This is a genomic window from Pseudomonas sp. RA_5y_Pfl1_P24 (assembly GCF_963970945.1).
In the GTDB taxonomy this organism is placed as follows: Bacteria; Pseudomonadota; Gammaproteobacteria; order Pseudomonadales; family Pseudomonadaceae; genus Aquipseudomonas; species Aquipseudomonas tritici.
The window spans coordinates 110,838-167,313 of sequence record NZ_CAXAOJ010000008.1; the positions used below are offsets into that span (position 1 = coordinate 110,838).

At 60.2% G+C, this 56,476-nt stretch carries 55 protein-coding genes, 1 tRNA gene and 5 pseudogenes (1 of these 61 running past the window's edge); 39 read left to right on the plus strand and 22 right to left on the minus strand.

Going from position 1 to position 56,476, the window contains the following annotated elements; genetic code table 11:
* From AACY30_RS15245 to AACY30_RS15315, 15 genes are all read right to left on the minus strand, one after another.
* Positions 1–71, minus strand: the 5' portion of a protein-coding gene (locus tag AACY30_RS15245; RefSeq protein ID WP_054917692.1) for a major capsid protein. The gene continues 925 nt to the left of window position 1, outside the view; only the first 71 of its 996 coding nucleotides appear in the window; it begins with the start codon at positions 69–71; the stop codon falls past the left edge of the window.
* 62 nt (positions 72–133) lie between these two features.
* Positions 134–472 (minus strand): head decoration protein, encoded by a 339-nt coding sequence (locus tag AACY30_RS15250; protein WP_330213583.1) that lies wholly within the window; start codon positions 470–472, stop codon positions 134–136.
* The gene (locus tag AACY30_RS15255) at positions 469–1,599 is read right to left on the minus strand and encodes a head maturation protease, ClpP-related (protein ID WP_339540603.1); all 1,131 of its coding nucleotides are present in this window, start codon (positions 1,597–1,599) and stop codon (positions 469–471) included. The genes AACY30_RS15250 and AACY30_RS15255 overlap by 4 nt, the downstream gene beginning before the upstream one ends.
* Entirely contained in the window at positions 1,596–3,077 is a 1,482-nt protein-coding gene (locus tag AACY30_RS15260) for a phage portal protein (RefSeq protein ID WP_339540604.1), read from the minus strand. The genes AACY30_RS15255 and AACY30_RS15260 overlap by 4 nt, the downstream gene beginning before the upstream one ends.
* Complete coding sequence (locus tag AACY30_RS15265) at positions 3,077–3,283, minus strand: phage head-tail joining protein (RefSeq protein ID WP_032889620.1); 207 nt, start codon at positions 3,281–3,283, stop codon at positions 3,077–3,079. The genes AACY30_RS15260 and AACY30_RS15265 overlap by 1 nt, the downstream gene beginning before the upstream one ends.
* 1 nt (position 3,284) lies before the next feature.
* Positions 3,285–5,315 carry a phage terminase large subunit family protein gene (locus AACY30_RS15270; protein WP_339540605.1) on the minus strand — a complete coding sequence of 677 codons (2,031 nt, stop codon included), beginning with the start codon at positions 5,313–5,315 and terminating at the stop codon, positions 3,285–3,287.
* A gap of 3 nt (positions 5,316–5,318) precedes the next feature.
* Positions 5,319–5,921, minus strand: coding sequence for a hypothetical protein (locus tag AACY30_RS15275; RefSeq protein ID WP_034106739.1), 603 nt, complete (start codon positions 5,919–5,921; stop codon positions 5,319–5,321).
* Between the two features lie 212 nt (positions 5,922–6,133).
* Positions 6,134–6,424 carry a phage holin family protein gene (locus AACY30_RS15280; protein ID WP_339540606.1) on the minus strand — a complete coding sequence of 97 codons (291 nt, stop codon included), beginning with the start codon at positions 6,422–6,424 and terminating at the stop codon, positions 6,134–6,136.
* Positions 6,417–6,782: a putative holin gene (locus AACY30_RS15285; protein WP_056783444.1), complete on the minus strand. Its 366-nt coding sequence runs from the start codon at positions 6,780–6,782 to the stop codon at positions 6,417–6,419. Before AACY30_RS15285 ends, AACY30_RS15280 begins: the two co-directional genes overlap by 8 nt.
* A 260-nt stretch (positions 6,783–7,042) precedes the next feature.
* The gene (locus tag AACY30_RS15290; RefSeq protein ID WP_339540607.1) at positions 7,043–7,531 is read right to left on the minus strand and encodes a hypothetical protein; all 489 of its coding nucleotides are present in this window, start codon (positions 7,529–7,531) and stop codon (positions 7,043–7,045) included.
* Positions 7,532–7,859: 328 nt separating this feature from the next.
* Entirely contained in the window at positions 7,860–10,547 is a 2,688-nt protein-coding gene (locus AACY30_RS15295) for a bifunctional DNA primase/polymerase (RefSeq protein ID WP_339540608.1), read from the minus strand.
* Complete coding sequence (locus AACY30_RS15300; RefSeq protein ID WP_339540609.1) at positions 10,540–11,295, minus strand: hypothetical protein; 756 nt, start codon at positions 11,293–11,295, stop codon at positions 10,540–10,542. Before AACY30_RS15300 ends, AACY30_RS15295 begins: the two co-directional genes overlap by 8 nt.
* Positions 11,292–11,495 (minus strand): TraR/DksA C4-type zinc finger protein, encoded by a 204-nt coding sequence (locus tag AACY30_RS15305; protein ID WP_267864171.1) that lies wholly within the window; start codon positions 11,493–11,495, stop codon positions 11,292–11,294. Before AACY30_RS15305 ends, AACY30_RS15300 begins: the two co-directional genes overlap by 4 nt.
* The gene (locus AACY30_RS15310; RefSeq protein WP_339540610.1) at positions 11,488–11,976 is read right to left on the minus strand and encodes a phage regulatory CII family protein; all 489 of its coding nucleotides are present in this window, start codon (positions 11,974–11,976) and stop codon (positions 11,488–11,490) included. Before AACY30_RS15310 ends, AACY30_RS15305 begins: the two co-directional genes overlap by 8 nt.
* Positions 11,977–12,115: 139 nt before the next feature.
* Positions 12,116–12,448, minus strand: coding sequence for a hypothetical protein (locus AACY30_RS15315; RefSeq protein WP_339540611.1), 333 nt, complete (start codon positions 12,446–12,448; stop codon positions 12,116–12,118).
* A 3-nt stretch (positions 12,449–12,451) separates the two neighbouring features.
* Here AACY30_RS15315 and AACY30_RS15320 point away from each other — a divergent pair, with 3 nt between their 5' ends.
* The 10 genes and pseudogenes from AACY30_RS15320 to AACY30_RS15365 all read left to right on the plus strand — a co-directional run bounded on the left by AACY30_RS15320 (position 12,452) and on the right by AACY30_RS15365 (position 17,073).
* Positions 12,452–13,096 carry a helix-turn-helix domain-containing protein gene (locus AACY30_RS15320; RefSeq protein WP_339540612.1) on the plus strand — a complete coding sequence of 215 codons (645 nt, stop codon included), beginning with the start codon at positions 12,452–12,454 and terminating at the stop codon, positions 13,094–13,096.
* 137 nt (positions 13,097–13,233) lie between these two features.
* Positions 13,234–13,428, plus strand: coding sequence for a hypothetical protein (locus tag AACY30_RS15325; protein ID WP_339540613.1), 195 nt, complete (start codon positions 13,234–13,236; stop codon positions 13,426–13,428).
* Positions 13,425–14,006 (plus strand): deoxynucleotide monophosphate kinase family protein, encoded by a 582-nt coding sequence (locus AACY30_RS15330; protein ID WP_339540614.1) that lies wholly within the window; start codon positions 13,425–13,427, stop codon positions 14,004–14,006. The genes AACY30_RS15325 and AACY30_RS15330 overlap by 4 nt, the downstream gene beginning before the upstream one ends.
* Positions 14,007–14,016: 10 nt before the next feature.
* On the plus strand, positions 14,017–14,292 hold the full coding sequence (locus AACY30_RS15335) for a hypothetical protein (protein WP_339540615.1): 276 nt from the start codon (positions 14,017–14,019) through the stop codon (positions 14,290–14,292).
* Positions 14,289–14,666, plus strand: a complete 378-nt coding sequence (locus tag AACY30_RS15340) for a hypothetical protein (protein WP_339540616.1) — start codon at positions 14,289–14,291, stop codon at positions 14,664–14,666. Before AACY30_RS15335 ends, AACY30_RS15340 begins: the two co-directional genes overlap by 4 nt.
* Positions 14,663–14,905: a pyocin activator PrtN family protein gene (locus tag AACY30_RS15345; RefSeq protein ID WP_032888577.1), complete on the plus strand. Its 243-nt coding sequence runs from the start codon at positions 14,663–14,665 to the stop codon at positions 14,903–14,905. Before AACY30_RS15340 ends, AACY30_RS15345 begins: the two co-directional genes overlap by 4 nt.
* 60 nt (positions 14,906–14,965) lie before the next feature.
* Positions 14,966–15,157: pseudogene (locus tag AACY30_RS15350) on the plus strand (hypothetical protein); the annotation flags it as partial.
* A gap of 28 nt (positions 15,158–15,185) precedes the next feature.
* A complete protein-coding gene (locus AACY30_RS15355; RefSeq protein WP_339540716.1) occupies positions 15,186–15,422 on the plus strand; it encodes a DUF4224 domain-containing protein in 237 nt (78 codons plus the stop codon).
* Between the two features lie 3 nt (positions 15,423–15,425).
* Positions 15,426–16,490: a tyrosine-type recombinase/integrase gene (locus tag AACY30_RS15360; RefSeq protein ID WP_339540617.1), complete on the plus strand. Its 1,065-nt coding sequence runs from the start codon at positions 15,426–15,428 to the stop codon at positions 16,488–16,490.
* 94 nt (positions 16,491–16,584) lie between these two features.
* Positions 16,585–17,073, plus strand: coding sequence for a hypothetical protein (locus tag AACY30_RS15365; protein WP_339540618.1), 489 nt, complete (start codon positions 16,585–16,587; stop codon positions 17,071–17,073).
* Positions 17,074–17,217: 144 nt separating this feature from the next.
* Here the strand turns inward: AACY30_RS15365 and AACY30_RS15370 are convergent.
* A tRNA-Cys gene (locus AACY30_RS15370) sits at positions 17,218–17,291 on the minus strand.
* A 191-nt stretch (positions 17,292–17,482) separates the two neighbouring features.
* The gene (gene pvdQ, locus AACY30_RS15375; protein ID WP_339540619.1) at positions 17,483–19,789 is read right to left on the minus strand and encodes a bifunctional acylase PvdQ; all 2,307 of its coding nucleotides are present in this window, start codon (positions 19,787–19,789) and stop codon (positions 17,483–17,485) included.
* A gap of 238 nt (positions 19,790–20,027) precedes the next feature.
* On the opposite strand from pvdQ, the gene AACY30_RS15380 reads away from it, so the two are divergent.
* Positions 20,028–20,408, plus strand: coding sequence for a fe2+ zn2+ uptake regulation protein (locus AACY30_RS15380; protein ID WP_339472025.1), 381 nt, complete (start codon positions 20,028–20,030; stop codon positions 20,406–20,408).
* A 15-nt stretch (positions 20,409–20,423) separates the two neighbouring features.
* On the opposite strand, the gene AACY30_RS15385 is transcribed toward AACY30_RS15380, so the two are convergent.
* The gene (locus tag AACY30_RS15385) at positions 20,424–20,612 is read right to left on the minus strand and encodes a hypothetical protein (RefSeq protein ID WP_049713137.1); all 189 of its coding nucleotides are present in this window, start codon (positions 20,610–20,612) and stop codon (positions 20,424–20,426) included.
* A 410-nt stretch (positions 20,613–21,022) separates the two neighbouring features.
* Between AACY30_RS15385 and AACY30_RS15390 the strand changes: the two genes are divergently transcribed.
* Positions 21,023–24,061, plus strand: coding sequence for a membrane-targeted effector domain-containing toxin (locus AACY30_RS15390; protein ID WP_339540620.1), 3,039 nt, complete (start codon positions 21,023–21,025; stop codon positions 24,059–24,061).
* Positions 24,062–24,137: 76 nt separating this feature from the next.
* Here the strand turns inward: AACY30_RS15390 and AACY30_RS15395 are convergent, their stop codons facing one another.
* Complete coding sequence (locus AACY30_RS15395) at positions 24,138–25,049, minus strand: LysR family transcriptional regulator (protein WP_339472027.1); 912 nt, start codon at positions 25,047–25,049, stop codon at positions 24,138–24,140.
* Between the two features lie 118 nt (positions 25,050–25,167).
* Between AACY30_RS15395 and AACY30_RS15400 the strand changes: the two genes are divergently transcribed.
* The 19 genes and pseudogenes from AACY30_RS15400 to AACY30_RS15490 form a co-directional block, all read left to right on the plus strand.
* On the plus strand, positions 25,168–26,163 hold the full coding sequence (locus AACY30_RS15400) for an aldo/keto reductase (RefSeq protein WP_339472028.1): 996 nt from the start codon (positions 25,168–25,170) through the stop codon (positions 26,161–26,163).
* 134 nt (positions 26,164–26,297) lie between these two features.
* Positions 26,298–28,292 carry a methyl-accepting chemotaxis protein gene (locus AACY30_RS15405; protein ID WP_339416067.1) on the plus strand — a complete coding sequence of 665 codons (1,995 nt, stop codon included), beginning with the start codon at positions 26,298–26,300 and terminating at the stop codon, positions 28,290–28,292.
* A gap of 82 nt (positions 28,293–28,374) precedes the next feature.
* Positions 28,375–28,833 carry an SRPBCC family protein gene (locus tag AACY30_RS15410; RefSeq protein WP_339540621.1) on the plus strand — a complete coding sequence of 153 codons (459 nt, stop codon included), beginning with the start codon at positions 28,375–28,377 and terminating at the stop codon, positions 28,831–28,833.
* A gap of 112 nt (positions 28,834–28,945) precedes the next feature.
* Positions 28,946–29,392 carry a DUF411 domain-containing protein gene (locus tag AACY30_RS15415; RefSeq protein ID WP_339472029.1) on the plus strand — a complete coding sequence of 149 codons (447 nt, stop codon included), beginning with the start codon at positions 28,946–28,948 and terminating at the stop codon, positions 29,390–29,392.
* The gene (locus AACY30_RS15420; protein WP_339472030.1) at positions 29,389–29,832 is read left to right on the plus strand and encodes a YqaA family protein; all 444 of its coding nucleotides are present in this window, start codon (positions 29,389–29,391) and stop codon (positions 29,830–29,832) included. Before AACY30_RS15415 ends, AACY30_RS15420 begins: the two co-directional genes overlap by 4 nt.
* Positions 29,833–29,877: 45 nt before the next feature.
* Positions 29,878–30,879: an alpha/beta fold hydrolase gene (locus AACY30_RS15425; protein WP_339472031.1), complete on the plus strand. Its 1,002-nt coding sequence runs from the start codon at positions 29,878–29,880 to the stop codon at positions 30,877–30,879.
* A gap of 26 nt (positions 30,880–30,905) precedes the next feature.
* Positions 30,906–31,859: a D-2-hydroxyacid dehydrogenase family protein gene (locus AACY30_RS15430; protein ID WP_339472032.1), complete on the plus strand. Its 954-nt coding sequence runs from the start codon at positions 30,906–30,908 to the stop codon at positions 31,857–31,859.
* Positions 31,860–32,370: 511 nt separating this feature from the next.
* Positions 32,371–33,924, plus strand: coding sequence for a glycogen synthase GlgA (gene glgA / locus AACY30_RS15435; protein ID WP_339472033.1), 1,554 nt, complete (start codon positions 32,371–32,373; stop codon positions 33,922–33,924).
* A gap of 20 nt (positions 33,925–33,944) precedes the next feature.
* On the plus strand, positions 33,945–35,696 hold the full coding sequence (gene treZ / locus AACY30_RS15440) for a malto-oligosyltrehalose trehalohydrolase (protein WP_339472034.1): 1,752 nt from the start codon (positions 33,945–33,947) through the stop codon (positions 35,694–35,696).
* Positions 35,693–37,777: a 4-alpha-glucanotransferase gene (gene malQ / locus AACY30_RS15445; RefSeq protein ID WP_339540622.1), complete on the plus strand. Its 2,085-nt coding sequence runs from the start codon at positions 35,693–35,695 to the stop codon at positions 37,775–37,777. Before treZ ends, malQ begins: the two co-directional genes overlap by 4 nt.
* Entirely contained in the window at positions 37,774–40,524 is a 2,751-nt protein-coding gene (locus AACY30_RS15450; protein WP_339540623.1) for a malto-oligosyltrehalose synthase, read from the plus strand. Before malQ ends, AACY30_RS15450 begins: the two co-directional genes overlap by 4 nt.
* A gap of 24 nt (positions 40,525–40,548) precedes the next feature.
* Positions 40,549–40,821, plus strand: coding sequence for a DUF2934 domain-containing protein (locus AACY30_RS15455; RefSeq protein WP_339540624.1), 273 nt, complete (start codon positions 40,549–40,551; stop codon positions 40,819–40,821).
* A gap of 118 nt (positions 40,822–40,939) precedes the next feature.
* Positions 40,940–43,099: a glycogen debranching protein GlgX gene (gene glgX / locus AACY30_RS15460; protein ID WP_339540625.1), complete on the plus strand. Its 2,160-nt coding sequence runs from the start codon at positions 40,940–40,942 to the stop codon at positions 43,097–43,099.
* A 1-nt stretch (position 43,100) separates the two neighbouring features.
* Positions 43,101–44,099, plus strand: coding sequence for an acyl-CoA dehydrogenase family protein (locus AACY30_RS15465; RefSeq protein ID WP_339540626.1), 999 nt, complete (start codon positions 43,101–43,103; stop codon positions 44,097–44,099).
* The gene (locus AACY30_RS15470) at positions 44,096–44,854 is read left to right on the plus strand and encodes a PIG-L deacetylase family protein (protein ID WP_339540627.1); all 759 of its coding nucleotides are present in this window, start codon (positions 44,096–44,098) and stop codon (positions 44,852–44,854) included. The genes AACY30_RS15465 and AACY30_RS15470 overlap by 4 nt, the downstream gene beginning before the upstream one ends.
* On the plus strand, positions 44,851–45,450 hold the full coding sequence (locus tag AACY30_RS15475; protein WP_339540628.1) for an SAM-dependent methyltransferase: 600 nt from the start codon (positions 44,851–44,853) through the stop codon (positions 45,448–45,450). Before AACY30_RS15470 ends, AACY30_RS15475 begins: the two co-directional genes overlap by 4 nt.
* The gene (locus AACY30_RS15480; protein ID WP_339540629.1) at positions 45,447–46,106 is read left to right on the plus strand and encodes a glycosyltransferase; all 660 of its coding nucleotides are present in this window, start codon (positions 45,447–45,449) and stop codon (positions 46,104–46,106) included. Before AACY30_RS15475 ends, AACY30_RS15480 begins: the two co-directional genes overlap by 4 nt.
* 178 nt (positions 46,107–46,284) lie before the next feature.
* Positions 46,285–47,046: a PIG-L deacetylase family protein gene (locus AACY30_RS15485; protein ID WP_339540630.1), complete on the plus strand. Its 762-nt coding sequence runs from the start codon at positions 46,285–46,287 to the stop codon at positions 47,044–47,046.
* A gap of 57 nt (positions 47,047–47,103) precedes the next feature.
* Positions 47,104–47,352 (plus strand): annotated as a pseudogene (locus AACY30_RS15490) (hypothetical protein); the annotation flags it as partial.
* Here the strand turns inward: AACY30_RS15490 and AACY30_RS15495 are convergent.
* A pseudogene (locus AACY30_RS15495) lies at positions 47,303–47,449 on the minus strand (amino acid transporter); the annotation flags it as partial. The pseudogenes AACY30_RS15490 and AACY30_RS15495 sit on opposite strands and share 50 nt — an antisense overlap.
* Here AACY30_RS15495 and AACY30_RS15500 point away from each other — a divergent pair.
* The 8 genes and pseudogenes from AACY30_RS15500 to AACY30_RS15530 all read left to right on the plus strand — a co-directional run.
* Positions 47,428–47,598: pseudogene (locus AACY30_RS15500) on the plus strand (winged helix-turn-helix transcriptional regulator); the annotation flags it as partial. The pseudogenes AACY30_RS15495 and AACY30_RS15500 overlap by 22 nt on opposite strands.
* A 212-nt stretch (positions 47,599–47,810) precedes the next feature.
* On the plus strand, positions 47,811–49,973 hold the full coding sequence (locus AACY30_RS15505) for a TonB-dependent siderophore receptor (RefSeq protein WP_339540631.1): 2,163 nt from the start codon (positions 47,811–47,813) through the stop codon (positions 49,971–49,973).
* A gap of 166 nt (positions 49,974–50,139) precedes the next feature.
* Entirely contained in the window at positions 50,140–50,328 is a 189-nt protein-coding gene (locus AACY30_RS27505; RefSeq protein WP_445261435.1) for a hypothetical protein, read from the plus strand.
* Positions 50,329–50,524: 196 nt separating this feature from the next.
* Positions 50,525–50,647, plus strand: a pseudogene (locus AACY30_RS27510) (methyl-accepting chemotaxis protein); the annotation flags it as partial.
* A gap of 290 nt (positions 50,648–50,937) precedes the next feature.
* Positions 50,938–51,906, plus strand: a complete 969-nt coding sequence (locus AACY30_RS15515) for a DMT family transporter (protein ID WP_339540632.1) — start codon at positions 50,938–50,940, stop codon at positions 51,904–51,906.
* A gap of 142 nt (positions 51,907–52,048) precedes the next feature.
* The gene (locus tag AACY30_RS15520; protein WP_339427552.1) at positions 52,049–53,386 is read left to right on the plus strand and encodes an MFS transporter; all 1,338 of its coding nucleotides are present in this window, start codon (positions 52,049–52,051) and stop codon (positions 53,384–53,386) included.
* Between the two features lie 222 nt (positions 53,387–53,608).
* On the plus strand, positions 53,609–54,061 hold the full coding sequence (locus AACY30_RS15525) for a thiol-disulfide oxidoreductase DCC family protein (RefSeq protein WP_339427553.1): 453 nt from the start codon (positions 53,609–53,611) through the stop codon (positions 54,059–54,061).
* Entirely contained in the window at positions 54,058–54,462 is a 405-nt protein-coding gene (locus AACY30_RS15530; protein WP_339472048.1) for a DoxX-like family protein, read from the plus strand. Before AACY30_RS15525 ends, AACY30_RS15530 begins: the two co-directional genes overlap by 4 nt.
* On the opposite strand, the gene AACY30_RS15535 is transcribed toward AACY30_RS15530, so the two are convergent.
* Entirely contained in the window at positions 54,374–55,534 is a 1,161-nt protein-coding gene (locus tag AACY30_RS15535; RefSeq protein WP_339540633.1) for a saccharopine dehydrogenase family protein, read from the minus strand. The two genes, AACY30_RS15530 and AACY30_RS15535, sit on opposite strands and share 89 nt — an antisense overlap.
* A gap of 72 nt (positions 55,535–55,606) precedes the next feature.
* On the minus strand, positions 55,607–56,374 hold the full coding sequence (locus AACY30_RS15540) for an NAD(P)-binding domain-containing protein (RefSeq protein ID WP_339472050.1): 768 nt from the start codon (positions 56,372–56,374) through the stop codon (positions 55,607–55,609).
* Positions 56,375–56,476 lie beyond the last annotated feature (102 nt).

Genomic DNA, 56,476 nt, shown 5'->3' on the forward strand with positions numbered 1-56,476 from the left:
TGGTCATTGATTGCAGCGGTCAACGAGGAGACGCTAAATGCATCGTCTTCAAAAATGGCGATATCGGCCATGAGGTACTCTCCAGAAACGAAAAATCCCGCACTCGGCGGGATGAACAAACAGGTAGACCGTCTTAGCGGACGATCACGAAATGGGTAGCCAGGGCCTTTTCGGCGGCGGGATCGAGGCCGGTCAAATGCGCTTCACTGACCTCGGCCAACCGCACGATGGCGCGACCGCGACGCGGCACATCCGATTCCCCCAGCGGCCCGTAGAGGATCGCGATGGCGTTTTCGGTACCGTCTTCGGCGGTCGGCTTATAGGGGGCGAACTCGCTGGTCAGGGTGACCAGGCCAAGAATCTGACCAGGCTCCAAGGCGGCACCAGCGGCGACGTTGATCGCTTCGCGGGAAATGTTGCCAGCGCCCTCTGACAGCAGGAACTCGCCTGCGTGCATCGATTCAGTTTTCATGCTCTTACTCCTTTCGAGTTACCGTTTTGTGCCGCCTGACGGGTGGCCCAGATTGAGTGGGTGTCGACCTGTTTGGCCTTGACCGTGAGTGCGGGGTCATCGTCCAGCGGCAGGCTGTTGTTGATTTCAAAGGTGCCGCCGCTGCTCACCAGCTTGTCGAACAGCCGCGCACGGACTGAGGCTTCGTCCAAACCGGCCGTGATGAACTCGCCGGTCAGCTCTGGTAGGCGTGCCGCGACACAGAGGCCGTGCAATGCTTTGGCATTGGTCAGCGCGGCCTGGACCACGGCTTCGCTTTCCAGCTTGGTGGTGGCAAGCAATGGCTCCACCAAGTTGCTGATGCCCGCCGCTGCACATCCCTGCGTGACCATCAGCGCCAGCTTGGCCGCGTCCAACACGGGCGCTGGATCGGGTTCCGGCGGTTCGGCTTCGGGCTCTTCGTCCAACTGGGCGAGCAGTTCAGCCGGTGCGTGCTGGAAACGCTGCAGCACAGCGCCCTGGCCGAGACAGGCTTTGACCTTCAGCCCGTCGCCCACTTCATCGGCCAAGCCCAATGCCACCGCTTCGTTGGCCGTGAGCCAGGTTTCCGCGTTGACCATGCGCCGCAGCTCGACTTCGTCGATGTCCGGCGCCTTGGCTTTGTAGGCCGCGATGATCGCTTCCAAGGTCTGGTCGAGCGCGTCGGCGACCTTGCGCAAGTCCTCGGCATCGCCCGCCGCGTATGTCCAGGGGTTGTGGATCATCAACATGGCGTTGGCCGCGATCACCACCCGGTGAGCGCCGCACACCGCGACACTGGCCGCGCTCGCCGCCAAGGCGTCGATCCGTCCCGTACAGCGTTCGCCCAGCCGGGACAACGCGTTGTGAATCGCGAGGCCATCGAACAACTCGCCGCCGATGCTGTTGAACGCGGCAATCACCGGCGACACGCCGTCATCCATGGCGCGCAGATCCTGCACAAACTGATTGGCGGTGACGCCCCAGGCGCCGATCTCGCCGTACACAAAAATTTCGATGCTGCGCTGCTCGGCTTCGCCGCTGGCCTGAAAGGTGTACCAGCTCTTATCGGCGACCTTGACCTGCTTGCCCGCCTTGTCATAAACGCGGGGCTTGGATTTTTTGCTCATGGTTGTTCCTTTTCATCAAACGTCTCGATGGCATCAAGCGTCGTGTAGTTGAGGCCAAGGTCCGTGGACCTGGCGAGGTCGGCAGCGTTTTCCGCGTCGATGGTTTCCGCGTCGTAGCCGTTGCGCAGACACATTTCACTGCGCGAACCAAAGCCCGCCTGCACTTCCATCCTCCGCGCCTGTACGTCCTGCACCGGCTGGATGTAGGCCCAGCCTTGCGGTACCCAACGTGTGCGCAGGTATTCGCGGCGCCGTTGCGCGTAGTCCTCCAGCACCAGGGCGCCGGACAACACCGCCATGTCCATCCACGCAGCGCGCACCGGGCGACACAGCTGATGCACATACACGCCGAATTGCAGCTGCTCCAATCGGCGCCGGAACTCGTTGAGCACCACCCGCAGCGCCCGGTCGTTGACCTCGCGCATGTCGCCGGTGAGGATCTCGTATGGAGTGCCCGAACCCGCAGCCGCAGCCATCAGCTGCTGCCGCATAAAGTCCGGGTAGTTATTGCCGGCGTCCGGTGGTTTGGAGAACTCCACCTCTTCACCTGGCCCCAGCTCCTGCATAGTGCCGGGTTCCAAGGCGACCATTGGCGTGAAGCCGTCGCGGTCGGTGGTCAGCAACTGGCCCGTGACAGGGTCGCGGGGTTGCTGCCCGCTGTCCGGGGCCGGTCGCTTGATGAAGCCGGCGAACAGATTCGCTACTTCCTGCCTGAACAGCACCGCGTCATCGTAGTTGTCCAGGCTGCGCAAGCGCTTCAATACCGGCGCCAAGCGCGGCACTCCACGCAGTTGCCCAGGTTCCATTGGTTCGAAGATGTGTAGCACCTGAGTTGCCGGTACGCGCACCAACTGGTTGTAGCCAGCGTTCAACGACGACGAGTCGCGGGGATGCGACAGGTACATGTAATACGCCACACGCTTGCCCGCCGGGTTGAACTCTATCCCGGCGCGGATCACGTTGCCGTTTTTGGCCATCTCGAATTTATCGTGAGGGACAAATTCAGGGGCCAGCGCCTGCAGCTGCAGCGGCACTGCCAAACCTTCGCTCGGGCTGCGGGGTCGCAATCGCACAAAGCATTCACCGGCCGTTTCAACGGTGCGCGCCACCAGAGCCTGCATGCCGTAGAAGTCGGTCAGCTCATCGGCGTCCGCCTCATCCACCCAGTCATCCCATAGCTGCTGCTTGAGCTTGCGCAGCTCGGCGTCGTCCGTGGTCGGCCTGGGCGTGATGCCGGTGCCTATCAGGTTGCTGACGCGTTTGTCGATGACGTTGAACGCGTACGGGTCATTGCGCACCGCCGCCCGCGAACGCGCACGTAGGTTGCGCAGGGCCGGGGTGTTGATGCTGTTGATGCCGCTGTCGGAGGCTTCCCAACTGGCCGAACGGCGGCCCTCACCGGCGCCTTCGTAACTGGCCTTGATGTTCGACGGCAGCAAGAATCCGTTACGGGTCAGCGTCGGATAATGTCGGGCCATTAGATTCCCTTGCCTCCGTGGGTAAGCCGAATCACGCGAGAGCGCGGCCCAGCGGCTTGACTCAGCGACGTGCGGATCTCGTCACGAGCCTTGAGCAGTTCGTCGATGGAGCGGTACTCCACCGTGCGGTCGCTGTAGCGCACGGTCTTTTCACCGCGTGCAATGGCGCGCTCGATGGCTTCGAGGTGCTTCGGGGTAAACGACATATCAGCGTCTCTTCAGGTAACCGCTGGTGGAGCTGCGGCGTTGTGGGGGTGCAGCGGGTCGCGGTTGGGCGACAGGTGCAGCAGGTGGCGGTGCGGGTAGCGACTGACGCGCCGCAACTGGTGCCGGTGCCGGTGTTCCGTCAGCGTCGACGCGCTCGCCCTGCAGGGGCTTGACGCCCAACACATCGTCGAACAAACCGGACTGAGCCAGCGCTTGGTGTACCCGCTCCCAGTCGTGCTCCTGGTAGCGGTTGATGCCCAGGTAATGCGCCATCGCCAGGCAGTACACCATCAGGTCCAGCGCTTCGTTGCGCTCGGCCTTGCCCTTGACCCACTCGATACGCTTGTAGCCTTTGACGTACCGGGCGACCTTTCGCTCGGCCACGCACTGGGCGAAGAACTCGTCCGGCAGGTCGTTGGCGAAGTGCAGCGAACCGGGGCCGTCCTCGAAGGCGTAGCGGTTGTATATCCAGTCCTTCGCGGTGTCGGTACCGACAAACCACAGCTCGGCGCCGCCGCGCTCGGTCTGCCCCTTCCACGTCACGTCAACCATCGATGGCCGCTGAGCGATCACCGGCTTACCGGGCTTGCTCGCCCCCTTGAGCGCGAATACGTTGCGCCAGCGCCGCACGCGGCAGAACTGGTACACCTCATCGGTGTGGTGACCACCAGAGTCGACGCCCGTCGCCAGGATCGCCAAGGCAACACCGCAGGGATGCCGGTATCGGGCTTTGAGCTTTTCGTCCAACACCGCCCAGGTGCGCTCGTCGGCCGGGTCGCCCCAGATCACCTGGTGATCAACCACCCAGCGCTCCATACCGACACCGAAGCCCATCACCATCAGCTCCAGGCGGTTGGCCTGGACGTCTACTGCGCCGGTCAGCATCAGCACGCCCACCGGCATACTGCCAAGGGTGTAGGTCTCCAGTCGTGCCCGAGCAATCAGCACTTCAGCCTTGGTCTGCTCTTGCGCGCTGTCCCAGACCTTAGCGAGCCGGGTGTTGTAGAACACCTGCATCAGGCCCATGTCGCCCTTGGCCTGGGCCTTCTTGGCGTCTTCGAACTCCTCGGCGAGCGAGGCCCAGTCCTTCCAACCAATCGGCGAGTAGAGGGCATTAAGGTGGAAACCCACCGTCTTGCCATCGCCGCTGCCATGGGCACGCCACTCGCCACGGGCAAGCATATCGGTCTTGTAATGCTCCTCGATCAGCACGTCACATTCAGGCGCGGCGCACTCGTAGTGAACCGTCCTGTAGTCCTTGCTGTAGTGCAACCGCTCCCATTCCAGCACCTGCATATGCCCGCAGGTTGGGCATGGCACGTAGTAGTAACGCTGGTCGCTGGATTCGAATAGGTCCGCGATCCGCGAGGCGCCCTTGATCGTCGGCGAGCTGGAGAAGTAGATTTTGGCGTTGCGCCCGAAGTTGGTCGCCCGCGTTTCAGCGAGCACGATGGGGTCGCCTTCCTGGCCGACATCGTTCTCCCAGCGGTCAACCTCGTCGCCGTAGATGTAACGCGCCGACAGCTCCGACAGGTTGGCCGCAGAGCCCGCCGTGGTGACGTACAGAGCACCGCCCTCAAACTCCTTTGTGTCCATGGTGTTGCGGGCATCCCGTGAGCGACTGGCCGCTACACGTTTAGCCAGTTCCGGGGTGGCCTTGATCGTCTTACTGATCCGCCCGGAGACCCGCTTGGACAGGCTCAGACTGGGCAACAGCGCCAAGATGTTGGAAGGTGCCATGTGAATCAGGCCGCCCATCCAGTTCAAGGCGATCTGCGTTTTCATCAGCTGCGAGGCCACCATGGTGATGACACGCCGGCACGGGTGAGCCGGTGACAGGCAGCGCATGGGTTCGCGAGCGTACGGCGTCCGATCCGTGCGGTACTGGCCGGGCTCAGGGGCACCGGTATCGCGAGGAATGCGCATGTATTCGTCGGCCCACTCGTCGATCCAAAGGTCTGGGTCGGGTCGCAGTCCACGGAAATACGCCTCACGGTACGCACGGTCCCCGTCAGGAATTTCCGTGGTCATAGGTCAGCTCGTCGTCATTGCTCGTTCAAGATCGGACGAGGACATGCGCTCAGCCTCTTCCAGTGATTTACGAAGTGTCGCCGCCAGGTGTTTCTCGATGTCCCAGGGATCGGTCATGGCTGCAACCTTGTGGGACAGCTGGGGCAACAGGCCGAACAGCTGGTCGCGCAGATGGCGCCCCGCGTTGTACGCCCCCATCTCGACAGCATCCCTGGCTACCAGTGAACCCTGCGCCTTGTGCAGCTCGATCTCGGCCAGCTGCGCCAGGTTGTGTTCGCGCATGGCGCGAGCCTTCTGGAAGTCGTGGCCCTTGGCGCCGACAGCAATAGGCTGCTGCGGCGCAGCCGTGTTAGTCGGCTCGACCAGGGGGGACAGTTGGCTGTAAACATCACGCTGGATCCGGTCCTGCTGGTGTCGAGCAGCGACGGCGGCCTTGCTGGGGTCGGCGGTTTCGACGATCAGCGCTTCAGTTGCCAGCACGTCGACCATCTTGCCGTCCGGCGAAAGGACCAGGCGATTGTTGCCTTTGAGCCAGGTGATGTAACTCGGCGTCCTGCCGATGCGAGCCGCGAAAGCGCTTTTAGACAGAAACAGTGGATCCGTCATAAGCCCTCCTTTTCAACGGCTTTTCAATGGAAACCTTTCAATTTCAATGGATTGAATTTCAGTAAGCTGGCAGCCCACCCGCTAACGCTTTCCCGCGGGTTTCATGCCCCGTGCCCCTCAAATGCTGCCAGGGTCCCCGGCACTTTTCGGCGCACCATTTTGATGCACGGCCGAAGCGATCAGATTGGAGAACACCATTCTGGCCCCCGGCATCAACCCACTCTCCAGACCCGGGATAGATTGCCCGAACTCTGGCAAACCGACCCGACGAACACCGCAAGCAACACAACCAGCGGCCAGGAATTCCGAGGCATGATCAACTGACCCTTGCCGATGTAAACAACTACCGCGCCGGACGACACCATCACCAACCAAGCAAGACAACTCATGTCACGCCGGAAGCGAGCGCCATGGCGGCGGAAAGTAAACAGACGAACGAAGAGCGCCACGCACAACCAGAATGTGGCTTGAGTTAGCACTTCCTGCATTAGTTGATTATCCATCCTGCCTCCCCTGCTGTTCAGCATCGAGACCACGACGTTTGATAATGGCAAGCGCAACCGTCACAACTAGTACCGAGGCGCCAAATGCGGCCGGCCCGGAGTACTTGAACGGACGAGTGCCCCACAATTCCAACTCAGCCATACCCGGGGCAAACAGATAGCCCATCACGAACGAGACCAGGAGGAAGACGACGCGCTTCCATACTGGTAGCTCCTCGGTGGTAGTGAAGAAAACCAGCGCACCGGCAAGGGCGCCGATCACTGCTAATCCATCAATACCGGTGAGCAGCCCCGTTACAGCAGCACCGGCACCGCCGGCTACGACAACAGTTGCAGCCGTGCTTGCTGGCTCGCCCATGCTGATAACTCCATTGCAGAAACCCATCGGGCAGAAAAAGAAAACCCCGCCGAAGCGGGGTGAAGTGACCGGTTTAGAGAAACCGGATAAAGCGTGCACAGCACGTGCGAGGTCAGCGCCAAGGCGCAAATTCCATATCGTGGGGGCTTTTTACCCTGCTCCGGAAAAACCGAAAAGGGGTGTTTTTCGGTTGATACGCTCGACGCACCTTTGACGCACGTTGACGCAGCTTTGAGGCAATCCCTCCAGACGAACGGCAGTTAGCAAGACCTCATGCGGGCCACTGTTGATGCTCGCGTCAAATCAGTTGCCGGCGATTTCACGCGCATATTCCGTGCACGACCTGGCGCACTACGCACGGTCAAGATCACCTGTACCTGCTGGTGCAAAGCGTGCACCCAGTTCCTATACGTCCGATCCGCATCATCACCCAAGCCCAACAATGGCAACTGAGAGCGTACCGACCAGGCAGGCCGAGGCAGATAGCGATTACGCGCCAGTTTTGCGAGCAACGCCCCTTTTTCGGACTGCCGCTCCAGCTCCGCGAGGGCCGCCGCAACCTCCATTGCAGCGTGGTCCATCCCACCACCGGAGGCCATCATAAGATCGCGGGATCCTGGAGTTCCGCGAGGGGCAGAACCGCCCCACTCCATGATCGTCGCCATAGGGCTGCCCAATCCGCCGCCATCACCAACCTGGTTGAACTGGTTACCCCAATGCTGCATGAGTTCTTCAATTTCTTCGACCATCACACCGCTCCCCCACCCAAAACCGAACCCAACACAAAAAACGCCATACCCAACACAAACCCAACACAACTAAAACCCTTTAAAATCAATAGCTTTAAATCAAATGTGTTGAGTGTGTTGGGTGTGTTGGGTTTAACGGTTCTCGCATAAGAAAAAAATCTTGCTGTCGTGGGTTCAAATAACGTCGCCCATGCGCGTGCGCGACGCCAAACCCAACACACCCAACACACAAGGCGGAAAGCCGCGAAATAGAAGGCCTGAAATTGTGTGAGGTATCGAAAACCAACCCAACACACACCCGACACACCCAACACACTTTTTCCCGGACTCATGCTGCAGCCGCCTTGATGTGGTCCCAGTTGTCGACGTTCCACCCTGCCAGGCGCGCCGCAGCCCGCCAAGCAACTACCGCTTTGCCCAGGTCGGCCGAGCTGAGTGATGGGGGCTGGGAAGCCTGCTCATCTCGGGGAAAGAAGAACGCTCCAAACTTGCGGTTGCTGCCGTCGGTCCAGGGGATAGCGCGGGTCTTGTCTACCTCCGAGCCAATGAACAGCGAGAACTTCGTCTGGCTCATCACGTGCTCTTTGTTGCGGTGGCACCATTCCAGGAACATCGCGTAGAGGTCGGTGGACAAACAGGCGCCCCACATATCACGCCCAAGCTCGCCGTACTGCCAGAGGAACAGGAAAGTTTGCCAGCTGGCCCGGCTCAATGCCACCAACCGCTCACGCGCATCAGTGCTTGGCGGTCTGGTGCGCTGGTCGAAGTCGCCCAGGTCAACGGCCAACAACCACGCGTACAACGCTGCAACACCACCATTCTCCAGCTCTCGGCCCACCGCTTTCTGGCGCTCCACCGGTAGCGTCTCCATCGGCCACAGGACCAACATTCGCCGATCACTGGGTGCGATCGGCCAGGGCATGATCTCGTTGCTGAGGAACGCGGCATTCATGTGGTTGGCCTCCTCCCAACCGTTGATAAACTTCGATTCCATGCGCACCGTCTTGCCGGTCACCAAGTGCTTGATCTTGCCCACCTGGTTGTAACGCTGATCACGGCTCACGACCTCTTCGAACACCGCCCACAACTTGCGGCTTTGCCAGGCGTTAAAGTTGCTTTCGAGCTGAGTCTGCCCGACCGTGGCCGCGTATTGCCCATAGAGCAAACCGAACGCATCGGCGAACAAAAGGCTTTTGCCCGAGCCCTCCATGGTCGAGTGGGCCAGCACCGCCGTATCCATCTTCGCGCCCAGGTGCTGCAACGGGTAAGCCAACCACTTCACCAGCCAATCGCGTGACGACCGGTCGTGGTTGCACAGGAATGAAATCAACCACCGCAGGTTCTCGCATGCGGCATCATCGCGCGCCGGCTCCATCGGCAGCCCGTCGAACGTGTTGATGTAAATGTTGGGATCCTTGGTCATCGTCGGGTCGAACACGATGTTCTCCACGTCGACCACGCGCCGCTCCGGGCTGTTCAACCACATACCGTACATATCACCGAGGGCCATCTTGACCGCGCCTTCGGCAACCCGCCGTTTCTTTTCCCTGTCCCAAACGTCCTTGGTACCGTCGATGTACACGTACCGTTCAATCGGCTCCAGGTTCAGAGCCCCACCCTTCTTGCCAGCCATCTTGCGGGCTTGCTCGATCTCTTTGACCTTGTCATCCGAGATCAGCTTTTTGGTGGTGTCGTCTACCCACTGTTTCGCCAATGGCTTACCGACGCGAGCCTCAAACGCAGTTTTCTTCATCACCCGCGCTTTGTCGAGATCCCACACATGCGTGGTGCCTTCGACCAGCACGTAACGCCGCAGTACTTGTTCATAGGTCAGCGCCTCCCCCGCCCCCCCGTCAGCAGCTGGAGCGGCCTCACTTGGCGGCACGCGGGAGTCCTGCTCGCTGGCATCCCCCGATGGGGCTGGGGGAAGATCCTGTGAGGCTGGGCGCGACGCGTGCTGCATACCCAACATACGAGCGGCATCCTTCACTGCCTTCGACTGGTCGCCATCGTGGTCAAGCAGGCAAAACACTTCAAACGCGTCATTCTGGTGACCATTGGCCAGAGGATCCGCGCCGTGGTGCGAATAGACCTTGCGGTCGGTGACAGTTACACCAGGTAACCCCGTGCTGCTGTGTGGGTATAGCCATTTGTTACCCCGCTTGATGTAGTCGTGGGCACGCAACAGCTCTTCCACATCGTGGCACCGGTTGAACTCATCGATCACCGAGGGTTTGCCGTCAGCAGTTGGAACACGCTTGATAGGTTTCGCGACGGGCTTCTTCGGTTTCGGCGCCCAAGGGCACGCGGCCTCGGCGTTGCGCTTGAATACGTCCCAATTCTGCCAAATGTTCAACAGCTCGTGGGTGAGTACCGGCATACCATCAGCTGCATTCGGCGGTGTGCGCCAGGTGTAAGGCTTCCCAGTGCCTGGGTGAATAGATGGCGGGAATACGTCCTGCACCAGGCCCGCCCGTAGTTCAAACACCGTGAAGCGCTTGTAATCCTCGGCTTCGGCTTTCGCGGCTGCCTCATCAGCAGCATTCCCACGCTCTTTCGCAACCTTCGCCCGGGCCAGCAGCCCCTTGTGAATCGCCCCATCGGGGTCTTTCTCATTGGGCCAGGAAAGCGAGTGGCGTGTCAGCTCGACGTCATCCGGCATTTTGAATAGCACGCGAAACCGCAGCGGGTTGCCCACGATGGTTGGATAAACCACCGCCATGGCATCCAGATCGAGACCCATCTGGTCGAACAACACAAACCGGGTCCACTGCACATCGTCCACATCCAACGAGCAGACACGACTCGGCCCGAGCACTACGCCCAGGTTGTGGTTGGGGTTGCGTTCCCAGAATGCCTCGGCAACGTCGGGGTCGGTAATGTATCCGCCTGGCTTGTTCCAACCCAAGCCCTTGGGTGCTTTCTCACCCGGTTCGATAGCGACAAGAGCTAAACCTAACCGTTCAGAGTAACGCCGGGCCCATTCAGCCATCGGTGCTTTTGATAAGTCAGACATTTGGCCCCCCTTTTCCGGAAACCAAGGCGTAATCTTTAACAACTAAACCATGCGCCGAGCCGACGACACATGACTGCACCCATACCTGTCTTTGTCGGGACAACTGTCGGATATGGCCGCGACGAAGATGCAGCCTCGGAGAGGAATGAGAGCCGCCAAGATCCGGTCCACCTACAGAACGATTTGGAACTTTGATACGCAATGTCTTGAACGACAACAAAGGCTGCCGCCCTCCAGCCCTGCGCTTCTTGTTGAGCCTCTCAGGCGCAGGGTGATCAACAGCGACTACGTTCACGCAGCGCATGACGTTGAATGTATGGGCTGCGAAATACCAAGCCGCTTGCAAGTCTTCAACCCCTCGATCGGACACATCCGCATCGCACTGGAACTCCACAGTTCCATCTTGGGCGCGCCTGCCTAATATCGGATGCCCTGTGACCCATCCACCAGAGCGCTTTTTTTGAGCCGGCTGACATAGATAGCCTTCCTCGCCCTGAAGCTCTTCGCAATAGAGCAGAACCCTGCTGCACGGATCACTATCCAAGGTTCCGTATTCCACGACGCACCGCTGAAAAGGCGGGCGTAATATGCCAAGCGCCTGAGCGCTTAGAGGTGGCAGCTCATGAAATTTACCGACATAAAAGATCGGTGCATCTAAGAGATTTACTTGAGCCCACGCCGCCCAAATAGGGGGGCTATTGCCCTTTAACCATTCAATCCAATCATGTACTTGACTGATCTCGCTCATCGCCGAGCCTCCCGCAACCCCTGACAACTGACGCAGGTAGCACAACCCTGAATCGTCTGCTGACGAAGTAACGGGATAGGCTCGTCGCAATCCTCACAAAATTGCGCACTGACGGAGCATGTCGGCCGAGGACGGCGTGCCAAAGCGAGCTGTCGAAAGTGTTCGGCCGCATCGTTGGCGATATCGATATCATCAGACATCTTGGCGGGCCTCCATCGCTTCTCTGGCCCCAGCCATAATGCCAAGAACCGCGCGGATCACATCGGCGCCATGCTTCTCCAAGCATTCAACTTCGTGCAGCTCCCAGAGGTTGTCGGCCGCACCTTCGTGCATGCTGGAAACAAACAGCCCCGTCTGGTGCAGCACCTTGCTGACAGCAAGCAAGGCTTCCTTTGTCGGTGCTGCCGCTTCCGGCTTGTACCAGACCATCCCAGCTGGACGCATCAGGGCGTCCAGCAACAAGGGGTTGGCTGTCAGGCGTATTACTTCTTCCAGCTCATCAGGATCAAGCCAGCGAGGCTCAAAGTCGTGCTTGACCTTTTTTTGCAGACTGTCGTAATCCATCACCATATCAAGCGCCAAAGCGGTGACACCGCCATGATAATCGTGCGCCGCGCGATAGATTGCTTTGCGAAGTGGAAGAACCGGCGCGTTGGCCGGTGACTGTTCTGTTCGACTCATAACCGTAAATACCTCTTTTACGGTCTAGCCATAGAAACGGGCACGCCCTATCCTACGACCACGACCGATGTGCATGTGCTGTGTGTCGTCGTAGCCGGGCTGGGGGATCTTTGGTGAGAGGCCCCAGTCCGGCACCCTTTCAAGCTGCCGATTTCAAGCCAGCTGCTTCTTTTTCTTGGGAATAAAGGCTCTCGATGGCTTTTCCCGTTACATACCGAACATCCGCACCCTTGGCTGCCCGATTAATCGTTGGCTGTGTCGTACCCACACGCTCTGCAATGACGCGCTGGGATAAACCAGTGCTCAGTAATTCCGCGAGCATTTGCTGAATAGTCATATCAATCACCGATGCGCTTTCGCATTGATCGCCACAATACACAAACGTATTGATTGATTCAATACACTTGATGATACGTTTCTGAATCAAGGCAGAAAAAAAGTGATTGGCGATCGCATTGCTCAGCGTATGCATGATATGAATTTGTCCGAAGGCGAACTTGGCCGGCGCTCAGGCGTTCCCCAACCGACGATACATAGGATTGTGACCAACGCCGTTGCCAGTCCACGCCACCAAAACGTCGAAAAGATTGCAAAGGCTCTCAAGGTCAGCAGCAACTGGCTGTGGAAGGGGGGCGATCAATCAGACCAGGGGGCCAAACAAATTAATGGCGCCGCAGCCGCGGAGCATAATGTTGAGCCGGGCCCAACCATCAAAGGATATGTCCCGTTGATATCGTGGGTTCAAGCTGGGGCATGGTGCGAAATTACGGACGTTAAAACGCTGGATGATGCTGAGCTTTGGCTTCCCTGTGCCGCCTCTCACAGTAACCAAAGCTACGCTTTGCGTGTGAGGGGGCTATCGATGTTCAACCAACACGAGCGCCGCTCTTTCCGCGACGGCGATATAATTTTCGTTGACCCGGCGAAAGAGGCTGAAAATGGATCGCTTGTTATCGCAAAACTAGTCGACAGCCAGGAAGCGACCTTCAAGCAGCTGGTGATGGAGGGAAGCAGACGCTTTTTAAAACCATTGAATCCTGCGTGGCCGGAGCCAATTATTGAGCTGGGCCAAGACGCCACGATCTGCGGCGTTGTGTTCTCCAAGCTCGAAATTTTTTAAGTAGCTATCAGCACGAAGGTACGCTTGATGCGTGCCTTTTTTATGCCCAGACCAAAAATCAATTCAAATACGTATTGACTGAACCAATACGTATTTGTATCGTTTGCTTCGTTACCTCTCACCAAAGAGTACGAACCATGCGAACAACACAGCACAGCAACACCCGCTGCCCGGTCTACCTTCACCCGGCGGCGGCAACCAGCCCCGCCGCCGTAGAACGCATCCAGCGCAGCACCGGCCTTCTGTTCATCGTCAACCTGGGTCGCGCCACGATTGCTCCGGCCGCCACCGCCAGCGATGACCTGGGCCCATGGGGAGGCGACGCAGCATGAGGCCTATTTTGATTGGCCTCACTGGCCGTGCCCGCTCCGGCAAGTCGACAGCCGCCGAACACCTGGTTGGCACTTACCTTCTGGAGCACTACGCATTCGCTGATCCGCTCCGCGATGGCTTGATGGCGATCTTCAACCTCGACCCTACCGACTTCGAAGGCGATCGCAAGGAGCAGCCACTGGCTTGGCTCGACCGCTCGCCACGTCAGCTGATGCAGTCGATGGGCACTGAGTGGGCACGCAACACCGTGCACCCAGATGTATGGGTAAAGCTCGCTGAACAAAACCTCGATTACATGACGAAGGCGCTGGGCGCGGTGCTGGGCTTCGTCATCAGCGACGTGCGCTTTGAAAACGAAGCGGACCTCATTCGTCGCCGCGGCGGCACGGTCATTCATATTTTTCGGGCCGATGCACCAGCCGTGAACCCTCACGTCAGCGAGGCCGGGGTGGCTGCTCATAAGGATGATCTGACGCTGACTAACTACGGCACGGTCGAGGAGTTCCTGCGCTCGCTGGATGAGGTGTTCCTGATGGTTCGCCGCACCCAGCAACACTCCGAACATCTCACTGCCTGAGGCCGCAGCCATGAACCGTACCCTGGATCAAACCGCAGCTTTGCTCGGGCTCAAGCCCCGCGCCTTCCGCACCAGGTTGCGGGAACTCGGCGTGCTGAATTCGTCAGGCGATCTAGCCATCGCACACCGCGAGCGCGGCTACCTGTTCTCCGACCCACGCAGCCGCTGGAATCCAACACTCCGCAACTACACCCACTACTCCGTGGTGCTGGTCAAGGAAGCGGGTGTTGAGTGGATCGCCAAGAAACTGGATATCACCATCACCAAGAAGGACGCAGCAGCATGAAGACGCCGAACGCTATCAACTCCGCTGTAGGCGCCCTGAAACTGGTGCCGATGTACCTCAACCATCCAACGGTGATCAGCCGCGCCACGCTTATTGGCGCCTCAGCCGAAGCTGTCGCGCTGCTGGAGTCATTGCCCTGCGTGTCGGTTGAGCTGGCCGAAGTGTTTCGCTGCGTGGACGCTGTGATCTCGGATGGCCAGGTCGCGTATGTGACGCCGGTCAAGTGCCCGGAATACCCATACGGCGCCGTCGTCGCAGACGCCGAGGGCAACGTCCTGGCAGCGGCCAAGGGCAAGAGCAAAGAAGGTCTTGCCGAACTGATCCGCCTCAAGCTGGTGCCCCGAAAGGAGGGGTATGGGGAGAAATCCGCGTGACCACCACCCTGGAACAACTCCGGCGCCAGTTCGCCACGCCGTGCCCAACCTTGACCGCAGTGCGTGAACAGTACTTCACGCACATTCGCACCGACCGCTACCTGCTGAGCGAAATCAAGGCAGGTCGTATCGCGTTGGTGGTCAAGCGGCTGCACTGCTCGGCCCGTGCCAAGCCCGTCGTTTACCTCCACGACCTGGCCGACTACCTCGACGCCCAAGCGACGAAGCAAGCGGCCTGATTCACACGGTAGCCCCTGCCGACCAGGGGCAAACAGCAACTCATCAATGAGACACAGCACATGAAAGCTACCAACACCGCCGAGTTTATCGCCGAACTCAACGCCGGCGTCTTCGCCAGCCAAATCGGGCACGCCCTCTCTGAAGTCGCCGCCGGCGTCGTCGACAACAAGAAGGTCGGCACCGTCACGCTCACCTTCACCATGAAGCAGATCGCCGACAGCCACCAGGTGACCGTCAACCACAAGCTCGCGCCGCCATTCAGACGGTAGAGGCACGATGATGGAATTCCAAAGCGAAACCCTGGCCGACGAAGAACTGGCCACCATCACCGGCTATCAGATCCCGTCCAAGCAGATCCAGTGGTTGATCGATAACCACTGGGAGCATGTTCTGACCGGCGCACGTCGCCCGATCGTGGGACGGGTGTATGCCCGAATGAAACTGGCTGGCGTCACGCCTTCTGCTGTGAACCCAACGGCCGAAACCTGGACGCTCGACCTGGCGAATGTGAGCTGACCAATGCGCAGGAAGAATGCAGCCAACCTGGACCTGCCACCTCGCATGATCCGCCGCAATGCCACACTCAAGAGCGGCAAGATCTGGACGGGGTATTACTACAATGGCAGGGACGCCAACGGCAAACGTAAAGAGATTCCCCTGGGAGGCGACCTCGACCAGGCTAAAGTGGAATGGGCCAGGCTGGAGCGACGAGCACCACCGAAGCCCAACCACTTGCTGGGCTCTCTTTTTGACAGGTACGTGAAAGAGATCATCCCAACTAAAGGCTTGCGTACCCAGTCCGACAACATGAAGGAACTCAAACAGCTCAGGAAAGCGTTTGAAAAAGCGCCCATTGACTCGATCACACCCCAGGTAGTGGCGCAGTACCGGGACGCACGGACTGCAAAAGTCAGGGCCAACCGTGAAATCGCGCTGCTATCGCACATGTTCACGATCGCCCGTGAGTGGGGCCTGACCAGCAATGCCAACCCTTGCTTCGGGGTTCGGCGCAACAAAGAAAAGCCTCGGGACTATTACGCCGGCGAAATCGTTTGGAATGCGGTTTACACCGAAGCGGTGCAGGAACTCAAGGATGCCATGGACCTGGCCTATCTGACGGGGCAGCGTCCGGCCGACGTGCTCAAGGTAGCCACTACCGACCTCAACGCCGACTTCTTGATGGTTAAACAAGGGAAAACAGAAAAGAAATTACGCCTTCGACTTGAAGATGCTGGAGTGCAATCGGCGCTCAGTGCCTTTATCAATGACCTGCAGGAACGCCGCTCCTTGGCCGGCATCAAGACATCAACGCTCATCACAAACACCTCCGGCCTTCGCATGAGTCAGCAGATGTTGCGCAACCGGTGGGACGAAGCCCGCGAGAAAGCCGCCATTAAGGCCGGCGCCGATGGCGATTCATCGCTGGCAGTGCTGATCCGTGAGTTCCAATTCAAGGATATCCGCCCGAAAGCAGCCAGCGAGATCGAACTCTCGCACGCCAGCCGCTTGCTTGGACACTCAACCGAGGAGATGACCAAGAAGGTATATCGGCGCGTCGGAGAGATCGTCAAGCCAACGAAGTAATCTGTTTCAAGGGAGTTGAAATAACCCATGCACGTGCCGAGCCCGCGCGGTATTTGTGCTAAGAATGGTTACTTCAAAAAAAGGAGCTGCAAAAATGATCCATAGAAGACCGATTAAGTTGCGCGGGCAGTTCGGCCTCAACTCCTCAGAGGCTCAGTGGGTCCACACGATGCGGGACTCCGGCAGTACCAGGGATGAAATGGTCACTGCCTGGCAAAACCATATGAGATCAACTCCAGAAGCTGCGGCAATCCAAGTTGATTACTATCTCGGAAACGTAAGCGCCGAAGAGATATTGAAACACCTCACACCCAAACAGCCACAATCAATTGAGTTCAAAGGAAAGGTGGCCGACGGTTACTGGCTAAAGGCGCATGGTGAAGATGCTGAGTTCGACATCCTGCTAAAAACCCCGTCGATCCCTGAGTCAATTGTCCAGAATTTGGTAGCCGGTCACCAGGAAGACCTTTGCTGGATTGCCTACCGAAATTCGTATGAAGATCCCTACAATCCGCATCAGTTGGAATCCGGCGACATAGCCACACCAATACTGCTGGATGACGTCAAAACCCTGCTCTCCTAATACGCTCGCTACCCGGGACCACCCTCCTCTAAAGCCACTAAATCAGGCATGGGTTGCGGAAACGATCTAGAAAGTTGCGGAAACGATCACAAATCGAATGCAATAAAAAACCCCGTAGACCATTGATCTACGGGGCTTTAAGAGTGGAGGCCGAGGTCGGAATCGAACCGGCGTAGGCGGATTTGCAATCCGCTGCATAACCATTTTGCTACTCGGCCTCAAACGATCAGTGTCTCAACGACTAACACTCACCGCATAAAAAATTGAGCGGGCTGAAAAACCCTGCCTCTACTCTAACTCATTGAATACATTGAGGTTTTTAATGCCTCATTGCGTTCGATGGGCGCCATTATGTACGTATTTGCCAGTGCGTGCAACCCCTTGATTTCAAAAATATTTCGTATTGCCATCAAGGAGTTGCGTGCCTGCCCTGCTCCTTGATGTGCAGCTGTTGGTACTGCGGGTCGGCCTTGATTTGGGCTTCGGTGAAGGGCAGCGGGCTGAGTTTTTTCTGGGAGAACGCTAGGGTCTGGTCCTTGCTGTATTTGGAGGCTGGGTTGCTGGACTCGGAGAACGCAAGTACGCCCCTGGCATGCGGCCCCTGATCGTCAAAGGTGACGATTTGCAGGTAGCTGGTGCCGCTGACGACTTCGCGTTTGCCATCGGCGCGGGGTACGGTTTGCATGGCATTGTAGACCCCCAATTCTTGCGGGCCGCCATGGACCGGGGTTTGGCCGGAGACTTGGATGTCGCCCCATGTGCTGTTGGTGCTCAGGCCGAGTTTGGCGACATCGGCGGTGGACGTCAGCATCGCTTCTCGCAGGGCTTTGGCGACGGGTGCGCGGTCGATGGCCAGACCACGTGGGGTGATGAGAGGCTGGGCCGGGTCGAAGGCGACGCGCCAGGCGTCGGGGATTTGCTGCAGCTGTTGCACCAGGTTGATGAAGTGCACAAGGCCCACGCCGCTGTCGAGGTTGGCGCGCTGGTTCCAGTTTTTCAGGCTGGTGCACAGCGGTTGCAGCGCGGTGGTGTCGGCGCCGAGGTGTTTGGCGCAGAACGCGAGCAGGTCGGGCATGACTTGGCCCGCCAGGTACACCTCGTTGTCCATCACCATGTTTTGCAGATCGGTGACGCTGATCGGTTTATTCAGGGACTGCAGGCGTTGTAGCGCGAAGCGCGCGCGGGGGCCGAGGCCGATGTGGTCCTGGCTGATCACCGGGGAGAACCCGGTGAGTGGCGCCTTGGGGTTGACCAGCCACGCCGAGTCGTTGGAATGCTGCACGTAGTCGCTGCGTTCCAGTTGCGGCAGCTGGTCGGCCGGGAAGATGCCGGCCTGGGCCGCGCGTGGGTCGATGTCCCAGTCGCAGGCGCTGCGGGCGCCGTCGAGCATGATCAGTTGCAGGCCGGCGCGAGGGTCGCTGCATTGCGACAGTTTGGCCGCGCTGACGTTGGGCACCACTGACTGGTTCATGTACAGGCTCTGGCCCTGGTCATCGGCCGCCACCGTGTTGACCCACGGGATGCCTTGCAGGGTGCGCACTGAGGTTTTCAGTTCATTGAGGCTGCTGGCGCGGTTCATCGCATACCACTGTTGCAGCACGCGGTCGTTGCCCAGGTTGGCATCGCGTAGGCTGAAGGCGTGCTGCCTATCCCAATCGAGCTTGCCCGGCCACTGCACTACCGGGCCGAACTGCGAGCTATAGACCGTGTGCGACTGGTTCTTGAGGCTGCCATCGGCTTGTTTGACCCGCACCTTCACCGTGGTTTTATCCAGGGCAACAGATTTGCCATCGAGCATGTAGCGCGTGGAATCCTTGGGGTCCAGGGTCAGGCGGTACAGGGTGAAGTGCTTGGACGTATCCACCGTATGGGTCCACGCCACATGCTGATTGAAGCCGATATTGATCACCGGTAAGCCCGGCAGCGCGGCCCCCATCACATCCAACTGGCCGGGGATGGTCAGGTGCATCTCATAAAACCGCATGCCACCCACCCACGGGAAGTGCGGATTGGCCAGCAGCATACCGCGCCCATTGAATGACAGATCCCGCCCCACCGCCACCGCGTTACTGCCGCGATCGAAGGCGAAGCGCTGTTGGTTGGCGGCGGCCAGTTCAAACGCCTTGGCGCTGGTAGGCGCACTGGCCGTCGCTTGTGGAGGTGTCGCGCCGACCAGCGCTTCGGCGAATTGGCCTACACCACCTTCCACCAGCAGCCTACGAGTCAGTTTGACCAGGTCTTCAGCCACCAGTGGCCGTACCCACGCCGCCTGGCACTGTGCCGGCGCGCCCTGCTCTTTCAGGTAGCGGTTGTAGCCGGCCACATAACCTTCAATACGCTGCTGGATCTGTGGGCTCTGCGCTTTCCAGAACGCGGCGACGGCGTCAGGCGTATTCAGCCAGGTAAAGAACACATCGCTGGCCAGGTTGGTGCGCTCTCCCAGGGTCGTCTGCTCCGGGCCAAAGAAGCTGGCGCGCTGGCCATTCACCGTGACCACTTCATTTGCCAGCAAGCACAGGTTGTCCTGGGCGTAGGCGTAGCCAATGCCGAAGCCCAGGCCACGCTCGTCATTGGCGCGGATGTGCGGCACGCCGTAGCTGGTACGCCGGATATCCGCCGACGCTTGCGTCACCTGCTCCCGCGCCAAAGCAGCCAGGCTCAATCCCAGCAACACCCCGGCCACACATACCCTGGACAACCCATTGGAAATAATCACGCAGACTCCACAGTCAGATTTAACCGCCTCACACGGGGCAATAACCCCACCGTAAGAACGCAAATCATCGGGAATAATTTAGCAAGGGGCGAGGTTTATTGAAGACGGCGCGAACGTAACAAAACCGATACCGACGAATTTTCTACATCCGGCACTTCATGATTTCGCTCGCTCGTTCGTCTTATTAACCAAGAGCGCTCATTTTTTTCCTGATCAGGCTCTGATAGGGAGTTTTAGCATGTACAACCCGCAAGTGCCCACGGATGGACATTCACCGGCTGCAGAGACCCATTTTGGCAGCGGTACACACGTGTTCGGCAAAACGCCGGAACAGCAAGGCAACCAGCGTATTCGCCACCTGCTCAAGTGTTTTGGCTTGCGCACCAGCCTGATCCGGCTGAAGGTCATTGACGCCCTGCTCACCGCCGCCGACAACCGACGCAGCCTCGGCGTGCGCGGCGTGCACAGCCATTTGCTGGAGCTGGGCATTCCGCTGTCATTTCTCAGCGTGCGCGAGGTGCTCAAGCGTCTGTGCAGCGAAGGCGTGATCACCCTCAATGCAGATAAAAGCTACAGCCTCCACGAAGAGGCTGCCAAGGTGATCGAAGGTCGCACCTGAGGCGCGACCTAGCGCTTAGAGCTTGACCTTGCGGCGCATGACACCGTTGATCACCACGACGACCACTGCGACGGCAATGGCGATGGTCTGGAACGTTTTCTCACTGATAACCCCAGTGTTCTGCAGGTAGGACAGGCCGAACATCGTCGCCAGTACGGCCAGGGCAATCAGAATCGAATATTTCAAACGTTGCTTTTGTGTCATGACGGGTTCCTGAACCTGAAAAATATAGCCGCTGTGAACGGGCCGACAGGCGCTCATGTTACAGGTGATGAAAAACTTTGGCTTGTCCGGCTGGATTTAGCCATTGACCGGCGGTACTCCATTAACACCCGATTACACTGTGAAAGGGAACGGCAACGGCGAGCACTGCCAATCAGAATTGTGCCTTTTCGACAGAAAGTCTGAAAGAACGCGCAGAACCTCTGAATTCACAGGTATTCGTTATGACCGCCAACAGCAGTGCCGCCAGGCTCCACTCAATTTCGCCTCCCCCCTATGCATCGCCAATGCAGCCAGACACTGTCACTGCAACGCAACCGATAAAGGCTGTGCCATCTTCCCCTGCGCCTAGACCGGGCTTTTTCAGTGGAGCCCTGGGCTGGCCCGTGCCATTGAGCGCGGAACAACAGCGAATAATCGAAAACCTCGTCGACCGTAACACCGCGCAGTTGGAAGGATTACCGCTGATCATGCGGCGCCACGGTGCGTTGGGCTACCTGCTCCAAGGGCGGCGCCTGTCCCCACTGGAACTGCGCGATCCTGCCAAGGCGTTGGAACTGCTGCTCGATACCCCGCGCGCACGAGCGCTGGGCAAGGCAATAGAGTCAGCATTGGCGGGTTTTCCAAATGCCACCCGTCGAGAGGATTATGTACTGGCGGCTATCCAGATAGGTCTGGATCCCGAGTCAATGACGGCTCCGGGCAGGAGCACCGTTGCTGGCTACAACCTTGCCCAAAACGATCATTGGGGTAAACCGGCCTCAGCAGTGATCAACGGTTTGAGCCGCCACATGGAGGGTGAGCGGCGTAGCGAAGCCGGTGACTTGGCGGCCCGGCTATTGCTGGCTCGGGTGGCACCGCAGTTTTTGCTAAAGGACATCCCTGACCATGTGGTCTATGGCAGCCACGCCTGGGCCACGCTGAGCATTCTGGTCGCCAGGCAAGAAGCCCACGTGCCGGGCTCGGCAAAAGAGATGACGTACGCTCAGCTCGTGGAAAACGCGGAGAACCTGGCGCCGCCCGCCTCCGAAGCGGCGCAGCGAGCAGCGTTGATCGACTGGGGTGTATGCAACGGTTATCTGCGCATCAGAAACGACGAGCATTACGGCAAGGATGAACTTGATCTGGTGCGAACTGCATTCAATGAGCAACTGGACCAAATGAAAGCGGCCTCGGGGCAACTGGACATCAAGCTACCGAGCCGCAAAGCGATGGCCCTGGCCGTACTCAAGCAAGCATTTCCGGATATTGATGAGCGTGTGTTTGAAATCAGGGGCTTGTCGATCAAGGATCGAGCGTTCAACCCAGGTTCGCGCTCGATGCTCGACATCGTCATGGAAGGGAATACCCTGGGTCCCTCCGATCTCTGGGAGACCCGCGACAGGCGTATTCCCATTGACGCATTCAACACGTGGAGCAAAACCGCAGCTGCCGACATCGCCGTTGAATTCGAGCCTGCATTGAACAGGCAAAAAGACCTTCACGCCACGCTGGTCAAGCAATTAGTGGCTCGACTGCCACTTGAAGACCGCACACGTTTTGCTAATGGGAAGCTCGAGTTCTTCAAGGAAAACACCTACGCGCCGGGTCTGCTTTCAGACACCCTTGAACGTCGAAAAAACAGCCTGCTGGTAAAAATCCAACACAATAAAAAAGACTTTGTCTACGAGCTTGACCCGGAGCATGGCCTGATCCGGGAACGACCCTTGCTGGAGGGAAAGATCCCAAGTAGTCGGCGTTTCTACAACATGATCCACAAGGTTGAGCGCTTTACACCTAAGGACAACAACACCGCGCATCTGCGTGAGGCACGGGTGGGTGACAGCTATCGATCGCCCCAGAGTTTTTCCAGTGAGCGCACTCGCCACATCGCCGACGCCTACGTCGAAGCACTCGGCCTTGACGCGCAGTCCAGGGGACTGACCTCCTTTGATAAAGAACGCGGACAACAGGAAGGATTGAAACAATTCCTGCTCGACCTCATCCCCCTGCGCTCGGCTATCAATAACTTCCAGGACGGCAACTACGGCGCAGGCCTGACGGACCTGGCCATCGATATCTTCGGCTTCGTTACCGCCGGGCTCGGTGCCGGTGCGAAGGTCGTGAAGGCGAGCTCCGCCGCAGTTTCTGGGGTGCAAAAAGCCCTCAAGGTGGCCAGGATACTGGGGGCCACGGCGATAAGTGAACTTAATCCAGTGAGTGGCGTAACGGATGTGATCAGAGGTACCGCAAACGTCATTGGCAAAGGAGCCAACTTCGCCGTGGAGCGCTATCGTTCCCTGTTCCGAGCCGCCGATGGAGCTGACTTGTTGGCCGCCAGTAAGAAACATGGCATCGCCGCCAGCGGTGAACTGCTGGTCGGCGACGCACGTGTCGAAACCATCGCCGTTTTCCACGAAGATCGTTGGTATCACTACGACCCCGTGACTCAGAAACCCTATGGTCCGCCACTCGACTACTTCACCCCTGCAAGCTGGGCGCAGTCCAATACGTTGATGCCGGCCAGCCGAACCTCGTCCGTCGTAGGCAACCATCGCTATAACCCGGTAGCTCTGAATTCGTACCCTCCTTTCCCGCCAACGATTGCGCCCACCCTGCCGCAGAAAACCGACCATTTAATGCCGGGTGAATACCTGAAAAATACCCAAGCCAAAGAGGTGCATGCCCATTTCACCCCATCGCGACTGGGGGCGACCCGGCAAAAATTTCTTAATGACATGAGTACGTTCTATATCCCGGCCACCGTCCCTGCAACGCGCCCACCGCTGCCGGTCCTTAACGGTTCGACTGCCCCGAATGACCTTATCGAGAAAGCGCTGGACCAAAATAATACGCTGGTATTTGGTGAGTCCCATCAAGGCATGTCGAGCTTTCAAACGCTCTACGATGCGATGGACACATTTCAGGCAAAGGGGGTCAGATCTTTTTTTTGCGAAGGACTGCTGCCCAAAAGCAACGGTGGCTGGCGCGACGCCGGCCTGGGCACTGTCGCCCATGATGCACGGACACCGGGCAAGTTTCCGACCTTGGCCGACTTGTTGAAAAAAGCCGAGCTCAATGGCATCAAGGTCATCCCGCTCGAACACTACTGGCTGACGAAACGTAAGGACGTGTCGGGTACCTACCACAACATCCGGCCTGATACGGCGTTATCCAAACAGCGCCTGGAAGAATTCAACTATTTTGCTACACGAACTATCGAGCAACATGCCAACGGCGGAAAATCTGTGGTGTTGGTCGGCCGTTCACACATGATGACGTGTGAAGGTGTGCCGGGCATCGCGGAACTCACCAATGGCATCGGCATCGGCATTTATGAAGGCTCGCAGACCATCGCCTCGAAAAGTACCTACCGCATCCCTAATCCCAATCAATCACTGCAAAAGGGTGACATGGCGGGTGATTTTCAAATATTCAGGAAAGTTGTTTAGTGCTCACCCTGCGCGGACTCACGTCGGGGCGGCGAGGATTTAATACCCCACCCGGCGCTTATCGCAAGGCGCACGCCTAGCGTTGCAACCCGGTGCCAGGTTGAGCGCATAGTTCAACCAACCAATCCACGAAGACGCGCACGCGCTGGGACAGCTGGCGATGCGGTGGATACAGAGCCGTCAGGGCCATCTTCGGCACCGCCAACCTTGGTAGCACCTCCACCAGCGTGCCTTCGGCCAATTGGCGCATTGCGTGATAATTCGGCGCCTGTATCAGGCCGAACCCGGCTTCGCATGCGGCAAAGTAGCCGTCGGAACTGTTCACCGCCAACCCTTTGAGCAGGTTGACCGTCTGTAATTCGCCGCCCACCTCAAACTCCAGGCCGAACCGTTTGCCGCTGGCGCTGGAGACGTACTCGACCATCTGGTGATCGACCAGGTCTTCGAATGAAGTGGGAACCCCTCTGCGCGCCAGGTACTCCGGACTCGCCAGGGTGAGTTGATCCATCATCGCCAAAGGCCTCGCCACCAGCGATTCGTCCAGGGCCAGGCCGCCGCGCAGCACGCAATCCACGCCCTCGCGAATCAGGTCCACCGGGCGGTCGTTAAGGCCGATCTCCAGTTCGATCTGCGGGTAGCGCGCAGCGAATGACGGCAATGCGGGGATCACGATCAAGCGGCCAATGCCCGACGGCATATCCACGCTCAGGGTGCCGCGCGGGTTCTGGCGCTGGGTGGAAAACACCGCTTCGGTTTCTTCCAGGTCTGTCAGCAGTTGTACGCAGCGCTGGTAATACGCGGCGCCATCCAATGTAGGGCTGACTTGACGCGTGGTGCGTTGCAACAGTTGCACGCCCAGGTGTGCTTCCAATTGCTTGATCAGGATGGTCACCGAAGCGCGTGGCAATTGCAGGCTGTCGGCCGCCTTGGCAAAGCCGCGCAGTTCGACGATCCGTGTGAACACGCGCATCGCGTTAAAACGGTCCAAGTGCAGGTTCTCCATTGGATTATTTAGATAATACGAACAGTGATAGCACTTTTAGCCGGTTTATCCAGTTTTTGTCGAGCGTGACAATGGAGTCCTTCCCCATTAAGGAGCTGACCCCATGCACACCCGTCCACTCGGTACAAACGGCCCACTCGTCTCCGCCATCGGCCTCGGCTGTATGGGCATGAGCGATTTCTACACGCCTGGCAACGACACTCGGGAAGCCACCGCCACCCTGCATCGCGCGTTGGAGCTGGGCATCAATTTCCTGGACACTGCTGACATGTACGGCCCGCACACCAATGAACAACTGATCGGCAAAGCCATCGCTGGCAAACGCGAGCAGGTGTTCCTGGCCAGCAAGTTCGGCATCCTTCGCGACCCGGCCAACCCCGCGTTGCGCGGCGTCAATGGCCGCCCCGAGTACATCCGCGAAGCCATCAACGGCACCCTGCAGCGCCTGGGTGTAGAAACCCTGGACCTGTACTACCAGCACCGTATCGACCCGGAGGTCGCCATCGAAGAAACCATCGGCGCGATGGCCGAGCTCGTGCAACAAGGCAAGGTGCGTTACTTGGGCCTGAGCGAAGCCTGCGCCGCCACCCTGGAACGCGCTCACAACGTGCATCCGATCAGCGCCCTGCAAAGCGAGTACTCGTTGTGGAGCCGCGACCAGGAATACAACGGTTGCCTCGCCACCTGCCAGCGCCTGGGTATCGCATTTGTACCCTATAGCCCGCTCGGCCGTGGCTTCCTCACGGGCGCACTGAAAAGCCCGGATGACTTCGGCGCCGATGATTACCGTCGCTTCAACCCGCGCTTCCAAGGCGGAAACTTCGTCAAAAACCTGCAACTGGTGCAGCAAGTGCAGGCGCTGGCAGCCGATAAAGGTGTCAGCGCCGGGCAACTTGCGCTGGCCTGGGTATTGGCGCAGGGCGATTACATCATTCCGATTCCCGGCACCAAGCAGCGCAAGTACCTGGAAGAAAATGCGGCGGCCGTTTCAATCAACCTCAGCCAGGCAGAACTGGCAGCACTGGAGGCGATCTTCCCCGCCGACGCTCCCGCCGGCTTGCGCTACCCCGCGGCGGTAATGGCCATGCTGGATATCTGATCAAAGGAGCGCCCTCAAAAGGCGCTCTTTTTTTCTTGCACGAGGGTACCTAAAGCTCCTGCTATCCAAGCCGATAGCCCTACGAAGCTCTAATAAAGCCGCGTCGACAATAAACGCTTCGTAAGGACGACCTCATGCCCACACTGCGCTCCATCCAAGCCCGCTATACCCTGTTCCTGGTGCTGTTCGTCCTGGTCTTATTTGTATTGACCGTGGTGGGAATCGGCCAGTTGGTCGCGCCTACGCTGCGTCATACCGAAGAACAGGTGGTGCTCAACCGCATCGCTGAGGTCGCCGAGCAAATCCAGGGCGAGCTGAACAAGGTTCAGTCCCAGCAACGCACCATCACTCAGACCATCCCTTTGCTCGACAGCGATGCCATCGACAAAGTCCTCCCAGGCCTGGTCGACCAGTACGGCGAGCTGAAAGTCTTCGGCGGCGGGATCTGGCCGTTACCCAATCAACGCACGCCTGGACGCAACAAGCACAGCACGTTCTGGCACCGTGATGCCTCCGGCAAGCTGGCGGTGAATACGTTCTGGAACAGCGACCCCGCACCTAACTACTACGACCAGAGCTGGTACAAAGGTGGCCTGGCCTCGCCGCGCGGCCAATGCGCCTGGGCCGCCGCCTACAAGGATGACGCCAGCCAGGAGCCGCGTACCAACTGCGCCATGGCGATCCAGCGCGACGGCGTGCCGTATGGTGTCGCCACCATCGACGTGACCCTGGGTTTCTTCAACGACCTGGTGGCCAGCAAAGAAAAAGACATCGGCGGGCAAATGCTGATCGTCGAAGGCGACGGCAAGATCATCAGCAACAGCACGCGCATCAGCAGCCCCGTGGTGTTGAAAAACATCAGCGAACTCAGCGGCTCCTCGGCGTTTGCCGCCCAGGTCAGCAAGGCCCTGGCCCAGCGCGACCAGGCGCTGCAACGCAGCGAGTTCGACAACCAGGGCGTGGCCAGCACCTTTTATATGCGCCCGATCGCCGGCACGCCGTGGTTCCTTGCCACCGCCCTGCCCACCTCGCTGATTACCGCCCAGCGCGATGACGTACTCGGCACCCTGGCCCTGCTGCAAATTCCCATGGTATTGCTGCTGGTGCTGCTCGCGGTGTATGCGATCCGCCAACTGGTGCAGCGCATGAAGTCGCTGAAAACCAATATCGACGCACTGTCCGCCGGCGATGCCGACCTGACGCGACGCATCACCATCCGCGCAGAAGACGAACTGGGTGCCATTGGTCACTCGGTGAACCACTTTATTGTCTACTTGCAGAACATGATCGGCGAAGTCACACAAGCCACCGGCGCCATGTCGTCGAGCCTTGAGCAACTGCAGCGGACCTCGGCGCACACCAACCAGATTCTGGTGCGGCACGCCTCGGAAACCGACCAGACGGTAACCGCCATCACCGAAATGAGCTCCACCGCCGACACCGTCGCGCAAAACGCCGCCGAAACCGCTGCGTTCACCCAGCGCGCCAATGAGCACGCTGACCGTTCCCGTGTGGTTGTGGGTGAGGCCTCCAACAGCGTCAGCGCCTTGATAGGCGAAGTCTCCAGCGCCACCCACAGCGTGGAAAACATGCGCCAGGACGCCGCACGCATCACCGAAACCCTCGGCGTGATCGGTGCAATTGCCGGCCAGACCAACCTGCTCGCCCTCAACGCCGCGATTGAAGCGGCGCGGGCCGGGGAACAAGGCCGTGGTTTTGCGGTGGTCGCCGATGAAGTCCGCGCCCTCGCCGCACGCACTCAGGCCAGCACCTCGCAGATCAACGAAATGCTCACCCGCCTGACCGCGGGCGTCAGTTCCTCGGTAGCCGCCATGGAAAACACCCAGGCCAGCTGTCAGTCGGCGGCGGATGCCACGGCGCGGGTGAACACCGGCCTGGACGAAATGGCAGGTTCCGTCAGCCATATCAACAACCTCAGCACCCAGATCGCCACGGCCGCCGAGCAGCAAAGCGCAGTGACCGAGGAGATCAACCGCAGCATGGTGCAGATCCGACAAATGGTCGAAGAGCTGGTAGAGAGCGGCCACGCCACTGAAACCAATACCCAGAGCCTGCTGGATGCGAATGGCCGGGTGATTGCCTTGATGAGTCGCTTCAAAGTGCGGTGATAAATGGCTGAAACACTCCCGTGCCAAAGCGCGGGAGTGGGACTATTCTGACAGTTCGAAGACGCCACACAGGAGGTGTGCCATGCGCGCAGCCGAGCAGTCGTTCCGCTTGGAGCGGATCAGTCAGGAACGCTTTATCCAGGCTCCCATCGAAGCCGTTTACGACTATGTGACCCAACCGGATCGCTGGCACGAATGGCACCCCACCTCCCTCAGCGCCGACACTGGCACCACCGGCTCACTGCCCGCCGGCGCACGTTTCACCGAGTTCATCGACTTGCTGGGTGTGCGTGTGCCGATGAGTTACCGCGTACAGGTCGCCCGGCGCCCCGGCGAATTCAAGACGGTGTTCACCTCCCTGGCGGTTGATGGCTCCATCCACTATTTCCTGCTGCCCCATCAAGGCGGCACGCTGTTCAAGCGTGTATTGACGTATGAAACCGAATTGCAGCTGACCACGTTGCGTGAACGCATGATCGAACTCTCGGCGATTGCCCTCGGCCAGCTCAAGCATCGGATGGAAAATCCCCCCTTCGTATAATTTTGAAACATTCCTGCCCTGCCTGCGGAGCTGTGGACGCTGGCCTGCTTGTAACGACGCCGTCATGATCGCCGCCATCCCAACGGCTAACGCCTGCACGCGAGTCTCCCCTATGAAAAGCACATTACGCTTGGCCCTGCTGTCTGCCCTGTTCACCACCACCCTCGCCCAGGCCGCCGACCTGATTCCCATCGACGTGCACCGTGACGCCAACTGCGGCTGTTGCAAAAAGTGGATCAGCCATCTGGAAAGTAACGGTTTCAAGGTCAACGACCACGTGGAAGCCGACATGAGCGCCGTCAAACAACGCCTGGGCGTGGCACCGCGCCTGGGCTCGTGCCATACCGCCGTGATCGACGGCAAATTCGTTGAAGGCCATGTGCCCGCCGATCAAGTGCTGGCCCTGCGCAAACGCAACGACCTGCTGGGCATTGCTGCACCGGGCATGCCCATGGGCTCACCGGGCATGGAAGTGAAAGGCCGCAGCGAGGCCTATCAAGTCATCGGGCTGACCCGTGAGGGTAAAGATGTCGTGGTGGCTGAATACCCGGCGCAATGATCGCGGGCTACCTGGGATTATTCTTCGCGGCGTTTGGCGCCGCGACCTTACTGCCACTGCAATCGGAAGCCGTGATGGTCGGCCTGCTGCTCAGCGGGCATTACAGCCTAGGGCTGTTGCTGGGGGCTGCCACGCTGGGCAACGTGCTGGGGTCGGTGGTTAACTGGTGGCTCGGACGCTGGGTTGAGCACTTTAAGGAACGGCGCTGGTTTGCGGTCAGCAACAGGCAGTTGGACAAAGCCCGTCAACATTACGCGCGATGGGGGCATTGGACCCTTTTGCTCAGTTGGGTGCCGATCATTGGCGACCCGCTGACGTTGGTCGCCGGGGTGATGCGTGAGCCTCTGTGGCGATTCCTGCTGCTGGTGACCCTGGCCAAAAGCGTGCGTTATGGCGTGCTCGCGGCAATCACCTTACAGTGGGTGTTAATCCCCACTTAATCCCCTCGCAACAGCATCCGAGCACCCTTTTTCGGAGCCCCGCCAATGCCTCTGACCCGTGCTTTTTGCATCGCCGGCCTGCTCGCGGCCAGTACCGCCCCGGCGTTCGCCGCGACCTACGGCCCCGAGCTGCAAGGCTTCGAATACCCCTACCCACTTCAGCATTTCGAATTTGAATCCCAGGGCAAGGCCTTGCAAATGGGCTATATGGACGTGCCCGCCAAAGGGCAGGCCAACGGCCGCAGCGTGGTGCTGATGCACGGCAAGAATTTCTGCGGCGCCACATGGGAAGGCTCGATCAAAGCCCTGAGCGACGCCGGTTACCGGGTCATCGCGCCGGACCAGATCGGCTTCTGTAGCGCCAGCAAGCCCGATCACTATCAATACAGCTTCCAGCAACTGGCAACCAACACCCACCAGTTGCTGGAAAAGCTCGGCATTCAAAAAGCCACCCTCATCGGTCACTCCACCGGCGGCATGCTTGCCACGCGCTATGCACTGATGTACCCCGCGCAGACCGAACAGCTTGGGCTGGTCAATCCGATTGGCCTGGAAGATTGGAAGGCCTTGGGCGTGCCTTCCCTCACCGTCGACCAATGGTATGAGCGCGAGCTGAAAGTCAGCGCCGAAGGCATTCGCAACTACCAACTCACCACCTATTACGTCGGGCGCTGGAAGCCGGAATACGAGCGCTGGGTGGACATGTACGCCGGCCTGAGCAACGGCCCGGGGCATACGCTGGTCGCGTGGAATTCGGCGTTGATTTACGACATGATCTTCACCCAGCCGGTGTACTACGAGTTCAAAAACCTGCAAATGCCCACGCTGCTGCTGATCGGCACGTCCGACAACACCGCCCTTGGCAAAGACGTCGCACCGCCAGCGGTCAAGGCCCAGCTCGGCAACTATGCCGTGCTGGGCAAGCAAGTCGCCAAGTTGATTCCCCATGCAACGCTGGTGGAATTCCCAGGCTTGGGGCATGCACCGCAGATGGAGGAACCGGCCCAGTTTCACAAAGCCCTGTTGCAGGGGCTGAACGCGCTCTAATCCAACCTTTTTCGAGGTGCTCGTGAATGTCGGTACAGATCGCAGTCATTGATGATTGGCAGAATGTGGCCAGTGGCGTGGTGGATTGGTCGGTCCTGCAGGCCGTGGGCAATGTGCACTTTCTGCACGATTACCCGGCAGATACTGCCACCATGATCGAGCGTTTGAAGGGCTTTGCGGTGATTTGCGTGATGCGCGAACGCTCGACCTTCGACAAAGCCCTGCTGCAAGGCCTGCCTGCGCTCAAATTGCTGGTGACCGGCGGCATGCGCAACGCGGCGATCGACATTCGTGCTGCCAAGGCCCTGGGCATCACGGTATGCGGCACCGACAGCTATAAACACGCGGCGCCGGAACTGACCTGGGCGTTGATCATGGCCTCCACCCGTAACGTGGTGGCCGAAGCCAACTCGTTGCGTGCTGGCCACTGGCAGGTTGGCCTCGGCGGCGACCTGTATGGCAAGACCCTGAGCATTCTCGGGCTCGGTAGCATTGGCCAGAAGGTCGCGCAATTCGCCCAGGTGTTCGGCATGCGCGTGATTGCCTGGAGCGAAAACCTTACGCCTGAGCGTGCCGCACAGTCAGGCGTTACGTGGGTCAGCAAGAGAGAGCTGTTTGAACAGGCCGACGTCCTCACCGTGCACCTGGTACTCAGCGACCGCAGTCGTGGTTTAGTGGATGCCGAGGCCCTGGGTTGGATGAAGCCCACTGCCCACTTGGTCAATACCGCACGTGGGCCGATTGTGGATGAGCAGGCGCTGGTGCATGCACTGGAAACCGGGCGCCTGGCGGGGGCGGCGCTGGATGTATACGCCGAGGAACCGTTGCCGGTGGAGCACCCGTTCCGCCGCTTGGCAAATGTGCTGGCCACGCCACACGTGGGGTATGTAAGCCAGCAGAATTACCGGCAGTTCTATTCTCAGATGATCGAAGATATCCACGCTTGGACAAACGGCCTGCCCATTCGCGTGCTGGGCTAACGCACCATTCAAGGGCAACCCTCTTGCAGTGAGCGGGCTTGCCCCGCGCTGGGGCGCGAAGCGGCCCCAAAACCGTCACACTGGGGTTTCACTGCAGCACCGCGCAAACTAGATTAGGAGCGCTGCGCACTCCGGCGCGGGAAAAGCCCGCTCACTACAACCCCCTCCCTTCGCGCAAAGCATATCGTTACAAGTATTTTGTCCTACAAAATTCTCGTATAAACCCTACAGGCTCTAGGATCTGTCCTAGACTGATGGCCGATGGGTCCGTTTCAAAACAAAAACCCCGCGAAAATAATCGAAACTTTCCAACTCTGCCGTAGGTCAGGTTGAGGGTAAGGCGTGCAAAAGCGGTTCATACCAGATGCCGTCTATCCAATCTTTTTAAGCTAACCGTGCAACTGGCATACGACTTGCCAGTTTTGTCATGCACTTATGCGCTTGGCCGCAGGATGCGGTCATCGGAGCTAGTGGCAGCGGGCCACTAGCCGGCCAACACGTGGAGATAACTATGAACAGTGCCGCTGCAAGTATTCAGGGAGAGCGTGTTAGTAAGCCAGTTGGCGGGTCGACCTCTTTAGTCGACCTCAACACGGCGCGGCCCGTCCCAAGCCACAATCCAAATCGTAAAAAGGTGCTGTTCGTCACGTCCGAATTTGCCGACCTTGTCAAAACCGGCGGGCTGGGCGATGTGTCTGCGGCGCTGCCCCGCGCCATGGCCCATCTGCACGATGTCCGGGTGCTGATCCCCGGTTACCCGCAGGTGATGGAAAGCGATAACCCGATCCACATCATTGGTGAGCTGGGTGGCCACGCCGCGTTGCCGCCGTGCAAGATCGGGCGCATGGACCTCAAGGACGGTCTGGTCATCTATGTATTGATCTGCCCCGAGCTTTACGAACGGGAAGGCACGCCCTACGGCGCCAACAACGGCCGTGACTGGCCGGACAACCATATTCGCTTCGCCCGCCTGGGCCTGGCCGCCGCTGACATGGCCGCCAACCTGGCGCAGATTCACTGGTGCCCGGACCTGGTGCACGCCCACGACTGGCCCGCTGGCCTTGCCCCGGCCTATATGCACTGGCGTGGGTCACGCACCCCGACGCTGTTCACCATCCACAACCTGGCCTACCAGGGCGTGATCAGCCTGGCCTCCACGCCAGAGTTGGGTATTCCCCCCCACGCCTTGCAACAGGAAGGCATGGAGTTCTACGGGAAGATGTCGTTCCTCAAGGCCGGCATGGCGTATTCCAGCCATATCACCACTGTGAGCGCGACCTACGCCCGGGAAATCACCACCCCGGAATTCGGCTGCGGGCTTGATGGCTTTTTGGCCAGCAAGACCCAGCAAGGTCTGCTCAGCGGCATTCCCAACGGGATCGAAGACAGCTGGGAAACCTCCACTGATCCGCACCTGACGCACAACTTCAATATCGGCGACTGGGAAGGCAAGGCAATCAACGCCGCCCAAGTGCGCAACCTGTTCGGTTTGAATGAATCGACCGGCCCGCTGTTCGCCGTCGTGTCGCGCCTGGTGTTCCAGAAAGGCCTCGACCTCACCGAGGCCGTTGCCAGCTTTATCGTCGAGCAAGGTGGGCAGATCGCGATCATCGGTCGCGGCGAGCCGGAAGAAGAGAATGCCATGCGTGAACTGGCGCTGCGCTTCCCTGGCCAAATCGGCGTGCGCATCGGTTTCAACGAGACGGATGCCCGACGCATGTTCGCCGGCAGCGATTTCTTGTTGATGCCGTCGCGCTACGAGCCCTGCGGTCTCAGCCAAATGTATGCCCAGCGCTTCGGTTCGCTGCCCGTCGCCCGTAACACCGGTGGCTTGGCCGACACCATCGAAAATGGCGTGACCGGGTTCCTGTTCAATGAATCCACCGTCGACAGCTACAAAGAAGCCTTGAACCGAGCGTTCAAGGTGTTTGCCTTCCCAGGCCTGCTCAATGCCATGCGCAGCCGGGCAATGACGCAGCCATTCAACTGGAGCCAGGCGGTGGAACCCTACGCCGAGCTCTACGAACAACTGGTGGCTAAGGCACTGGGGAAATCCGCTAAATAATCGAAGGAAGGTCTCTATAGATGCCGTTACGGACTCTGGAAACCTGGCCCCACGGCGCAATCATGCTGGACGCGCAACACACGCGTTTTGCCTTGTGGGCGCCAGACGCGTTTTATGTCAGCGTTGAATTGGAAGATGGCAAGTCCGTCGCCATGCTGCCTCAGGCAGATGGCTGGTTCGAAACAGAAATCAAGTGCCCCGCGGGCACGCGCTACCGCTACAACATCGATGGAGAAATGGATGTACCCGACCCGGCGTCCAGGGCTCAAGCCGAGGACGTACATGGTTGGAGCCTGGTAGTCGACCCGCTCGCCTATCAGTGGCGACACAGCGATTGGCAAGGCCGCCCGTGGCACGAAGCAGTGATCTACGAACTGCATGTCGGTGCACTGGGCGGTTACGCAGAAGTCGAGAAACACCTGCCACGCCTGGCTGAGCTGGGTGTCACCGCGATTGAATTGATGCCTTTGGCGCAATTTCCCGGCGAACGCAATTGGGGCTACGACGGGGTCCTGCCCTACGCGCCCCAAGCTTCCTACGGCACCCCCGAACAGCTCAAGCACCTGATCGACAGCGCCCACGAGCATGGCCTGGCGGTAATCCTTGACGTGGTCTACAACCACTTCGGGCCCGACGGCAACTACCTGGGGCAGTACGCCAAGGGTTTCTTCCAGGAAGACGTGCACACCCCATGGGGGGCGGGTATCGACTTCGATCGCCGTGAAGTGCGCGACTTCTTCCTGGATAACGCCTTGATGTGGCTGCTTGAATACCGCTTCGATGGGCTGCGCCTGGACGCGGTGCATGCCATCGACAATCCGGAGTTTCTCAAGGAGTTGGCGCACCGGGTTCGCGAGGAAGTGGACACGGGTCGGCACGTCTGGCTGACCCTGGAAAACGAGCTGAACCAGGCCGGCCTCCTGGAGTACGAGCACGACTTCGACGCGCAATGGAACGATGACTTCCACAACGTCATGCACGTCCTGCTGACGGGCGAGACGGACGCTTATTACAGCGACTTTGCCCACGAACCTACGGCCAAATTGGCCCGTTGCCTGAGCGAAGGTTTTATCTATCAGGGCCACACCACTCGGCATGGCCATGCGCGCGGTGAACCCAGCGGGCATCTGCCACCGGGCGCATTTGTGGCGTTCTTGCAGAACCACGACCAGATCGGCAACCGCGCTCTGGGCGAACGCCTGCACCAACTCTGCTCGCCCCAGGCGTTGGAGGCCGCGACCGCCCTGCTGTTGCTGTCGCCGATGATTCCGCTGATGTTCATGGGTGACGAGGTGAATGCCAGCGCGCCATTCCTGTTCTTCACCGACCACCACGGCGAGTTGGCCGAAGCGGTACGTGAAGGTCGGCGCAATGAGTTCGCTGACTTCGCGGCGTTCAAGGATCCGGAACGACGTGAACGCATTCCCGACCCCAACAACGCTTCCACCTTTCAACAATCGGCACCGTTGTTTACCGACACCCCCCACGCCCAGCTCTACCGCCAACTGCTGGGCCTGCGCCACCGTCACATCGTGCCGCACTTGCCGGGCAGCGTGACACTGGGCGCCGAGGTGTTGGCCGAGGGCGCCGTCACTGCCCGTTGGCGCTTGGGTAACGGCAGCGTGCTGCAGATTGACCTCAACCTGAGCGCCACGGCCCTGGATCATCCGGCGACAGCCCCCGTCCTTTTTGAAACGCATGCCGAGGCGGGCACTCACTTGCCGCCGTATAGCGCACGCGTCACCTTATCCCCTGCTGGAGAGCACCCTTGAGCGAAGCGAACCTGGAAATCCTCGCCAGCCGAGCGGGCCTGGCCGTCGATTGGATCGACGCAAACGGTCGCCCGCAACGTGTGAAAGCCGACGCCCTGCGCGCCGTTCTCAAAGGCCTGGGCCACCCCGCCGATAGCGATGCCGAGATCGACGCCAGCCTGTACGAACTGGAACAGGTGCAACAAAACAAACACCTGCCACCGTTGCTGACCATCGACAGCGGCGAAGGGCTGGACCTGGCGCGCTACTTTGAACCAGACACCCTGTGCCGGGTCAGCCTTGAAGAAGGCGAAACCCTGGAACTGCGGCTTGATGCCGACGCAGTGCTGCCGGGCATCATTGCACTCGGCTACCACCACGTGCAGATCGCCGGCCAAACGTTCACCCTGGCCGTCGCACCCACCCATTGCTACAGCGTGGCCGAAGCCGTCGACACACAACCCGCCCGCGCCTGGGGCGTGAGCGCGCAATTGTATTCCTTGCGGCGCCTGGGTGATGGCGGCTTTGGCGACACCCTGGCGCTGGAGCAACTGGCCCGCTCGGCCGCCGAACGCGGCGCCGACGCCCTGGCGATCAGTCCGATGCACGCGATGTTCAGCGCCGACACCGGTCGCTACAGCCCCTACTCGCCATCGAGTCGTTTGTTCCTCAACGGTTTGTACGCTTCGCCTGGCTGCATCCTGGGTGAACGCGAAGTGCGCAACGCCATCGAGGCCATCGGCCTGACGGATGAATTGCACGATCTGGAGCAGCACACCCTGATCGACTGGCCATCGGCCGCCAAGACCAAGCAGCGACTATTGCGTGCACTGTATGAAGACTTCCGCCACGGCCACCACCCACAACACGCCGATTTCCTGAGCTTCCGCCAGGCCGGTGGCGAGGCGCTGGAAAACCACTGCCGCTTCGAAGCCGTGCAAGCTGCTCGTGCCGCGAAGGGTGAAGCGCTCGACTGGCGCCACTGGCCGCAGGATTGGCGCACGCCCCAGAGCCCGGCTCTGGCTCAGTTCGCCGAAGAAAACAGCGATGAAATCGGCTACTTCGCTTTCAGCCAATGGCTGATCGCCCGTTGCCTTGAGCGCGCGCAGCAGGCCGCCCGAGGCAGCGGCATGGGCGTCGGTTTGATCGCCGACCTGGCCGTGGGCGCCGACGGCGGCGGCAGTCAGGCCTGGAGCCGCCAGGATGAGTTGCTCGCCAACCTGACCGTCGGCGCGCCGCCCGACATCCTCAACCGTGCCGGCCAGGGCTGGGGCATATCCGCGTTCTCACCTGAAGGCCTCAAGCGCCATGGTTTTCGCGCCTTCATCGAAATGCTGCGTGCCAACTTCGCCCATGCTGGCGGTTTGCGTATTGACCATGTGATGGGCCTGCAACGCCTGTGGGTAATCCCCATGGACGCCTCGCCCACGGACGGCGCCTACCTGTATTACCCGGTGGACGACCTGTTGCGCTTGCTGGCGTTGGAATCCCAGCGCCACCAGGCGATTGTGCTCGGTGAAGACCTCGGCACGGTGCCGGATGGCCTGCGCGAAAAACTCATCGCCCGCTCGATCCTGGGCATGCGCGTGTTGCTGTTCGAGCAAAACCACGAAGGCCAGTTCAGGCCGATCCTCGACTGGCCCGACAACGCGCTGGCCACCACCAGCACCCACGACTTGCCTACGCTCAACGGCTGGTGGCACAGCAGTGATATCGACTGGAACATCCAGCTCGGCCTTATCGATGCGCCGACTGTGGAGCAATGGAGCGAGCACCGCCTGCGCGAACGCCAGGCTCTGCGCAAGGCCTTGAGCCAGGACCCGCAGAATTTCGTCGACGAAATTCGCAATGAAACCGACCATATGATCGACGCCAGCGTGCGCTACCTCGGCCACACCCGCGCGCCGCTGGTCCTGCTGCCGTTGGAGGACGCCCTGGGCGTCGAAGAACAGCCCAACCTGCCCGGCACCACCGACACCCACCCCAACTGGCGCCGCCGCCTGCCGGGTGAGGCCTCCAGCCTGCTCGACAATGCCGGGGCCGCCCGCCGCCTCGAACTGTTGGCCGTCGCGCGCAACCAAGCCTATGAGCGTGACCGATGAAAGCACTGCCCCTGCGCGCCACCCAGCGCCTGCAATTCCATAAAGACTTTACCCTCGATGATGCGGTGCCCTTGGTGCCGTATTTTGCCCAATTGGGCATCAGTCATCTGTATGCCTCACCACTGCTAAGCGCCCGCGCCGGGTCCATGCATGGCTACGACGTCGTCGACCCCACCAGCGTCAACCCGGAACTGGGCGGCGAAGCGGCCTTGCGCCGCCTGGTCGCGGCGCTGCGTGAGCACAATATGGGGCTTATCCTCGATATCGTCTCCAACCACATGGCGGTGGGCGGCGCGGATAACCCTTGGTGGTTGGACCTGCTGGAGTGGGGTCGCCTGAGCCCCTACAGCGAGTTCTTCGATATTCAGTGGCATTCGCCCGACCCGTTGCTCAAGGGCCAACTGCTGATGCCATTCCTAGGCAGCGATTATGGCGAAGCCCTGCAGACCGGCGCGCTGACCTTGCGGTTCGACGCCCCCCACGGCGCGTTCTACGTCGAGCATTACGAACACCGCTTCCCGATCTGCCCAAAGGAATACGCAGCGATCCTGGGCACCGGTGAACTGCTCAAGCCCCTGGCGGAGCGCTTCACCGCCCTCGCCTATCAGGACGACGCCTACCATGAGGCTCAGTGGCTGAAGCAGGCCTTGGCCGAGCGTGCCACCGAGGTGTTGCCAGCCATTGAACAACGGCTGGCCGAGTTCGACGGACGCCAACCCGAGGGCTTCAACCGTCTGCATCAGTTGCTCGAACAACAGGCCTACCGCCTGGCCAGTTGGCGCACCGCAGCGGACGATATCAACTGGCGGCGCTTCTTCGATGTCAACGAACTCGGCGGCCTGCGCGTAGAACGCACGGCGGTGTTCGAAGCCACCCACGGTAAAATCTTTGACCTGATCAGCGAAGGCCTAGTAGATGGCCTGCGCATCGACCATATCGACGGCCTGGCCGACCCGCGTGGTTACTGCCGCAAGCTGCGCCGCCGCGTCGATTCGCTGTCGCCAGAGCGGCATCTGCCGATCTTTGTGGAAAAAATCCTCGGAGAAGGCGAAACCCTTCGTGAAGACTGGCAAGTGGACGGCACCACAGGCTACGAATTCATGAACCAGCTCTCGCTGCTGCAACATCACCCGGACGGCTTTGAGCCGCTGGCCGACTTGTGGACTCGCCACAGCGAACGGCCGTCGGCCTTCATCGAGGAAGCCCGACTGGCACGCCAGCAAATCCTCAATGGTTCACTCGGCGGCGACTTTGAAAGCGTGGCCCGCGCGCTGCTGCAAGTGGCGCGCGACGACGTGATGACCCGCGACCTGACCCTGGGCGCGATCCGCCGCGCCTTGCAGGAACTGATCGTGCACTTCCCGGTGTACCGCACCTACATCAGTGCCCGTGGGCGCAGCGCCGCCGACGACAAGGTATTCCAGCAAGCCATGGAGGGCGCTCGCACGACCTTGGGCGAAGGCGACTGGCCGGTACTCGAGCACCTGGAGAAATGGCTGGGTGGCCAGCCGTGGCGCAATCGCCCGGTAGGCCGTGAACGCAAGATCCTCAAACATGCCTGCGTGCGCTTCCAGCAACTGACCTCGCCCGCGGCCGCCAAGGCGGTGGAAGACACTGCGTTCTATCGTTCGGCGGTATTGCTATCGCGCAATGACGTGGGCTTCAGCACCGAGCAGTTCAGCGCGCCGTTGGCCGACTTTCATGCGGTAAACGGGCAACGCTTGCAGCGCTTCCCCGACAACCTGCTGGCCACCGCCACCCACGACCACAAGCGCGGCGAAGACACGCGCGCGCGCCTGGCGGTGCTCAGCGAATGCGCGCCGTGGTACGTCGAGCAAGTAGAGCACTGGCGCAGCCTCGCCGCCCCGTTGCGTACCGATGCAAACACGCCGTCAGCCGGCGATGAATTGATCCTCTATCAGGCATTGCTGGGCAGTTGGCCGCTGGACATTGCCTCCAACTTCGAGGGTTACCAGCAGCGCCTGTGGCAGTGGCAACAAAAAGCCCTGCGTGAAGCTAAGTTGCAGAGCAGCTGGAGCGCGCCCAACGAGGCCTATGAACAAGGCGTCGAGGCATTCCTGTCGCGGCTGTTGCTCAGCGATGAAGGCCACCCATTGCGCACCGCTATCGGTAACGCCGCCCAGGCGATTGCCCCGGCCGGCGCCTTGAATGGCCTGGCGCAATCCTTGCTTCGCATCACTGTGCCGGGTGTGCCGGACCTGTACCAGGGCGATGAGTTCTGGGACTTCAGCCTGGTAGACCCGGACAACCGCCGCCCAGTGGATTTCAATGCACGGCAACACGCATTGGATACACCACCGGACATTGGCGAACTGCTGTTCAACTGGCGCGACGGGCGTATCAAACAGGCGCTGATTGCTCAGGTGCTGGCCGTGCGCAAGGCCCATCCCGAGCTGTTCCGCAGCGCCACCTACACACCGCTGGACGTGGTGGGCAAGCACGCTGAACGGGTGGTCGCGTTCTGTCGTGAACACCAGGGCAAACGCCTGCTGGTGGTGGTGCCACGCTGGCCGCATCGCTTGCTTGAAAACGGTGTGCATCCCCAGATCAATGCGCAGGTTTGGGGCGATACGCGGGTGAAATTACCGTTCGCCGCGACAACCCAAAACTGGAAGGGACTTTTTCATACAGGCGCAGTCACACCAGACAAGGAGCTGTTGGTTAGCACTGCCCTGGGGGATTTCCCGGTCAATGTCTTTATCAATCCTGATGATCAAGAAAGCTGAAAATTTTCTGCGAGGAGCATTGTGATGAGTACTGAAGACAAACGCATACGCGAGCTGGCGCATCAGATCTGGGAGTCCGAAGGCAAACCCCACGGTGAAGATGCGCGGCACTGGGAAATGGCGCGCAAGCTGGCGGAAGCCGAGGCCTTGACGCCAAGCAAGCCAAAGGCGGGGGCCAAACCCAAGGCAAGCGCGCCTAAACCGTCGCCAAAGGCCAAGCCTTCGGCACCTGCGGCCAGCAAGCCAGCACCAGCGGCCGCTAAAAAGCCGCCGGCGCCGAAGAAGCCCAAGTCTTGACCTCACACCGCTTGCCGACGCCGTCGGCAAGCGGTGATTTCTTATTCCAAATTGTCAGCTGAAATCTCGTCAGCACGGCCGCGTTCGGCCTGAAAAAAGACCCTGCAGGAGCAACACAATGAGCAAACCCGATAAAACCTCACCGACGCCGGACAGCGAACCGTCGCGGATTCGTGAAGGTTTGCCCTTCCCGCTTGGCGCGACCTGGGATGGTCTGGGCGTCAACTTTGCACTGTTCTCAGCAAATGCCACGAAGGTTGAGCTGTGCCTGTTCGATGACACCGGTGAGATTGAGTTGGAGCGTATTGAACTACCGGAATACACCGACGAAATCTTCCACGGTTACCTGCCCGACGCCCACCCTGGGCTGATTTACGGCTACCGTGTCTACGGTGCATACGACCCGGCCAACGGCCACCGCTTCAACCACAACAAATTACTGATCGACCCCTATGCCAAACAGTTGGTGGGCGAACTCAAATGGTCGGAGGCGCTGTTCGGCTATACCATCGGCCACCCCGACGACGACCTTAGCTTCGACGAACGCGACAGTGCGCCCTTCGTGCCCAAATGTAAGGTCATCGACCCGGCGCACACCTGGGGCAACGACCAGCCGGTGCGTGTGCCGTGGGACCGTACGATCATTTATGAAACCCACTTGCGCGGCATCAGCATGCGCCACCCTTCCGTGGGCGAATCCGTGCGCGGCACCTGCGCCGGTCTCATGGAAGACGATGTACTCAAGCACATCCGCCAGTTGGGCATTTCCTCCGTCGAATTGCTGCCGGTACACGCATTCGTCAACGACCAGCATCTGCTGGAAAAAGGCATGACCAATTACTGGGGCTACAACAGCATCGCGTTTTTCGCCCCGGACCCGCGCTACCTGGCCAGCGGCAAAATCGCCGAGTTCAAGGAGATGGTCGCGCACCTGCATGAACAGAAGCTCGAGGTGATCCTCGATGTGGTCTACAACCACACCGCCGAAGGCAACGAACGCGGCCCGACCCTGTCCATGCGTGGCATCGACAACGCCTCGTACTACCGCCTGATGCCGGATGACAAACGTTTCTACATCAACGATTCCGGCACCGGTAACACCTTGGACCTGAGCCACCCTTGCGTGCTGCAGATGGTCACTGACTCGCTACGTTATTGGGCGACGGAAATGCACGTCGACGGTTTCCGCTTTGACCTGGCGACCATCCTCGGGCGCTATCGCGACGGTTTCGACGAGCGCCACAGCTTCCTCGTGGCCTGCCGCCAGGACCCGGTGCTGCGCCAGCTGAAAATGATCGCCGAGCCTTGGGACTGCGGCCCTGGTGGCTACCAAGTGGGCAATTTCCCGCCGGGCTGGGTGGAATGGAATGACCGCTTCCGCGACACCGTGCGCGCGTTCTGGAAAGGTGATGACGGCCAGTTGGCGGATTTCGCTGCGCGCATGACCGCCTCGGGTGAGATGTTCAATCATCGTGGCCGCCGCCCTTACAGCTCGGTGAATTTCATCACCGCGCACGATGGTTTCACCTTGCACGATCTGGTGTCCTACAACGACAAACACAACGAAGCCAACGACGAGAACAACCAGGACGGTAGCAACAATAACCTTTCGTGGAACCACGGCGTAGAAGGCCCCACCGAAGATCCGGAGATCAACGCACTGCGCCTGCGCCAGATGCGTAACTTCTTCGCAACGCTGCTGTTGTCCCAAGGCACGCCGATGCTCGTGGCCGGTGACGAATTTGCCCGCACCCAACACGGCAACAATAATGCCTACTGCCAAGACAGCGAGATCGGCTGGGTCAACTGGGACTTGGACGACGACGGCAAGGCGCTGCTCAAATTTGTGAAACGCCTGATCAAGCTGCGCCTGACCTACCCGATCCTGCGTCGTGGACGCTTCCTGGTGGGCGATTACAACGAAGATATCGGCGTGAAGGACGTGACCTGGCTATCGCCAGATGGCACCGAGATGACCACCGAACAGTGGCAAGACAGCCACGGCCGTTGCCTCGGCATGTTGATGGATGGCCGCGCCCAGGAAACCGGGATTCGCCGTGCCGGCGCCGATGCGACCTTGCTGCTGGTGGTCAACGCCCACCACGACATGGTCAATTTCCGCCTGCCGCCAGTGCCAGAGGGTGAGTTCTGGTCCTGCATGCTCGACACCAACGAGCCCGCGGTGCGTGGTCAGGAACGTTTCGACTTTGAACATGAATACGCGGTGACCGGCCGCTCGTTGCTACTGTTTGAGCTGCAGCACGAAGACGAGGTGTGAGATGGCGTTGCATGGACTCCTTCAAGGCTACCGGGGCTATGCGGACACGCAAGCCCTGGGCGCCGCCCTGAAGGCGCTTCAGGAGGAAGGCCTGGACCAACTGCCCTTGCCGGGCAGCGGGCAGACGTTGGAACGGTTCAGCCGCTTGGCGCAGGTGGCAGGTCACGACCTACGCCTGTGCAAGCTGTTTGAAGGCCATACCGATGCCCTGGCAATCATCGCCGAGCTCAACAGCCCCTTGCCGCCCTTGGGCAGTACGTGGGGCATGTGGGCGGCCGAGCCCCCCACGGCCAAGGTGCATGTGCGCAAAGAGGGCCAACGCCTGCTGGTGCAAGGGCGTAAAGCCTGGTGCTCCGGCGCGGCGGTGGTCAGCCATGGGTTGTTGACGGCCTGGGACGAAGAAGATCGCCAGCAGTTGGTGGCGGTGCACATGGACCAGCCCGGCATCACCGTGACTGACCAGGGCTGGAATGCCGTGGGCATGGCGGCCACCGGCAGTGTGGAAGTCGTGTTTGATGGGGCGTGGGGGCTTGCCGTGGGCAGCCCCGGTGATTACCTCACCCGCCCCGGCTTCTGGCAGGGCGGCATCGGCATCGCAGCCTGCTGGTACGGCGCGGCGCAACGCCTGGCGGAAGTCTTGCACGAACACTGCAATAAACGCCCTGAACCGCATGCCCTCGCCCATCTCGGCGCCGTCGACAGTGCATTGAACAGTGCCGCCTGCGTGCTGCGCGCCAGTGCCGAACACCTCGACCGAGAACCGCAGGCTGACGCCAGGGCGTTGGCCCAACAGACGCGTGCCTGCATCGAAGACACCGTTGAGCAAGTGATTCGCCACCTTGGCCGCGCCGTCGGTGCGGGTCCGTATTGCAAGGACCCGCACTTCGCCCAGTTGATGGCGGACCTGCCGGTGTATGTGCGCCAAAGCCATGCCGAGCGCGACTTGGCCGGTCTTGGCGAACTGGCCGCGGGCGCGCCCACAGGAAGGTGGCAGCTATGAAAGCCAATCCGATTGTTGGCCAGGGTACGCCGCTGCATCACTGGCAGGCGTCGCCGAAAATGGCCGAGTTGCCACAGATCAGCGTCGAGCAGTTGGTGCCTGAAGGCCATCGTGCAGTGATCATTGCCCCGCATCCGGATGACGAAGTGCTGGGTTGCGGCGGGCTGATGCAGGGGTTGGCGGCGCTGGGCCGGCCAATACAGTTGATTTCAGTCACCGATGGCAGCGCCAGTCATCCCGGTTCGCAACGTTGGCCGGTCGAGCGCTTGAGCGTGGTGCGCCCCCAGGAGTCAGCACAGGCCCTGCATCGTCTCGGCCTGCCTGCCCACAGCTTGAAATGGCTGCGCGCGGGCTTTAGCGACAGCAAGGTCGCGGCGCGCGAGGATGAACTCGCTGCGTTTATCCAGCGTTACCTCAAACCCAACGATGTAGTGTTCACCACTTGGCGTGAAGACGGCCATTGCGACCATGAGGCCGTTGGCCGTGCCAGCGCCAAGGCATCCGAAGCCGTGGGCGCAACCCTGTATGAGGTACCGGTGTGGACCTGGCACTGGGCAACCCCCGAAAACAGCCTGGTGCCCTGGCACCGCGCGCGCAAGATTGCGCTGAGCTGCGAAGCCGTCGCCCGCAAGCGCCATGCCATCCATGCCTTCGCCAGCCAGCTGGAAGGTGACCCGCAGGTAGGCCTCGCGCCAGTGCTCGCGCCCTATGTGGTGGAGCGCTTGTTGCAGCCCTTTGAAGTGGTGTTCGTATGAGTGTGGCCACGCCTTACTTCGACCAATTGTTCGCCGAGAACGACGATCCCTGGTCCTTTCGCCAGCGCTGGTACGAGCGACGCAAACGCGCACTGACCCTGGCGATACTCACGCGGCCGCGCTATGCCTCGGTGTTCGAGCCCGGTTGCGCGAATGGCGAGCTGAGCTTCGAGCTGGCGCCACGTTGCGACCGCCTGCTGTGTTGCGACACCGCCGCCGCCGCCGTGGCGCTGGCGGGTAGCCGGCTGTTGGGTTTCCCGCATGCGCAGGTGCAGCAAAGCCGCTTGCCGGACCATTGGCCCACCGGCCAGTTCGATCTGATCGTATTGAGCGAGCTGTGCTACTACCTCGATGCAAACGACCTGAGCGAGTTGATTGATCGCGCCCGCGCGTCGCTTACCGACGACGGCCAGGTGCTGGCCTGCCATTGGCGCCCGCCTATCGAAGGTAGCCCGCAGACTGCCGAGCAGGTGCACGCGCTGCTCGAGCAGCGCCTGGATATGCCGCGGATCGCAAGCCATCACGAACACGACTTTCTTCTTGATCTATGGAGCCGCGATGGCACCTCGGTCGCCACCCTTGAGGGCTTGCGATGATCGGTATTCTGATCCCGGTACATAACGAAGAGGCGTTGCTGGGCGACTGCCTTGAAGCGGCGCTGATCGCGGCTGGCCACCCCGGATTGATGGGCGAAACAGTCACTATTCTGGTCGTGCTCGACAGTTGCAGCGATGGCAGTGCCGCCATTGCCCAGGCCTACCCGGTGCAGTACCTCGAAGCCCAGGCGCGCAATGTGGGGCATGTGCGCGGCGTTGGCGCGCGCCACCTGCTCAATCAGGGCGCGCGCTGGATCTCCTGCACGGACGCCGACAGCCGGGTTGCCCCGGACTGGCTGGTGGCGCAGCTGGCGCTGGGGGTGGATGCGGTGTGCGGCACTGTCACGGTGGACGCTTGGAGCGAAGATTTCGACCCCGCGGCACAAATTCGTTATCTGCAAGGTTATGAGGCCCGTGACGGTCATCGGCATATCCACGGTGCCAACCTGGGCGTGAGCGCTGGCGCTTATGTGCGTGCCGGCGGTTTCGAACCGCTGCCGTGCCATGAAGATGTCCAATTGGTGCGCAACCTTGAGCGGTGCGGCGCCTCCATTGCCTGGAGCCATACGCCGCAAGTGATCACCAGTGCGCGCCTGCACGCCCGCGCAAAAGGCGGGTTTGGCGATTATTTGAAGAGTTTGATGCACGCCACTTAAAAAACGGCGTTACTGAATGTAAAAGCGACCAATCCTTGTCTATGCTGAGGACGCCTTGCTGGTATTCCACGGTTGGAGTGCCATGCAGCCACTGCGGCGGAGCCTGTGGTGGATAGAAGAGAGTCGTCCCGTCAACGGGCACGACCCACAGCATCAATCGACAAGGATGTAACACCCCATGAAGCTTGCCTCTTTAAGCGACGGCCGTTGCGGTACGGCGCAAATCTGGAACAGCGCCCCGCAACTGGCGCAAATCCTTCCGATCACCGCGTCCTCACTGGTACCCGCTGGCGCGCGCGTGGTCATCATCGCCCCGCATCCCGGCGACGAAGTGCTGGCCTGTGGCGGCTTGCTGCAGTTGCTCAGCACCCTGGAACACCCCCTGCAACTGATCTCCCTCACCGACGGCAGTGCCAGCCACCCGGGGTCCAACATATGGCCGGCGAGCCGCTTGAGCGTGGTGCGCCCGCAGGAAAGTGTCGAAGCCCTACGCCGCCTGGGTATGCCGTTGCACAGCCTGAAGTGGATACGTGGCGGGTTCTGCGATACCGCCCTCGCCGCCCGGGAAGCACAGCTGAGCCAGTTCATCGCGCGTTACCTGCAACCGGGCGACGTGGTGTTCAGCACCTGGCGCAATGACGGCAACGCCGACCATGACGCAGTCGGCCGTGCCAGCGCCAAGGCATGCAGCCTGGTAGGCGCGCAGTTGCATGAATTGCCGATCTGGGCCTGGCACTGGCCCGCCCGAGAAGGGGCGATCATCCCCTGGCAACGGGCGCGCAAAGTGCGTCTGGACAGCTGGAGCGTGGCGCGCAAACTCCATGCCGTCCACGCCTACGCCAGCCAGTTGGCCGGCGATCCGGAAATCGACCTGGCCCCCATGATGGCCCAGGTGCTGCTGGAGCGTATGCGCGAGCCTTACGAGATCGTGCTGTCGTAAAACCTCACCTGTCCTAGTGTGTTTGATGGGTGTGAGGGCGGTATTGCAGGCTGCTACGCCACGTTCGACCGCAACGCCAAAAGCCTGGAGGACACGGATCACGTGGCGATCACCGTGTTCAACTGGTGACGCCAACGGCGCTCCGCGCCCGGCGACTGCGCCAAGCGCTTTGCCGGCAAGTAGGCGTTCCGCCTGATCAATGACGGCGTGGGTCACAACCTGCCGCAGGAGGCGCCCGAGGCGTTTGCCAAGGCCGTCATTGATGCGGATCACCTGCGACCGATTGTGTCCCCTTCATCCAACTAGCACCCTTGAATCGCGAAAACGGGTAAGCGATCCCCAGCCAGATAAACCAGGCCGGCATCACGTACAGCGCCAGGCGTGTATCCGGCCGCAACGCCACAGGTCGCTCTTGATGACACTGATCTCGCCATCCTCGCCCTGCGGCAGGAAGACGCCAGTATTTACAACGCTCAACTCAGCGAGCGTTTATCCCTGAGCCTCACGACCTGCTGGCGGCGACGCAACCCCCTGGAAGAAGAAGGCGTGATTCCGGCTGGCCATTCCCAAGCGCGACTGAGCAGCCGCACCTGGGGCCCGTTTGGAGATTGATAGCTAAACGCCCCATCCGCCACATGTGAAAAATTCGTTAACTAATTATCCCTAAAGGCTTTTTCCTTCCGACTCAATCTGCGAGACTGATACGAATAATTATCAACATCGTTATTATTCGCCACGGATGGCATTCGGGGAGGTTCAGTTCCATGCCTGTGCAACAACACGGCGGTAAAGGTTTTTCACCCAGTTTGATGGCGTTGGCTGTCTGTCTTGCGAGCGCCCAAGCGGCCTTTGCCGCGGACACTGAAACGCCGACAACCACGCTTGAGCTGGGCGCCACGCAAATCTCCGGGGAGCAGCAGCTTGGCGAAACCACCGAAGGCACGCAGTCCTACACCACTGGCGCGATGAAAACGGCGACCAAGCTGCCATTGACCATGCGTGAGACCCCGCAGGCTGTCACCGTTATCACGCGTCAACGTATGGACGACCAGGCGATGACCAGCATCAACGACGTGGTCAATGCCACTCCCGGGTTGTTCCTGAACTACTCCAGCGGGCCTGGGCGGCAGTCCTACACCTCGCGCGGGTTTGACATCGACAACCTCATGTATGACGGCATCCCCAGCGGCTATAACGGCACAACGGTGGGCGCTCAGCCGAACCTGGCGATGTTTGATCGTGTCGAGGTTGTGCGCGGTGCCACCGGCTTGGTAACTGGCGCGGGCAACCCTTCGGCCGCGATCAACCTGGTCCGTAAGCGCCCACTGGACGAGCAGAAAGTCACCCTGACCGGCGCCGCCGGCAGTTGGGATGACTACCGCGGCGAGCTCGACGCTTCCAGCCCGCTCAATGACAGTGGCACTTGGCGCGGGCGGGTGGTGACCTCATACCGCGACGCCAACAGTTTCATCGATAAATCCGAGGACACTCACGGCCTGTTCTATGCCGTCACCGAAGCCGACTTGAGCGAAGACACCACCCTCACCCTCGGTTTCTCAAACCAGAAGGACAAGACCAATTACTTCTGGGGCTCTTCGATGGTCGGCCAGGATGGCCATCACTTGGACCTGCCGCGCTCGTACAACCCCGGCACCGACTGGGAGAACAAGGATCAGGAGATCAACACAGTGTTCGCCGAGCTGCGTCAGCGCCTGGCCAACGACTGGAAGCTTCAGGTCAACGCCAACTACGCCGAGCAGAACGCGTTGTTTTCTGGCTCCTACCAGTCACGCTGGGTCAACAACACGCTGGCCCGCACGGTCTACCAGGCCGCCTACGACGAAAACCAGGCCGGCGTTGACGCCTTTGCCAGCGGCCCGTTTCAGGCATTTGGGCGCACCCATGAACTGGTGGTAGGCGCCAGCCGCCGCATCTACGACATGACCACCCACAATTACAGTCCGTACAACACCAACTGGCCGCTCACGGCTGCCAAGCCGGACTTTGTGCACACGACCAATGACCGCACCGTCACCACCCAGGACGGTCTCTACGTCACCACACGCCTGAGCCTGGCCGACCCATTGAAGCTGATCCTCGGCGGACGTTTGGATTGGTATGACTACGATGCCCATGGCAGCGACACCGGCGACTACAAGGTGACCCGCAACCTCACCCGTTATGCAGGCCTGATCTACGACCTGGACGATCACCACTCGGTCTACGTCAGCTACAGCGACATCTTCACGCCACAGCGCGACAAAGATACTTCAGGCAACCCACTCAAGCCGATCGTCGGCAAGAACTATGAGGTGGGGATCAAGGGCGAATACCTGGGTGGCGCGCTGAATGCGAGCCTGGCGCTGTTTCGCGTCGACCAGGAAAACCGAGCAGTGGGCGTGACCGTGGCAAACTGCCCACAAGCCTCCTGCTCTGAAGCCTCCGGCGAGATTCGCAGCCAGGGTATCGACGTCGAACTGCAAGGCGCGTTGACCGAGAATTGGCAGGTCGGCGGTGGCTACACCTACGCGCGTACACACACCATCAAGGACGAAGCGAACCCGCAGAAGGTCAACAAGCAGTTCGACACTGATACGCCGGAGCATCTGTTCAAGCTGACCACCCGCTACAACTTCCAGGGCCCACTGGAAAAACTCCGCGTGGGTGGCAACATCTCTTGGCAGAGCCGCATGTACAACGACCTTAAGCTGACTGATGGCAGCTACTACCGCCTTGAACAAGGCGCTTACGCCGTCACCGACCTGATGGCCGGCTACAAGGTCAACGATCACCTTGACCTGCAACTCAACGCCAACAACATCTTCGACCGACGCTACTACACAACCATTGCCAACTCGGTGAGCTACGGCGGTGACGCCTACGGCAACCCGCGTAACATGACGCTGACGGCCAAGTACAGCTTCTAATCATCGACGCATCTTCGGCTACCCGACTGGGTAGCCGTCTCTAAAGTTCCTCTCGATGATGCCGATATGCGTTTGGCAAAACTCAATCCAATAAAAAACAAAAACACCCCACTTGCTCCACCCTGCCCCCGTTTTGTTCCAACCAAACCATATGGAGTCAGTGTGAATGCACACCCGCGCGCGTTTTTTCGAGCACTACCGTAAAGCCGACCGCATCATGCTGGCGTTGATCTGGCTGATGTTTTTTTTCTCCCTGGGCCTGGCGTTCTGGCACGACACATTGATGCAGGCCGTGATCGTGGGCGGCGGCACCGGCGTGGTGCTCACTGCGCTTTATCGAGCCCTTGGCACCTGATCGACGGCGTCGCCCGCGACTCCCACGGCCTCGGCCAACTCGGCCAGGAACTGGCAGACGCCAGCGGCACTCTGGAAAAAGGCGCGCGGCATCAGTTGGCAGAAATCACCCAATTGGCCTCACGCCTCAACGCACGCACGAGACCGTGCAAGGACAGGCCACTCAAACCGAACACATCGGCACCGTACTGGAATTCATCAGCAGCATCGCTAACCAAACCAACCTCCTCGCCCTCAATGCCGCCATCGAAGCCGCCCGCGCCGGCGAGCAAGGTCGTGGCTTCGCCGTGGTCACCGACGAAGTCCGCAGCCTGGCGCAGAGCACAACGGATGATGTGGAGATGTTGGCGAGGAGCAGTGAACGGTTACCGCCGATTGCGGTGAGGTTGGATGCGTTGGGGAGGCGGTTTCATCAATGAGCCGTGCGAGCGCAGATGTGCGCCCACTTGGTGACAGCGATTCGACGGCAAAGCCAAAGCCTGAACTCACTATTTAAACGGCCTCCTTGCCCCTTCGCGTTAAACAGGCTACAAATCCCACCACCCAGTTGTACGACAACCTAAAAATAAATAGCCATCCGCGACGATGGCGTCCATTGCTCGAGTTCCCCATGACTGCCCCTGCCCAAGCCACACCCGCCCTATTCTCCCGCCCCATCGCCGTGTTGATTCTGCTCTGCATGGGTTGCGCCTTCGCAGGCAACCACATCGCCGCTCGCGTAGCTTTTGATGACGGCGCCGGGGTGTTGCTGGCCATTGTGCTGCGCTCGGGCGGCACTTTGTTGGTACTGGCCGCGTTAGTGCTGTGGCAGCGTCAAAGCCTGCGCCTGCCGCCCGGTGCATGGCGTTGGCAAGTACTGCTGGGCCTACTTATTGCGGCGCAAAGCCTGTGCCTGTATTCCGCCGTAGCCCGCGTACCCGTAGCGGTGGCGCTGTTGGTGGGCAATGTTTTCCCTATTTTGCTGGCGCTGCTCACCTGGGCATTTGGCGGCCCAAGACCCACTGCTCGCACCGCCTTGCTGATGGGCTTGATTCTGGTGGGGCTGGTGTTTGTCCTCGACGTACCAGGCCGCCTCTCAAGCAATACAGACATCGGCCCGCACTGGCTACTCGGCATAACCCTCGCCTTCTGCGCCGCGTTTGTATTCGCCTGCGCGCTGTGGATCACCGATCACAAGTTGTCCCAGGTACGTGGTTCCGTGCGCAGCCTGCTGACGATCTTTATCGTGTTCAGCAGCGTCAACCTCGCCGGCCTGAGTGGTGCCCTTCCAGGCGGCCTGAACTTGCCGGCAACGGGTACCGGTTGGCTGGCGCTCGCGACGCTGGTCGTGCTCTATGGCACCGGTTTTATCGTGCTGTTCATTTCCGTCCCCCGCCTGGATATGCCGCGCAATGCGCCGGTGATGAACATCGAGCCGCTGGCGACGCTGCTGATGGGCTGGATCGTGCTCGATCAAATGCTCAGCGCCGGGCAGTTGGCCGGCGGTGTCATCGTGGTGACGGGGATTGTGCTGCTGACTTATCCCAGATCACCTCGGCCTGCGCGCGAGCCACACTCATCCAGCCCCGCCCATCGATAGCCCCTCGCCTCACCTGGCCCAATTCCTGCCTCCATAAGCCCATAGAGTCGCTACTGACTACGCGGACGACTCTTTTGGGCCCCGCGGCCCAACCGCCTCCCCCGATAATCGATCATCCCCGATCATTCCGAGGCCCTCCCCCATGACGAGCCCATCCACCGAACAGGTCAGCCCCCAAACCCTGCGAAAGGTCATCATCGCCGCCGGCATCGGTAACTTCGTCGAGTGGTTTGACTTCGCCGTCTACGGCTTCCTCGCCACCACCATCGCCCAACAATTTTTCCCCAGCGGCAACGCCAGCGCCGCGCTGCTGAAAACCTTCGCCGTATTCGCCGTTGCGTTCGCTTTCCGGCCCTTGGGCGGGATTTTCTTCGGCATGCTCGGTGATCGGATTGGCCGCAAACGCACGCTGGCCATGACAATCATGCTGATGGCCGGCGCCACCACTTTGATCGGCCTGCTCCCTACGTACGCGGCCATCGGCGTCGCGGCGCCGATTCTTTTGTCGCTGATCCGCTGCGCCCAAGGTTTCTCAGCCGGGGGCGAATACGCCGGAGCCTGTGCCTACCTGATGGAGCACGCGCCCAGTGACAAACGCGCCTGGTACGGCAGCTTCGTGCCGGTCTCGACGTTTTCCGCCTTCGCCGCCGCAGCTGTGGTGGCTTACGCCCTTGAGACGTCATTATCCGTCGAGGCGATGGGCAGTTGGGGCTGGCGCCTGCCGTTCCTGATCGCCGCACCGCTGGGCCTGGTAGGGCTTTACTTGCGCTGGAAGCTGGATGAAACGCCAGCCTTCCAGGCCGTTAAGCAAGAGCACGCAGTCGCCCACTCCCCGCTCAAGGAAACCTTGCGCAACCATGGTGCGGCGATCTGCTGCCTGGGCGCTTTTGTGTCGCTGACGGCGCTGTCGTTTTATATGTTCACCACCTACTTCGCGACGTACCTGCAAGTGGCGGGTGGGCTGACTCGGGCGGCGGCGTTGCTGGTGTCGCTGATTGCGTTGATCTTCGCGGCGGCGATCTGCCCGCTGGCGGGGTTGTATTCAGATCGAGTCGGGCGCCGGGTCACGGTGATGACGGCGTGTGCATTGCTGATCGTGGTGGTGTTTCCGTCGTTCCTGATGGCCAGTTCGGGTTCGTTTGCGGCGTCTATTGTCGGGGTGATGTTGCTGGCGGTGGGCGCAGTTTTGTGTGGTGTGGTCACGGCGGCGTTGCTGTCGGAGACTTTTCCGACGCGCACGCGGTACACCGCCTCGGCGATCACTTATAACGTGGCTTATACGATCTTCGGCGGAACCGCGCCGCTGATGGCGACATGGTTGATCAGCACTACGGGGAGCAATCTGTCACCGGCGTTTTATCTGATTGCGGTGGCGTTGCTGGCGTTGGCGGGCGGGTTGGCGCTGCCGGAGACATCGAGGATTTCGTTGCATGACGTGGGGTCGGAGGAGAAGGACGCGGCGCCTTTGCTTTCGCGTTAGGTTCAAGAACAACGGCGCGGAGCTGCGAAAACGGTGTGTCAGGCGACGAAGTGGCTGGCGATACCGCCGCCTTCGCAGCCTCGCCGGGGCTCGACGGCTCCGACCCTTGATCGGCGTCGCAGCTGAAATTTCGCTCGCCGCTACAACCGAAATCCAACCAACACGATTCGCGCTGAACACGGGTATGATCCAGCCTAAGCCCGCCCGATTGGACCCTCGCTCATGCCCGCATCCCAAACTCGCCCTTCTCCAGCACCTTTGCTCAACCCTGGCGAAACCGTCGTGTTGTTTGACGGTGTGTGCAAGCTGTGCAACGGTTGGGCCAGGTTCCTGATTCGTCATGACCACCCGCGCCGTATTCGATTGGCGGCAGTGCAATCCCCCGAGGGGCAGGCGTTGCTGGCCTGGGCGGGATTGCCACTGGATCAGTTCGACACCCTGGCGGTGATTCGCGACCACCACTATTGGGTGCGTTCGGACGCGGTGTTCGAAATCATCGCGCAACTGCCTGCCGTGTGGCGTCCAATTCTGCTGTTGCGCGGCATCCCGCGGGGGCTTCGGGATTGGGCTTACGATCGCATCGCACGCAATCGCTATCGACTCTTCGGCAAGTACAACACCTGCCTGTTACCGGATCCCGATCATGAGCAGCGTTTTTTGAAGAGACCGTTATGAACGCCCTGGTGCGCATCAACTGGATCGCCCGAGGCGGCCTGGCGTTTATGTTCGCCTATCATGGGCTGGTGCCGAAGCTGTTGTGGCTGAGCGACGGCGAGCGGACGATGTTTCAGGCGCACGGGATCGAGCAAGTGCAGTTATTCGCAACGCTGGCGGGGGTTGGCGAGATTGCGCTGGCGTTATGGATCGTGCTTTCACCACGCAATCCCTGGCCGATCGCGGTGGCGGCGACGGCACTGATTGGGTTGCTGGTGGATGTGGCGGTGGTCAGCCCGGCGCTGCTAAGGGAGGCGTTTAACCCTATGTCACTTAACGTGGCCGGGCTGGCGCTGTGTGCAGTGGCTTGGAATATCCGTCTGAAAAACGCACGGCCAGGCTCAGGTTCGCCGGATCGTTGATGGCCGCCATGTATTCGTCGACGCTTATCTCACCGACGCACGGCCGCGCGCCGGGTTCGGGTACATTGCCCTGGGCGAGTTTGATAGCCAGCGCAACGGCGGCGCAGCTGGGAATTTCCGGGCCTTTGTCGTTCAAGGCCGTCAGTTGCACCGCCAGTGACAACGGTTGACCCTCAGCACCCAGGCCCCGCACATCGATGTACATTGCACTTTTGCCATCACCCAAACGTTCGAACCAGGTACCCAGCCGATGCAGCCGTGCGGCCCAGGTGGCAGGGTCACGCACAATCCCCAGCCGCAGTGCCTGGGCCAGCAAGTAGTTGGCGACGCCTCCCAGTTTGAGTCCCGCGCCCGCCTTGAAGCTCAAGGTATGGGCACCATAGCGGCTGGCGAAAATATCCATGTCGGGCACGTCCACATTAGCCAGCACCCGTGTGCCTAGCTGTGGCAGCTTGCGCAGCGTCAGGTCTTGCCAGCCCAACACTTCATGCACCTGGCCGTTCCTGAGCTGCTTGATCGGCTTGCCCGCATAGGCGAGCACACCTTCGACCGTCGACAAGCCCGGCATCTTGGCCGAAGAGGAAATGCCATGCTCGATCGAGTCGATGCGCGTGAAGCGATACCGGTACTGATCGATGATCGCCGACGAGAGCGTCGGCACTGAACTGCAACCCGTGAGAATGGCGACGCCCGCCTGCTTGGCCTGTGCATCCAGCACGTCCACGCCATTGACGAACGTGCGGCAGTCAGACAGGTCACAGTAGTTCACGCCCGCCTCGATGCAACTCAGGGCGACGGCATAGGACTGCCCCTGAAACGGGCCACCGGTATGGACCACCAACCCGATGTTCTGAGACTGCAGGACGCCAGCGAAACCGGCCCCCATGGCATCGCCGCACCAGCCTTCGCACACACTGCCCAACGGTGCGTTCAACTCATCAAGTTTGCGTTGCAACTTATGGGGATCACGCCCCGAGAGCACCAGTTCAATGCCCGGCGCTACGGCCAAATGCCGGCATACAATGCTGCCGAAGTTACCGTAGCCACCGATCACCATCACCCTGAGTGCCATTCCATTCTTCCCTGAACTATTAATCGTGCGCGGCTGAGGCGGCTAAAGATACTCGATTTCTTGAGCGCCCCACTACGAACCTTTATGCAGACGGTTGAGCACTGCTTCAAACGCCTCTCTCCATGCCGGCGTCGCGCCGTTATTCCTGAGTACCTCCAACCCAGCCGCAGTAAAAGTCCCTGGCGTAGCAATGGCGCCACCCAACGCTTGCAGGCTGGCCTGCGGCGTGTGCCGGGCGCTGGCCAGGCAGTCTTGCATGTTGCCCATCACAAGCTGCGCAGCCTGCTCTTTCGACAAGCCCTTATCGGTAAACCATTGCTGCAGATCGCTCAGGAAGAAGTAGAACCAACCATTCATGCAAGCCGCAACGGTGGCCAGTTCGAACGCAGCTTCGTCGTCGAGCACTATCAACGAACCCAGCGTGCCCAGCAGCGTTTCATGAGGCTCACCGCCTGGCGTGACCACCACCGTGGACTGATTGATCTGGGCCGCATATGAGAGCATTGCGCGCACGGAATGCGTCTGTGGGAAGCAGCGTTGTAACTCGCTGCGCTTCAAACCGGCCACCAACGACACCAGCGTTTGCTGGGGTTTGAGCTGTATTTCATTGGACAGCTGCTCGACCACCTCCGGGCGCACACCGAGGAATAACAGGTCCGCCTCATCAACGACCTGTTGATTGTCGGCCATCACCTCACACGCGCACTGACGGCTGAGTTGCTGTGCACGTTCGTGATTGCGCGGAGAAAGCAGCACTCGCCCGGTAAACCCGCCACGGCGCAGCCCGATCACAACCTTCTCCGTCAGCTCACCCACACCCAGGATTCCAATCTTCAGCACTGTGTTTCCTCCCTTATCTCAAGCCGATAATGGCGCAGGTTCGAAGCATCATAGGCACATTTGGCGAACCCGGTTTCGCCCAGGGTAAAAGCTCAAGCGACA

Bases quoted from the DNA above. Each gene is read 5' to 3' on its own strand.
- AACY30_RS15250 (WP_330213583.1), bottom strand. From the start codon at position 472: ATGAAAACTGAATCGATGCACGCAGGCGAGTTCCTGCTGTCAGAGGGC.
- AACY30_RS15255 (WP_339540603.1), bottom strand. From the start codon at position 1,599: ATGAGCAAAAAATCCAAGCCCCGCGTTTATGACAAGGCGGGCAAGCAG.
- AACY30_RS15260 (WP_339540604.1), bottom strand. From the start codon at position 3,077: ATGGCCCGACATTATCCGACGCTGACCCGTAACGGATTCTTGCTGCCG.
- AACY30_RS15265 (WP_032889620.1), bottom strand. From the start codon at position 3,283: ATGTCGTTTACCCCGAAGCACCTCGAAGCCATCGAGCGCGCCATTGCA.
- AACY30_RS15270 (WP_339540605.1), bottom strand. From the start codon at position 5,315: ATGACCACGGAAATTCCTGACGGGGACCGTGCGTACCGTGAGGCGTAT.
- AACY30_RS15275 (WP_034106739.1), bottom strand. From the start codon at position 5,921: ATGACGGATCCACTGTTTCTGTCTAAAAGCGCTTTCGCGGCTCGCATC.
- AACY30_RS15280 (WP_339540606.1), bottom strand. From the start codon at position 6,424: ATGGATAATCAACTAATGCAGGAAGTGCTAACTCAAGCCACATTCTGG.
- AACY30_RS15285 (WP_056783444.1), bottom strand. From the start codon at position 6,782: ATGGGCGAGCCAGCAAGCACGGCTGCAACTGTTGTCGTAGCCGGCGGT.
- AACY30_RS15290 (WP_339540607.1), bottom strand. From the start codon at position 7,531: ATGGTCGAAGAAATTGAAGAACTCATGCAGCATTGGGGTAACCAGTTC.
- AACY30_RS15295 (WP_339540608.1), bottom strand. From the start codon at position 10,547: ATGTCTGACTTATCAAAAGCACCGATGGCTGAATGGGCCCGGCGTTAC.
- AACY30_RS15300 (WP_339540609.1), bottom strand. From the start codon at position 11,295: ATGAGCGAGATCAGTCAAGTACATGATTGGATTGAATGGTTAAAGGGC.
- AACY30_RS15305 (WP_267864171.1), bottom strand. From the start codon at position 11,495: ATGTCTGATGATATCGATATCGCCAACGATGCGGCCGAACACTTTCGA.
- AACY30_RS15310 (WP_339540610.1), bottom strand. From the start codon at position 11,976: ATGAGTCGAACAGAACAGTCACCGGCCAACGCGCCGGTTCTTCCACTT.
- AACY30_RS15315 (WP_339540611.1), bottom strand. From the start codon at position 12,448: ATGCATACGCTGAGCAATGCGATCGCCAATCACTTTTTTTCTGCCTTG.
- AACY30_RS15320 (WP_339540612.1), top strand. From the start codon at position 12,452: ATGAATTTGTCCGAAGGCGAACTTGGCCGGCGCTCAGGCGTTCCCCAA.
- AACY30_RS15325 (WP_339540613.1), top strand. From the start codon at position 13,234: ATGCGAACAACACAGCACAGCAACACCCGCTGCCCGGTCTACCTTCAC.
- AACY30_RS15330 (WP_339540614.1), top strand. From the start codon at position 13,425: ATGAGGCCTATTTTGATTGGCCTCACTGGCCGTGCCCGCTCCGGCAAG.
- AACY30_RS15335 (WP_339540615.1), top strand. From the start codon at position 14,017: ATGAACCGTACCCTGGATCAAACCGCAGCTTTGCTCGGGCTCAAGCCC.
- AACY30_RS15340 (WP_339540616.1), top strand. From the start codon at position 14,289: ATGAAGACGCCGAACGCTATCAACTCCGCTGTAGGCGCCCTGAAACTG.
- AACY30_RS15355 (WP_339540716.1), top strand. From the start codon at position 15,186: ATGGAATTCCAAAGCGAAACCCTGGCCGACGAAGAACTGGCCACCATC.
- AACY30_RS15360 (WP_339540617.1), top strand. From the start codon at position 15,426: ATGCGCAGGAAGAATGCAGCCAACCTGGACCTGCCACCTCGCATGATC.
- AACY30_RS15365 (WP_339540618.1), top strand. From the start codon at position 16,585: ATGATCCATAGAAGACCGATTAAGTTGCGCGGGCAGTTCGGCCTCAAC.
- AACY30_RS15380 (WP_339472025.1), top strand. From the start codon at position 20,028: ATGTACAACCCGCAAGTGCCCACGGATGGACATTCACCGGCTGCAGAG.
- AACY30_RS15385 (WP_049713137.1), bottom strand. From the start codon at position 20,612: ATGACACAAAAGCAACGTTTGAAATATTCGATTCTGATTGCCCTGGCC.
- AACY30_RS15400 (WP_339472028.1), top strand. From the start codon at position 25,168: ATGCACACCCGTCCACTCGGTACAAACGGCCCACTCGTCTCCGCCATC.
- AACY30_RS15405 (WP_339416067.1), top strand. From the start codon at position 26,298: ATGCCCACACTGCGCTCCATCCAAGCCCGCTATACCCTGTTCCTGGTG.
- AACY30_RS15410 (WP_339540621.1), top strand. From the start codon at position 28,375: ATGCGCGCAGCCGAGCAGTCGTTCCGCTTGGAGCGGATCAGTCAGGAA.
- AACY30_RS15415 (WP_339472029.1), top strand. From the start codon at position 28,946: ATGAAAAGCACATTACGCTTGGCCCTGCTGTCTGCCCTGTTCACCACC.
- AACY30_RS15420 (WP_339472030.1), top strand. From the start codon at position 29,389: ATGATCGCGGGCTACCTGGGATTATTCTTCGCGGCGTTTGGCGCCGCG.
- AACY30_RS15425 (WP_339472031.1), top strand. From the start codon at position 29,878: ATGCCTCTGACCCGTGCTTTTTGCATCGCCGGCCTGCTCGCGGCCAGT.
- AACY30_RS15430 (WP_339472032.1), top strand. From the start codon at position 30,906: ATGTCGGTACAGATCGCAGTCATTGATGATTGGCAGAATGTGGCCAGT.
- glgA (WP_339472033.1), top strand. From the start codon at position 32,371: ATGAACAGTGCCGCTGCAAGTATTCAGGGAGAGCGTGTTAGTAAGCCA.
- treZ (WP_339472034.1), top strand. From the start codon at position 33,945: ATGCCGTTACGGACTCTGGAAACCTGGCCCCACGGCGCAATCATGCTG.
- AACY30_RS15450 (WP_339540623.1), top strand. From the start codon at position 37,774: ATGAAAGCACTGCCCCTGCGCGCCACCCAGCGCCTGCAATTCCATAAA.
- AACY30_RS15455 (WP_339540624.1), top strand. From the start codon at position 40,549: ATGAGTACTGAAGACAAACGCATACGCGAGCTGGCGCATCAGATCTGG.
- glgX (WP_339540625.1), top strand. From the start codon at position 40,940: ATGAGCAAACCCGATAAAACCTCACCGACGCCGGACAGCGAACCGTCG.
- AACY30_RS15465 (WP_339540626.1), top strand. From the start codon at position 43,101: ATGGCGTTGCATGGACTCCTTCAAGGCTACCGGGGCTATGCGGACACG.
- AACY30_RS15470 (WP_339540627.1), top strand. From the start codon at position 44,096: ATGAAAGCCAATCCGATTGTTGGCCAGGGTACGCCGCTGCATCACTGG.
- AACY30_RS15475 (WP_339540628.1), top strand. From the start codon at position 44,851: ATGAGTGTGGCCACGCCTTACTTCGACCAATTGTTCGCCGAGAACGAC.
- AACY30_RS15480 (WP_339540629.1), top strand. From the start codon at position 45,447: ATGATCGGTATTCTGATCCCGGTACATAACGAAGAGGCGTTGCTGGGC.
- AACY30_RS15485 (WP_339540630.1), top strand. From the start codon at position 46,285: ATGAAGCTTGCCTCTTTAAGCGACGGCCGTTGCGGTACGGCGCAAATC.
- AACY30_RS15505 (WP_339540631.1), top strand. From the start codon at position 47,811: ATGCCTGTGCAACAACACGGCGGTAAAGGTTTTTCACCCAGTTTGATG.
- AACY30_RS27505 (WP_445261435.1), top strand. From the start codon at position 50,140: ATGCACACCCGCGCGCGTTTTTTCGAGCACTACCGTAAAGCCGACCGC.
- AACY30_RS15515 (WP_339540632.1), top strand. From the start codon at position 50,938: ATGACTGCCCCTGCCCAAGCCACACCCGCCCTATTCTCCCGCCCCATC.
- AACY30_RS15520 (WP_339427552.1), top strand. From the start codon at position 52,049: ATGACGAGCCCATCCACCGAACAGGTCAGCCCCCAAACCCTGCGAAAG.
- AACY30_RS15525 (WP_339427553.1), top strand. From the start codon at position 53,609: ATGCCCGCATCCCAAACTCGCCCTTCTCCAGCACCTTTGCTCAACCCT.
- AACY30_RS15530 (WP_339472048.1), top strand. From the start codon at position 54,058: ATGAACGCCCTGGTGCGCATCAACTGGATCGCCCGAGGCGGCCTGGCG.
- AACY30_RS15535 (WP_339540633.1), bottom strand. From the start codon at position 55,534: ATGGCACTCAGGGTGATGGTGATCGGTGGCTACGGTAACTTCGGCAGC.